54 protein-coding genes, 2 tRNA genes and 2 pseudogenes are annotated in these 48,923 nt (G+C 40.1%); 39 read left to right on the top strand and 19 right to left on the bottom strand.

The annotated features are described in order from the left end of the window. Nucleotides 1–94: 94 nt before the first annotated feature. The 11 genes from DW019_RS12590 to DW019_RS12550 all read right to left on the bottom strand — a co-directional run bounded on the left by DW019_RS12590 (nucleotide 95) and on the right by DW019_RS12550 (nucleotide 5,552). Nucleotides 95–694 carry an NUMOD4 domain-containing protein gene (locus tag DW019_RS12590; protein ID WP_118443723.1) on the bottom strand — a complete coding sequence of 200 codons (600 nt, stop codon included), beginning with the start codon at nucleotides 692–694 and terminating at the stop codon, nucleotides 95–97. Then, complete coding sequence (locus DW019_RS12585) at nucleotides 691–2,091, bottom strand: ParB/RepB/Spo0J family partition protein (RefSeq protein ID WP_243024160.1); 1,401 nt, start codon at nucleotides 2,089–2,091, stop codon at nucleotides 691–693. The genes DW019_RS12590 and DW019_RS12585 overlap by 4 nt, the downstream gene beginning before the upstream one ends. A 16-nt stretch (nucleotides 2,092–2,107) precedes the next feature. Continuing rightward, nucleotides 2,108–2,377, bottom strand: a complete 270-nt coding sequence (locus tag DW019_RS12580) for a hypothetical protein (RefSeq protein WP_118443722.1) — start codon at nucleotides 2,375–2,377, stop codon at nucleotides 2,108–2,110. Between the two features lie 157 nt (nucleotides 2,378–2,534). Continuing rightward, nucleotides 2,535–2,837 (bottom strand): hypothetical protein, encoded by a 303-nt coding sequence (locus DW019_RS12575; protein ID WP_117479085.1) that lies wholly within the window; start codon nucleotides 2,835–2,837, stop codon nucleotides 2,535–2,537. 12 nt (nucleotides 2,838–2,849) lie between these two features. Further along, complete coding sequence (locus DW019_RS12570) at nucleotides 2,850–3,266, bottom strand: hypothetical protein (RefSeq protein ID WP_022377209.1); 417 nt, start codon at nucleotides 3,264–3,266, stop codon at nucleotides 2,850–2,852. Next, a complete protein-coding gene (locus DW019_RS12565; protein ID WP_118443720.1) occupies nucleotides 3,263–4,003 on the bottom strand; it encodes a hypothetical protein in 741 nt (246 codons plus the stop codon). Before DW019_RS12565 ends, DW019_RS12570 begins: the two co-directional genes overlap by 4 nt. Before the next feature lie 288 nt (nucleotides 4,004–4,291). Further along, nucleotides 4,292–4,555 (bottom strand): hypothetical protein, encoded by a 264-nt coding sequence (locus DW019_RS12560; protein ID WP_118443718.1) that lies wholly within the window; start codon nucleotides 4,553–4,555, stop codon nucleotides 4,292–4,294. After that, a complete protein-coding gene (locus DW019_RS15185) occupies nucleotides 4,546–4,719 on the bottom strand; it encodes a hypothetical protein (protein WP_182431135.1) in 174 nt (57 codons plus the stop codon). Before DW019_RS15185 ends, DW019_RS12560 begins: the two co-directional genes overlap by 10 nt. A gap of 33 nt (nucleotides 4,720–4,752) precedes the next feature. Then, nucleotides 4,753–4,825 (bottom strand) — tRNA-Ile (locus DW019_RS12555). 143 nt (nucleotides 4,826–4,968) lie between these two features. Beyond that, nucleotides 4,969–5,133: a hypothetical protein gene (locus DW019_RS15180; RefSeq protein WP_181975008.1), complete on the bottom strand. Its 165-nt coding sequence runs from the start codon at nucleotides 5,131–5,133 to the stop codon at nucleotides 4,969–4,971. 209 nt (nucleotides 5,134–5,342) lie between these two features. Beyond that, nucleotides 5,343–5,552 carry a helix-turn-helix transcriptional regulator gene (locus DW019_RS12550; protein WP_243024159.1) on the bottom strand — a complete coding sequence of 70 codons (210 nt, stop codon included), beginning with the start codon at nucleotides 5,550–5,552 and terminating at the stop codon, nucleotides 5,343–5,345. A 173-nt stretch (nucleotides 5,553–5,725) separates the two neighbouring features. Between DW019_RS12550 and DW019_RS12545 the strand changes: the two genes are divergently transcribed. After that, nucleotides 5,726–6,343: a LexA family transcriptional regulator gene (locus tag DW019_RS12545; protein WP_118443714.1), complete on the top strand. Its 618-nt coding sequence runs from the start codon at nucleotides 5,726–5,728 to the stop codon at nucleotides 6,341–6,343. A 120-nt stretch (nucleotides 6,344–6,463) separates the two neighbouring features. On the opposite strand, the gene DW019_RS15770 is transcribed toward DW019_RS12545, so the two are convergent. Continuing rightward, nucleotides 6,464–6,880 (bottom strand): peptidoglycan-binding protein, encoded by a 417-nt coding sequence (locus DW019_RS15770; RefSeq protein ID WP_182431134.1) that lies wholly within the window; start codon nucleotides 6,878–6,880, stop codon nucleotides 6,464–6,466. 251 nt (nucleotides 6,881–7,131) lie between these two features. On the opposite strand from DW019_RS15770, the gene DW019_RS12535 reads away from it, so the two are divergent. The 3 genes from DW019_RS12535 to DW019_RS12525 all read left to right on the top strand — a co-directional run bounded on the left by DW019_RS12535 (nucleotide 7,132) and on the right by DW019_RS12525 (nucleotide 9,945). Continuing rightward, on the top strand, nucleotides 7,132–7,818 hold the full coding sequence (locus tag DW019_RS12535; RefSeq protein WP_118443712.1) for a hypothetical protein: 687 nt from the start codon (nucleotides 7,132–7,134) through the stop codon (nucleotides 7,816–7,818). A gap of 51 nt (nucleotides 7,819–7,869) precedes the next feature. After that, nucleotides 7,870–8,286 carry a hypothetical protein gene (locus DW019_RS12530; RefSeq protein ID WP_118443710.1) on the top strand — a complete coding sequence of 139 codons (417 nt, stop codon included), beginning with the start codon at nucleotides 7,870–7,872 and terminating at the stop codon, nucleotides 8,284–8,286. A gap of 165 nt (nucleotides 8,287–8,451) precedes the next feature. After that, complete coding sequence (locus tag DW019_RS12525) at nucleotides 8,452–9,945, top strand: recombinase family protein (protein ID WP_118443708.1); 1,494 nt, start codon at nucleotides 8,452–8,454, stop codon at nucleotides 9,943–9,945. Nucleotides 9,946–9,984: 39 nt separating this feature from the next. Here DW019_RS12525 and DW019_RS12520 read toward each other — a convergent pair whose 3' ends face one another. Beyond that, on the bottom strand, nucleotides 9,985–10,485 hold the full coding sequence (locus DW019_RS12520) for a hypothetical protein (RefSeq protein WP_118443706.1): 501 nt from the start codon (nucleotides 10,483–10,485) through the stop codon (nucleotides 9,985–9,987). A 534-nt stretch (nucleotides 10,486–11,019) separates the two neighbouring features. Here DW019_RS12520 and DW019_RS12515 point away from each other — a divergent pair. After that, nucleotides 11,020–11,544, top strand: a pseudogene (locus DW019_RS12515) (manganese catalase family protein); the annotation flags it as partial. A gap of 277 nt (nucleotides 11,545–11,821) precedes the next feature. Here the strand turns inward: DW019_RS12515 and DW019_RS12510 are convergent. After that, nucleotides 11,822–13,306 carry an RNA polymerase sigma factor gene (locus tag DW019_RS12510; protein WP_182431133.1) on the bottom strand — a complete coding sequence of 495 codons (1,485 nt, stop codon included), beginning with the start codon at nucleotides 13,304–13,306 and terminating at the stop codon, nucleotides 11,822–11,824. Between the two features lie 16 nt (nucleotides 13,307–13,322). After that, nucleotides 13,323–14,354, bottom strand: coding sequence for a hypothetical protein (locus DW019_RS12505; protein ID WP_118443700.1), 1,032 nt, complete (start codon nucleotides 14,352–14,354; stop codon nucleotides 13,323–13,325). A 356-nt stretch (nucleotides 14,355–14,710) separates the two neighbouring features. Here DW019_RS12505 and DW019_RS12500 point away from each other — a divergent pair, with 356 nt between their 5' ends. The 30 genes and pseudogenes from DW019_RS12500 (at nucleotide 14,711) to DW019_RS12330 (ending at nucleotide 38,968) form a co-directional block, all read left to right on the top strand. Continuing rightward, entirely contained in the window at nucleotides 14,711–17,761 is a 3,051-nt protein-coding gene (locus tag DW019_RS12500; RefSeq protein WP_003060618.1) for an SrtB-anchored collagen-binding adhesin, read from the top strand. A gap of 235 nt (nucleotides 17,762–17,996) precedes the next feature. Then, complete coding sequence (locus tag DW019_RS12490) at nucleotides 17,997–18,323, top strand: YdcP family protein (protein ID WP_003059926.1); 327 nt, start codon at nucleotides 17,997–17,999, stop codon at nucleotides 18,321–18,323. 15 nt (nucleotides 18,324–18,338) lie between these two features. Beyond that, nucleotides 18,339–18,722 carry a YdcP family protein gene (locus DW019_RS12485; protein ID WP_003062614.1) on the top strand — a complete coding sequence of 128 codons (384 nt, stop codon included), beginning with the start codon at nucleotides 18,339–18,341 and terminating at the stop codon, nucleotides 18,720–18,722. A gap of 168 nt (nucleotides 18,723–18,890) precedes the next feature. Then, nucleotides 18,891–19,478: a helix-turn-helix transcriptional regulator gene (locus DW019_RS12480; RefSeq protein ID WP_003061262.1), complete on the top strand. Its 588-nt coding sequence runs from the start codon at nucleotides 18,891–18,893 to the stop codon at nucleotides 19,476–19,478. A gap of 208 nt (nucleotides 19,479–19,686) precedes the next feature. Further along, on the top strand, nucleotides 19,687–21,081 hold the full coding sequence (locus tag DW019_RS12475; protein ID WP_003062524.1) for an FtsK/SpoIIIE domain-containing protein: 1,395 nt from the start codon (nucleotides 19,687–19,689) through the stop codon (nucleotides 21,079–21,081). Between the two features lie 183 nt (nucleotides 21,082–21,264). Beyond that, complete coding sequence (gene mobT, locus DW019_RS12465) at nucleotides 21,265–22,461, top strand: MobT family relaxase (RefSeq protein WP_003062030.1); 1,197 nt, start codon at nucleotides 21,265–21,267, stop codon at nucleotides 22,459–22,461. 13 nt (nucleotides 22,462–22,474) lie between these two features. Then, nucleotides 22,475–22,609 carry a DUF3789 domain-containing protein gene (locus DW019_RS12460; RefSeq protein ID WP_003061156.1) on the top strand — a complete coding sequence of 45 codons (135 nt, stop codon included), beginning with the start codon at nucleotides 22,475–22,477 and terminating at the stop codon, nucleotides 22,607–22,609. Nucleotide 22,610: 1 nt separating this feature from the next. Further along, a complete protein-coding gene (locus tag DW019_RS12455) occupies nucleotides 22,611–22,832 on the top strand; it encodes a hypothetical protein (RefSeq protein ID WP_003060793.1) in 222 nt (73 codons plus the stop codon). A gap of 67 nt (nucleotides 22,833–22,899) precedes the next feature. Further along, nucleotides 22,900–23,319, top strand: coding sequence for a nuclear transport factor 2 family protein (locus DW019_RS12450; RefSeq protein WP_003060053.1), 420 nt, complete (start codon nucleotides 22,900–22,902; stop codon nucleotides 23,317–23,319). A gap of 90 nt (nucleotides 23,320–23,409) precedes the next feature. Further along, the gene (locus tag DW019_RS12445) at nucleotides 23,410–23,706 is read left to right on the top strand and encodes a hypothetical protein (protein ID WP_008687105.1); all 297 of its coding nucleotides are present in this window, start codon (nucleotides 23,410–23,412) and stop codon (nucleotides 23,704–23,706) included. Beyond that, a complete protein-coding gene (locus DW019_RS12440) occupies nucleotides 23,625–24,128 on the top strand; it encodes an antirestriction protein ArdA (protein ID WP_003062492.1) in 504 nt (167 codons plus the stop codon). The genes DW019_RS12445 and DW019_RS12440 overlap by 82 nt, the downstream gene beginning before the upstream one ends. Before the next feature lie 17 nt (nucleotides 24,129–24,145). Next, the gene (locus tag DW019_RS12435; RefSeq protein WP_002323345.1) at nucleotides 24,146–24,649 is read left to right on the top strand and encodes an antirestriction protein ArdA; all 504 of its coding nucleotides are present in this window, start codon (nucleotides 24,146–24,148) and stop codon (nucleotides 24,647–24,649) included. Between the two features lie 107 nt (nucleotides 24,650–24,756). After that, entirely contained in the window at nucleotides 24,757–25,155 is a 399-nt protein-coding gene (locus DW019_RS12430) for a conjugal transfer protein (protein WP_003061368.1), read from the top strand. Beyond that, complete coding sequence (locus DW019_RS12425) at nucleotides 25,133–27,583, top strand: ATP-binding protein (RefSeq protein WP_003060327.1); 2,451 nt, start codon at nucleotides 25,133–25,135, stop codon at nucleotides 27,581–27,583. The genes DW019_RS12430 and DW019_RS12425 overlap by 23 nt, the downstream gene beginning before the upstream one ends. Continuing rightward, nucleotides 27,583–29,793, top strand: coding sequence for an MFS transporter (locus DW019_RS12420; protein ID WP_003060083.1), 2,211 nt, complete (start codon nucleotides 27,583–27,585; stop codon nucleotides 29,791–29,793). Before DW019_RS12425 ends, DW019_RS12420 begins: the two co-directional genes overlap by 1 nt. Then, nucleotides 29,790–30,797 carry a bifunctional lysozyme/C40 family peptidase gene (locus DW019_RS12415; RefSeq protein WP_003059774.1) on the top strand — a complete coding sequence of 336 codons (1,008 nt, stop codon included), beginning with the start codon at nucleotides 29,790–29,792 and terminating at the stop codon, nucleotides 30,795–30,797. The genes DW019_RS12420 and DW019_RS12415 overlap by 4 nt, the downstream gene beginning before the upstream one ends. Before the next feature lie 16 nt (nucleotides 30,798–30,813). Next, nucleotides 30,814–31,725 (top strand): conjugal transfer protein, encoded by a 912-nt coding sequence (locus DW019_RS12410; protein WP_003062215.1) that lies wholly within the window; start codon nucleotides 30,814–30,816, stop codon nucleotides 31,723–31,725. Nucleotides 31,726–31,869: 144 nt separating this feature from the next. Further along, entirely contained in the window at nucleotides 31,870–32,184 is a 315-nt protein-coding gene (locus tag DW019_RS12405) for a DUF6442 family protein (RefSeq protein WP_003061887.1), read from the top strand. A 1-nt stretch (nucleotide 32,185) separates the two neighbouring features. Next, complete coding sequence (locus tag DW019_RS12400; protein ID WP_007286202.1) at nucleotides 32,186–32,395, top strand: helix-turn-helix transcriptional regulator; 210 nt, start codon at nucleotides 32,186–32,188, stop codon at nucleotides 32,393–32,395. A 14-nt stretch (nucleotides 32,396–32,409) separates the two neighbouring features. Continuing rightward, entirely contained in the window at nucleotides 32,410–32,589 is a 180-nt protein-coding gene (locus tag DW019_RS15560; RefSeq protein WP_243024158.1) for a hypothetical protein, read from the top strand. Between the two features lie 166 nt (nucleotides 32,590–32,755). Continuing rightward, a complete protein-coding gene (locus tag DW019_RS12390) occupies nucleotides 32,756–32,986 on the top strand; it encodes a hypothetical protein (protein WP_003060191.1) in 231 nt (76 codons plus the stop codon). Between the two features lie 166 nt (nucleotides 32,987–33,152). Beyond that, nucleotides 33,153–33,923, top strand: coding sequence for an ABC transporter ATP-binding protein (locus DW019_RS12380; RefSeq protein WP_003061398.1), 771 nt, complete (start codon nucleotides 33,153–33,155; stop codon nucleotides 33,921–33,923). Beyond that, nucleotides 33,913–34,755: an ABC transporter permease gene (locus DW019_RS12375; protein ID WP_003060411.1), complete on the top strand. Its 843-nt coding sequence runs from the start codon at nucleotides 33,913–33,915 to the stop codon at nucleotides 34,753–34,755. Before DW019_RS12380 ends, DW019_RS12375 begins: the two co-directional genes overlap by 11 nt. Before the next feature lie 20 nt (nucleotides 34,756–34,775). Next, nucleotides 34,776–34,859, top strand: coding sequence for a 23S rRNA methyltransferase attenuation leader peptide (locus DW019_RS12370; protein ID WP_001814874.1), 84 nt, complete (start codon nucleotides 34,776–34,778; stop codon nucleotides 34,857–34,859). Between the two features lie 124 nt (nucleotides 34,860–34,983). After that, on the top strand, nucleotides 34,984–35,721 hold the full coding sequence (gene erm(B), locus DW019_RS12365) for a 23S rRNA (adenine(2058)-N(6))-methyltransferase Erm(B) (RefSeq protein ID WP_008687088.1): 738 nt from the start codon (nucleotides 34,984–34,986) through the stop codon (nucleotides 35,719–35,721). Nucleotides 35,722–35,890: 169 nt separating this feature from the next. Beyond that, nucleotides 35,891–36,151 (top strand): annotated as a pseudogene (locus tag DW019_RS12355) (topoisomerase DNA-binding C4 zinc finger domain-containing protein); the annotation flags it as partial. A gap of 294 nt (nucleotides 36,152–36,445) precedes the next feature. Beyond that, entirely contained in the window at nucleotides 36,446–36,865 is a 420-nt protein-coding gene (locus tag DW019_RS12350) for a sigma-70 family RNA polymerase sigma factor (RefSeq protein ID WP_003061815.1), read from the top strand. Between the two features lie 3 nt (nucleotides 36,866–36,868). Then, nucleotides 36,869–37,123 (top strand): helix-turn-helix domain-containing protein, encoded by a 255-nt coding sequence (locus DW019_RS12345; protein ID WP_002322727.1) that lies wholly within the window; start codon nucleotides 36,869–36,871, stop codon nucleotides 37,121–37,123. Between the two features lie 373 nt (nucleotides 37,124–37,496). After that, nucleotides 37,497–37,700 (top strand): excisionase, encoded by a 204-nt coding sequence (locus DW019_RS12335; protein WP_002322728.1) that lies wholly within the window; start codon nucleotides 37,497–37,499, stop codon nucleotides 37,698–37,700. 77 nt (nucleotides 37,701–37,777) lie between these two features. Continuing rightward, on the top strand, nucleotides 37,778–38,968 hold the full coding sequence (locus tag DW019_RS12330; protein ID WP_003062094.1) for a site-specific integrase: 1,191 nt from the start codon (nucleotides 37,778–37,780) through the stop codon (nucleotides 38,966–38,968). A 305-nt stretch (nucleotides 38,969–39,273) separates the two neighbouring features. Here DW019_RS12330 and clpB read toward each other — a convergent pair whose 3' ends face one another. From clpB to DW019_RS12315, 3 genes are all read right to left on the bottom strand, one after another. Continuing rightward, nucleotides 39,274–41,859 (bottom strand): ATP-dependent chaperone ClpB, encoded by a 2,586-nt coding sequence (clpB, locus tag DW019_RS12325; RefSeq protein WP_118443698.1) that lies wholly within the window; start codon nucleotides 41,857–41,859, stop codon nucleotides 39,274–39,276. 130 nt (nucleotides 41,860–41,989) lie between these two features. Continuing rightward, a complete protein-coding gene (locus DW019_RS12320; RefSeq protein ID WP_118443696.1) occupies nucleotides 41,990–43,789 on the bottom strand; it encodes an O-antigen ligase family protein in 1,800 nt (599 codons plus the stop codon). A gap of 3 nt (nucleotides 43,790–43,792) precedes the next feature. Continuing rightward, nucleotides 43,793–44,008: a hypothetical protein gene (locus DW019_RS12315; RefSeq protein ID WP_022376629.1), complete on the bottom strand. Its 216-nt coding sequence runs from the start codon at nucleotides 44,006–44,008 to the stop codon at nucleotides 43,793–43,795. 34 nt (nucleotides 44,009–44,042) lie between these two features. On the opposite strand from DW019_RS12315, the gene DW019_RS12310 reads away from it, so the two are divergent. Next, nucleotides 44,043–44,124 (top strand) — tRNA-Leu (locus tag DW019_RS12310). A gap of 630 nt (nucleotides 44,125–44,754) precedes the next feature. On the opposite strand, the gene DW019_RS12300 is transcribed toward DW019_RS12310, so the two are convergent. Beyond that, complete coding sequence (locus tag DW019_RS12300; RefSeq protein WP_118443694.1) at nucleotides 44,755–46,995, bottom strand: family 43 glycosylhydrolase; 2,241 nt, start codon at nucleotides 46,993–46,995, stop codon at nucleotides 44,755–44,757. 385 nt (nucleotides 46,996–47,380) lie between these two features. Here DW019_RS12300 and DW019_RS12295 point away from each other — a divergent pair, with 385 nt between their 5' ends. The 3 genes from DW019_RS12295 to DW019_RS12285 all read left to right on the top strand — a co-directional run. Next, a complete protein-coding gene (locus DW019_RS12295) occupies nucleotides 47,381–47,770 on the top strand; it encodes a type IIL restriction-modification enzyme MmeI (RefSeq protein WP_117479069.1) in 390 nt (129 codons plus the stop codon). 88 nt (nucleotides 47,771–47,858) lie between these two features. Then, on the top strand, nucleotides 47,859–48,029 hold the full coding sequence (locus DW019_RS15170) for a hypothetical protein (RefSeq protein WP_182431132.1): 171 nt from the start codon (nucleotides 47,859–47,861) through the stop codon (nucleotides 48,027–48,029). A gap of 81 nt (nucleotides 48,030–48,110) precedes the next feature. After that, nucleotides 48,111–48,923, top strand: an 813-nt coding sequence (locus DW019_RS12285) for a UPF0236 family protein (protein WP_182431131.1), incomplete at its 3' end; no start/stop codon positions are given.

Raw genomic sequence — 48,923 nt, 5'->3', positions numbered from 1 at the left:
TTTAATACGAGAAAAATCCACGACATTTGTCGTGGACTTTGTCTACAGTCTGACACGGTAACGAACAAAATTCGTTATCGTGTAACCTTTTACTTTACCACTCCGGTTCCACATCAGGTGCCTTTGGCATATAGCCATCCTCAATCTCAATTTTTCGCAATGCATATCGCATGCTTATTTCTTTATCATCCCATGCATACGCATAGCCATCTGGAGCAAATGTACTCTTACATTTTCGATTACAGCGGTCTATAATCGTTTGATAACTCATGTAATTCTTTCTTGCCGCTTCCCGCGCTGACGAGTACACTTCTACCACTTCACCATTACAATCTATTTTTGCAACTGGTTGTCGGCGGCTCTTTGCCCCCGTGCGTTTTCCCAGTTCACGTTTGCTTATGTATGAAATATTCTGTATATGGTTTTCATATTGACATCCGTTTTTGTGGTATGCCACATGTCCCAGCGGCGGAACTCCTAGAAATGTTTTCGCAATCAACTGCATCACAATTTCTTCTCTGCTCTTTCCATCCCTGGTTAATTTAACAATCATCCTTTGGCTTCCACTCATATGCTTGTGATATGGTCTTAGCAATCGTGTTTTTCCTGATGGATACACCCGCCGGATATTTCCCTCTGTATCCGCTTGATACTTTCCATCATAACCGGGAATGTCCTTCCATGATTCTTTCATGTGCCGCTTTCCTCCTCATAAAACTCGTGACTTCCGTCAACCACCTTTTCTTCCTCCTCATCCTCAAACGACCAGCCATACAACCGAAGTACCTTATAGCCATCCATTAGAGCTTGACCGTTTTCTTTTTTATAGGTTCCGTCATATTTAATCAACTCAGTTCCATCCATCGCTGCATTGAGCAGCACTAACATCTGATGGAGTATGGTCAATTTAGTCACTTTTTCGGATACTTCCTTTTTTTCCTCCTCTGTGCATTCATAAAGCGGTTTCCCGGCAAAGAAGTAGCTAAGCCGTGACGGATAAAGACACGACTGATTCAACACAAGCGCACTCCACAATGCATCCTTCACCTTTTCCTCATCCTTTATCGGAGCAATTCTTCCCTCAACAATATCCATCACAAAGAGCCTGCGGCGTTCATCTAACTTTTTCAGAACATCTTTCATGTATTTCCTATTTTCTTTTTTCTCTTTTTCCTTCTGTTCTGCCGGTGTCAGTTTTTTCTTCACTGCCTTTTTCTTCCTAACAATCCTAACTTCATAGCCGACATCGTAATAATAAAGTTTTTCATCCTTCTTATTTTTTAACCGGATACTCTCCGGCACCTCGTCATTTATTCGGAAACTCTTTACCTTCTCCCATTTGTTTCCGTATTGTTCTCTCGCATACTGTTTAGGAGCCTCAACCACACCCAGTTCTTTCAGCATTTTAACTATGGCATCCGTTTTCTTCTGTCTCTCTTTTTCTCGTATGTATGACCGAACTTTGGCAACTAAATTGCGATTGTCCGTGGCTTCACGGAGAATCTTATTCCGTTCTTCCACATCCTTAATACGTTCCAGTTCGTAAAGGTCTTTCAGGGACAGTTGAAAATTCTTATCCTGCTCTTTATTTTTCAGCTCGTCCTGATCCAGTTTAGCAATGTTCAGCCGATGTTTAATTGTCGTTTTGCTAAAACCAGTCTTATCCGCAATCGTGTCTTCTGTCTCGCCCAAATCAAGCATCATCTGAAATCCCTGCGCCTGCTCCCACACTGTCAGGTCTTCACGCTGCATATTTTCTTCCAGCATAATGGAAACCTGCTCTTTTTTGGATATCTTGCTAACAATCTTGCAAGGAACCGTCTCTATACCTGCCAGTTTGGCTGCTGCCAATCGCCTATGTCCGATTATTACATGAAAATCACTGGATAAAGATTCTGTATCAGCGTCCGGCTGTTCCTCCGGTTCTTCTGTCAAAGCTGGCAGAGGAATTACGGTCAAATTCTGCATAACGCCCTGCTTCTTGATTGATTCTGCAAGTTCCGTTACATCCCCGACATCTTTTCTCGGATTATCCGGATGCGGGTAAATGTTAGCTACGTTTATCATTACAATTTCTTTTCTGTTCTGCATTGTCTCATCCTTTCCACTAATTACTTTTTTCCAACATTCCTTGTGCAATTTCTGCATACGTGAAGGATTCACGTACACTTCCCACTTTGCACAGTGCATGATTTCTATATAGCTTTAAGATTCTGACCGGCACTCTTTTTTCCCGTCCATCTTCTCTTTCTCCCAAAGGCGCCGGCTTATACACATACACCACATCACCTTCCGTTAAATTCATACGTTGTGGTTGCAAATCGCGTTGAAAAAGCACTCCTTCTTTTTGTTTGCGTTCCTTGTGATTTGTCTTCACTTAATCATCTCCTATCCATCGAATCAAATCTTTTAATAACTCAATAACTGCCCTTTTTATATCTTCTTTCATTCATGCTCTCCTTTATCCTCCCGGCTTATAACCGGGAGGTTTTAACATGGCTTGCTTGTCCGTGATATTTAACAAACCAGAGGTGTCATATATAGTTTTTTCCGAAAATCCTCATGAAATCATCATGGGACCCACATTCAGATTCAAATATCTTCTGCCCTGCTGCCTTGATTGCCATATCAACCGTTTTATTTTTATGAACGGCATCCTTTCCGTTTCTGTGGCAACGCTCTCCACAAATATGAATTTTAAGTCCATACTTTTCCGAGAACTTTCGATTTGCTCCACCAAACACGTGATGTTCTTCCAAGCCACATGGATCCGCTATCCGATTTCTTCCACACAAGTAACATGTGTCCCAATCCATTTGCATAATTGACTTTGCCATCTTTATTCCTCCTTATCGGTCCTCCATTACTGTATACTGTCTTTCTCTCATTCTCTGATGCAAATACTCCGTATACTCATGTTTTGAACACCGTTCTACTTTGACTTGTTCCATCTCTTTTGATTTTTTATAAAATGTTGACCAAAGTTCACTGTATGCGTTTCCATCAGCACTTCCTTTTTTTGCCATATGTTCGGCATACGCATTGTCCAAATGAATTACTACCTGTGCGGACGTGTTCATACACTGTATGGCATCCACTACTGCCCTTGCACTCAATTTTTGGTATGAAATATCATTCCATCCTGCCATATGAGCTTTCGCATATTTTTTTCCATTTATTTCCGTAACAAGAACAATTCCATAAACTCCATGTCCTCTCGTTACTCTCCCGGTAAACTGGGATGTTATATAAATATCTACTCTCATGATGGCGACCCCCTCCTTCCATCATTCTTAACCAGAATATATCGTAGGAAGTTCCAGCCGGTCAGTTCTGATATACCCGAACACACTGTTCGCTTATCTAGCCAATAACCTTTTCTTGTACCCGGCTCCTCCCGAAAATATCCTCTGTTTTTTACTATTTTCTTTTTTGTCTCCGGTCGAAAAAGATTTTTGCTTCTTGTCCAGGCTCGACCTTTCCCTCCAAGTTCTCTGAAGCGAATGGTATATTTGGCAAAATACTCTGCCAATTTCGAATACTGCCCCGTATCATCTAATGGTCGTATATCAATACGTCCATGTTTCCACGCTTGCCGAATCCACTCTACCGGCACCTGATTCATCACCATATGATGATGCAGTGCACCACGAACTCCAACTTCCGTTACCACTATGTATTTGCATATCTCTTTTTCTTTTTTCATACGCCGACGCAAACGGTCAAGAAATATCTTTCTGTCCCTCTTCGCCTCTTCCACCGTCTCTGCTCGTTTATCTCTTTCATAAGTCAGCGTTATGTGATAATCACCAGGCACGAAATTGGCATTCATTAGAATTGTTAATTCCGTAATGGCTTTTCTTAAATTTATTTTTTTCTGTGATTCCCTGGTGTCCTTCATCTTTTCCGACCGGGTAGCACCAGGTGGATGTATATGTGAAGAGTAACTCCTCTCGTACAAAACAGTTCGTCCTGCTCTTGTCACTTTCTCTATGTATGGCATAAACAATCTTCCTTTACGCTAGAAATAATACCCTTATCGAGTTAGAAAAAACGGCTTCCTTGTCCGTTTTTCTTGCTTTTCAAAGCCATACATGATATACTAAATAGTGTGTTTTAGTTGTATCTGTACAACTTTGAGCGGTCATTTATTTGGCCGTTCTTTTTTTACTTGCCGGTTCACATGATATTAGGTCCCGTCCACATTCAGAGCACTGTTTTTGATAAGTGCAGCTCCAATAACACTTACCACAAGAACAGGAACATATATAAAGCGAATCCGTCCGCTTCGTCACACCGTCGGTGTAATATTCTTTCCACATCCTGCTACCTCCAGCATTTTTTCCAAATGCTCCGTTACTTCCTTTACCTTGTTATCCAGTCTCGAAAAAAAGAATCTGTTTTGATATACAAGAGTCTTATTTTGCATTACCGACAATGCCATTACCTGTGTCTCTCCATTGACACATAAGTAAACATCCACTCCCGGCATTTCATTCAGTTCTATCACTTTTTGTAAAAGATTTTCAAACATACTCAAATTCCTCACTTCCATAATTTCTTCCAATTAGCAACCGTAAACAATACTACCCATACAGCAGAAACCAAAAACAATACGGTTTCCTGTATATGTAAATCTCTTACCGCACACGCAGTCATAATACATATAACTAGGGCGATAATTGTAATGAAGCATATAACGCTCTTTTGTTTTTTCACCTTTCTCACCTCCATCTTTGTAATGCGCATTAGTGGAATGTCAGGGACTTGAACCCTGAACCGCCCGGTTATGAGCCGGGTGCTCTGACCATTGAGCTAACATTCCTTAGTAGCGGTGCCGGGTACGTGACAGCTTGTCCGCTACTCCGGCAGATTTCACATTTACGGACCACCTAATCACCGGAAAGGTCACTTGTCTTGAGTTCGCCCGCCGAATGGGCAAAATGGCACTGCCGGGCTCGAACCGGATTAGCTTCCTACCAAATCAGCGCCCACTTTTTCCTCCCGTTTATATCCCAGTTTCCCGGCGAAACGGTCCAATATGGTACCGGATACCTCCAGCCACTCCTCTTTCGTAAGGCTCGATGTAGGCACATAAGTACCACGGATTTTCACATAATTATTTATTTTCATTGACCTCATCACCTCAATTTAATGTATGCTTCTTATTTATTTTGTGTTATCATCGTTCTGCCGAGGTAATACTTTAGGGTCCAATGAAACGCAGATTGTACTCAGCCATATTCACGAACTGCAGCAGGCTTCTTTATTTTGGACCCTAGAGTATTACCTCGTACTGATTGATTTGCTTTTTCATAGGAATCTCTTTTACGCAGTGTCTTTTATGACACTTTTGTTTCAAAAAAAATTCCCATTGGCGAATCCAATCCAACATACTCAACAATTTTCTGAATTTCGCTTTGAGTAAACTCTGATGTTCCATTGCACTTTCTATAGTATGCAGACCTACTTATGCCAATTGCATTGCACAATTCCTCCACCGATATACCTCTTGATTTCATTTCATACTCTAATTTATATTTATTCATCATATTCACCTCCATCGTGTCCTTTAGGACACTTATACAGTAACACGACTATTTTCTGTTGTCAACATGTTTTTTGTCATTTAGGACACTTTTTCTTTTTTTGCGCGAATTTTGTTGCAAAAATGACACTTATATATTATAATAAATCATACAAAATTACAGCAGAGGTGATACATATGAGCATGGGGCAAAAAATAAATCAACTTAGACTACAAAAAGGGTTTACGCTCGAAGAACTTGGTAACCTTGTTGGAGTAGGGAAAAGTACTGTACGAAAATGGGAAAACGGAATGATTGCCAATATGAAGCGAGATAAAATCTTGTTAGTTGCAGAAGCTCTCGACACTTCCCCTGCTTATCTGATGGGTTGGGACGAAGGATACGAGAGCTCCCCCAAACAGTCAACTACAATCCCTGTTCTCGGTTCCGTCCCTGCCGGTATTCCAATTGAAGCAATACAGGATATTATAGATTACGAAGAAATAGATGCCGCCACTGCTGCAAAAGGTGAATACTTTGCTCTACAAGTAAAAGGCTCATCAATGGAACCACGTATTTGCGAAGGTGATATTGTAATTGTCAGGAAACAAGACGATGTAGAAAGCGGTGAAATTGCCATTGTTATGGTCAATGGTGATAATGCAACTATCAAACGATTATTAAAATACGAAGATGGAATTCGACTTATGCCAACTAATCCAGCTTACGAGCCGTTATATTTTACGAATGATGAAATATTAGAAAAGCCAGTCAAAGTGATTGGGAAAGTAATTGAGAACAGACAGAAGTACTAGAACCACCTAATGCAAAACCCAACTAAAAAAAACTAGTTGGGCTTTCACTGTTATTTTTGAATACTGTAGCAAAAATTTCAAAAGCAATGCACCCCCTGTTTAACAGGAGGTAAAAAGGGGTTAACTTAGTAATTTAAGTTTTCTTTTAGTAGCTTTGTTTAATTTACCAGTTACTTTTAGATGTTTCTTCCTTTGGAACCTTTTTATTGCTTTTCTAGTTTTTGAACCCATAATACCATCTGGGGCACCACAGTTGTAACCGAGTTTATTCAATCTCCTTTGAGCCTTTTTCAATGTTTTGTTTATAACTCGTTTTTTAACAGTTACAGTTGGTGTTTCATATGGGCATACACCATTTGGATGCAAATGTGGACCATATCCGTGATGATAATGATAACTTCCTAAACCACTTACATTGTTATAGTCATGATGACCACCTGCACCATCTGTTCTTCCTGAATGAGCTGAAATTTCAGTAGGAATTAGTACTAGTGCCAAAACCATTACAAATGCAACAAATTGATTGATTTTTTTCATTATTAACCCTCCAGTTTTTTTAATATTATACTGTATACGGAAAATAATGTCAAACCAAGCACTATCGTTCTGAATGCAAGCCATTCACATGAAACACATCTAGAAGCCTATGCTCATGCACTACAACATATTGAAGAACACGATTTTGATAATTGTGCTTCCGCCGATATGATTGAGGTTTACACCCATATGAGGTGATATAATAATTAAAGGTAAACAGAAACGCTAAACTACAAGAAAGGTGATTTATTATGTTTATATTTCTGACTATAATTGGTATAAGTGAAATTTTTGTTTTCTTCATTGCTTTGTTGTATTTTCAAGGCAACTGTGAAAACCCCAAATCGCTTTCCGAATTATCACTTCCTGAATCACTTTCAAGCAAGGGTACATATCATAATGGGGCTTGTACCTATGACCAACTTAAGGGACTTAATTATTTTTCAAAATTAACTGGTTGTGTTGAAGCCTTACACGATGAACTAAATTCGCAAACTGAATTTATAAATAATGTAAGAGGACTTCCCTGGTTTTTCTGTTTCCTTGTTTTAACCGGATTGCCCAATTTTTCAATAAAACACTTAGACTCAATTAGTGCATTTTGTCGCGTTATACTAGTAATTGGTGTTATCATTGTTACTATTTTCATACTCATTATTGCCGATGTAATAACAGACCATTTACGTTCCTCACATCGTTATGATGAATTATATGATTACTTACCAGAAATATATAGGCAACTGATTAACAATCCGCTTTCCTACAATGAATATGACTTTTGCCATGAAGATTATTGTGTCACCATGTTATACAAGGAATACATTCATAGACTCCATGAACATTTTAAACTTAATCGTTCTAGGTTGTCTAAAACAATAGGTGGAATTGTCATTTCTTTGATTTTCACACTTTTTGTAACTAGCATCTTATTTCAGTAACTTATACTTTATTAAGTATGCTACAAAGAAATATAATCGGGAGGTTTTACTATGGATAATGACAATAAAGAACCACAATCACTTTTTGATAAATACAAGGAAAGTGTTCATAATTCAAGAAAAGAAGAATATCCTAACTTCTTTTCTGAGTTTTTCAGCATATACTTACGACCTGTTTTTATAGTTATATTTATACTAATAATGTGTTTTGGATTTGGAAATTCTTTATTAACCCCAACTCCAGATAATACCTCTAAATATACTGTGGAATCGAATTCACCAACTCCCACAGAATATTTAACGGCAACACCTTATGTTTCTCCTACGCCACAAGAAAAAACAGTTTTTGTTACTCCTACCGGCGAGTGTTATCATAAATATGCGCATGGACGTGGCAGTTTCAGCGAGGTACCATTATCCGAAGCTCTTAGTCGGAATCTACGCCCTTGCATGGTATGCAGCCCGTAGCATAAACTATTTCATACAACAAAAAAATCCCCCCTGCGCCAACAGGAGGGAAATGGATATACCATTGCTGATATAACCACAAAAGCAATCATATTATATCAGCTCTGGTAGTAAATTGCAAATACCAGGGTATTTTTATACCCTTTTTTAAGAAAGGGTGATTCTATGAACCAAAATGAATCTTTGAAAACAGCGTTCGGATACATACGAGTTTCTACTCACATGCAGGAAGAAATTTCCCCGGAAGCACAAAAACACGAACTCCAAAAGTGGGCGAAGCAGCACAATATTCTGATTACACAATGGTTTCAAGACAACGGAATTTCCGGAAAGAAAGCAGAAAACCGAACCGCCTTTCAGAATATGATTGCCCTCGCAAAAGAAAAGGATCATCCGGACTACATCCTTGCATGGAAGTTCTCTCGATTTGCCAGAAACCAAGAAGAAAGTATTGTTTACAAATCGCTCCTCCGGAAAAACAATGTGCAGGTAGTATCAATCAGTGAGCCTTTGCCGGATGGACCGTTTGCACCATTAATTGAGCGCATCATCGAATGGATGGATGAATACTACTCAATTCGATTGTCTGGGGAAGTAAAGCGTGGTATGAAGGAAAAAGCAAAAAAGGGAGGCTACCAAAGTGCTCCACCTCTAGGGTACCGGCGTGAAAAGGGCGATACCGTGCCCGCAATATACGAACCAGAAGCAAAGATATATCGTCTTATCAAAAAGTATTTTATCCAGGACGAATACAATCCTACAACGATAGCACGTACGCTTAACGACCAAGGCTACCGCACCCGTCAGGGGAATCGTTTTGAAGCACGAGTTGTCATTTATATTTTAAGGAACCCATTTTACATCGGGAAAATCCGCTGGAACCGTTCAAGCCACGGTGGATATTACGAAAATTCACCCGAGGATGTCATTGTATCAGATGGCCAGCACGAACCACTCTGCACCAACGAAGAATGGGACATCATAAGCAAACGGATAAAAAAATACACACCCGGTTCTACCGGACGCAGACGAAGCAAAACCCTTTTACCGCATTATTTATCCGGTGGATTATTTCGATGTCCAATCTGTGGAGCGTCCATGTGCTACCAAAGAGGTGTCAGCAAGAAATTACCCCGTGCCTATCCTTACTTTTGCTGTTGGAAGTACGCCAAAGGCATCCACCCCGAAAACGTAAATGCAAGCGCACCAAAAACAGAGGAGGCTTTGCTAAATTCCCTGCAGGAGTTTGTCGACCACGGCCACAGCGACATTACCTATACAGTGGAAAAGATCGAAGAACCGTCTGGTAACGATGCTGCACAATATGAACAGTTGCTTGATAAACTTGCCATCCGGAAACAACGTGCAAAAGAAGCATACCTTGACGGTATCGATACCAAAGAGGAATACCGGGAAAACCGGGAACTGATAGATGCCGAAGTAAAATCCATCAAGGAAAAACTTGCGACACTTGAAACTGCTGCCGTTATCACGACAACCGAAGAGTTCCACGTGGATATTAGAGAAATCATCTTGAAACTAAAGGACGATACGCTCAGTACGTTGGAAAAGCATACCGCACTTGCATCCATTTTAGACTATATGGAATATGATAAGGAGAAGGATGAGTATAGTTTTTATTATAAGTTTGAAGAATAAAACAAGGCTGAAACTTCATTGTTTCAGCCTTTTAAAATTTTAATGCCTTAATATAAATTTACAACTTTTACCTGTTTCAAAATCAGCAATTTTCAAATCGTTTTTCCTATACTCTCTCTTAATACACTTTGATGTGTTTGAAAACGGATGTGTCCCTTGCAAAGTAAACACAAACCTAGTATTCTCTTCCATAGGATACTTCTTATTGTCCCATTCGTAAGATATACGAACAGCATAATCCGTATTTTTCTTTGAAAAAGCCGCCACTGTTGTCAAAAAATTCTTCTTGGGAACAATCTCCGTGATATCAGTAAGCCCATCATCATAATCCACACAATAATGCAACGTGTATTTCATATTGGTCAGCATTCTTCTACTAAAATTTACAATTTTAATTTTCGCGATGATTAATCCCTCATCTGTTTTAGAAATACATATATTGTCAGAGATTTTCATTCTCGGCTTTATTGCAATCAATATAACTGCAAAAATTACCGAAGCAATAACTCCACTTACTACACCACTTATCAATTGTTCCATTTCTTAATGCTCAATATCCTTTCTCATAGTTATCATCCTTTCCTTTTTACACTATTCTATGTGCGAAACTACAATAGATAACCAAATTATCCCCTTTTCAAAAAAAACATTTGATCTTTACCTCTATATATATTACCATACATTCTATCATTTTTCAATAGAGCTAATCAATGATAATATATAAATCCAATCAAAGAGTACACTCTTACTCCATCCAATTATCTATCTGTGTAATAATAATTTCCCACATACATCACACTACACAGTAAAGTGAAAACTCCCATAGGAGCCTTCACAGGTTGCAGGCCCTACAGGTATCTACAACACGATCACTGAGTACATACATAGTAGCAAAATAGATAGCATCTGTCAAGAATTTCAATAAATCTTCCTAACAAATATCATTACAGCATCAAAAAATATTCTTACATCCTACACTCATCTTTTCACTACTTATGAAGCAAACACTATTTTATACACAGGTTTCAAAATCAACGTATTTCCGTTGTTTTTGGTTTTTATAACTCTCAGCTATACGGTGGACCCGATGGAGAATTAGGCGCTGCCATGCGTTACCTTTCCCAGCGCTATTCCAACACAAACCGAAAAGTAGCCGGTGTGCTTACGGATATCGGCACCGAAGAACTCGCTCACATGGAAATGATTTGCGCCATTGTTCACCAGCTCACGAAAAACTTAAACGCAAAAGAATTGGAAGAACAGGGATTTGCCCCTTATTATATCGACCACACGATTGGCATCTGGCCACAGGCTGCATCCGGTGAGCCTTGGAGTGCAACCGGCATTCAGTCAACCGGCGACCCGCTTGCCGATATGCACGAAGATATGGCGGCAGAGCAGAAGGCTCGACTGACCTATGACAACATTCTGCGTCTTGTAAAAGACCCGGATGTCTGCGATCCGATTCGCTTCCTGCGTGAACGCGAACTGGTGCACTACCAGCGCTTTGGTGAAAGCCTTCGTCTGCTGCAAGATGATTTGAACAAGAAAAACTTCTATGCGTACAACCCGGATTTCGACAAACAGTTCTGCAAATAAATTCCTGCATTTTTCTAAAAGGGCAGCTCACATACTCGTGAACTGCCCTTCTCTTCTTGTTTTCAGTGTGGATAGTTTTTACCTTGCTCCATGCACCATAATAATTTTTACCATTATTGGTTACATACCCGCGAACTCTTACATAATATTTCTTTTTCTTCGCCAGCCTGTTCATCGTAGTAGCAGTCGAATAAGAACTGCGGATGGATTTTGCCTTTTTGAACTTTTTGCTGGTTGCATATTGGTACTGATAAATAGCACCTTTATTCTTTCATCTTTATGCCTCCTTATATTTTTCATAAGCCACCTTAAGTCCGGATAAATCGTTTCTGTTTTTTATCGAATCCGATGAAATCGTCTTTATTCCTTTTGGACGGTACTTATCTTTATTTGTCTCCTCCGCATCACACGTGTACGATTTTTCTTTTGTGACAAGCTTACCGTTTTTTATCGCACAGGCAGTCATATCGCCCTCATATTGTGCCGGTATTTCACCCATATTCACAATACCGCTTTCGATAATCAAACCTTTTTTTCCCGGCCGGTAATAAAATTCAGTCCGTGCCGTCAACTCGTCTACCTCCCCCGCCACATATGCACCCTTTTCTTCGGAGTAAGAATAAAAACGGGCAAGATAGCCATACTTTCCGGTTCCAAAATCAATTCCTAAACACGTTACAATCAGTTCCGGAATGTTGTCACCATTTACATCATAAAGAAAATAGCTGTAATCGGATACATATCCTGTTTTTCCGTTTTCGGTATAGCCCTTCACTTTCAATTTCTTACTTAGTATTTTCCGATAGGCATCCCGCCATCTATCCGCTATCGGAACCGGCGTCTGTGTCGGTTCCGGTGTCGCTGTCGGAGTCTCTGTGGCAGTTGCTTGGACTTGCTGCTCCGGAGCTGGCGTCGGTGCCGTCCGTTTTTCCTGCCGCGCATTGGCTCCAAGAAAAATACCGGTTCCTATACTACCAATTGCAGCCAAACCGGCAACTGTCATCGTAACTTTTCCTGCAACAGTCTTTAAAAAACCTTTGGAAGCTTGTTTTGCAATCTTTGCTCCCTGATTCATTACCGACGCAGCCGATGGAATCACAAAGCCAGCATTTTGTAAAAATGCCTCCTCTTCTTTGCGAAGCAGGAAAAGAAGAAGCGGAAGTGGTGCCATACTGTAGAGTTTGTAGCCTTTTTTCTGCAATTCCTCGGATTTCTTTTTAATTACCTTGCGCCCATAATTCAAACGGGATTTCACGGTATTTTCCGAACATTCCATTGCCTCCGCAATTTCACGAATACTCGCACCCTCAAAATGAAACATCAAAATACACATTCTCTGGTCATCCGGCAGTGTATCTAACATTTCATGAACCATTTCCTGCGTTTCTTTTTCTGTGTAAGCAATTTCCGGCTGGCGGCTCGCATCGGTATCCATAATATTTAATTCCATTGCTTCACCTTCTTCATTTACACCTTCTAGGTCGGAGAAGAACAGCATTTTCTTTTTCTGAAGCGCATTTTTCGCCGTATTTGCAACAATCATTCCAAACCAATTCGGAAATTTCTGATAGTCCTGCAAGGTATTTAATTTTGTAAATGCCTGCACATAGGCATCCTGTAAAACATCCTGCGCATCCATGTCATTTCCCATATATTTTTTCGCAATGAAAAACTTTTTCTGATAGGTACTCTGATATAAAAAGTCATATCCTTCCTGATTTCCTGCCAGCGCACTTGCCACCGCTTCTGCATACTGTTCCATTTTTCTCATTTCCTCCTTACTCTTCTGCATATGTTCTTCGAATTACTACATTAAAGATATCTTTTCCATAACTTTTTTTGCTTACTTCCCAATCAAATCCATCGGTTCCCACTTTTGTTTTCCACAATAAACATCTTGCGTAAGAGCTTGCCGGAACCCCCTGCCAGTATTTTTTGCCGTTTTTGTCAACAGCGGCGATGCAAAGCCATTCATGGTTCTCCTTTGGATTGCTCGCCAATCCTGCTTTAACGCCAATCACTTCGCAAATTTCATACAAGCGTTCGGACGATTCCCCGCAGACACCTTTATAAGTTCCCTGATAAATTGCCTTATATCGGTTTTTCACACCGCCTTCGCCATGAACCGGTCTGCCCTTTGAATCTTTATTATACTTCATATTCATGTCGCAGTACGTTTCTAAAATAAGGGCAATTTTCTGTGACTTCGTCGCCTTTTTAATAATGTCATCCACGGTACACTCGCCGCCAAAGTTTTCTAACGCAGTCCATTCATAAGTATATTTCTTATTTGCCGTACGTTTCAGCATGTTCTTATATGCGCGCGGATTGCTTTTTAAATGTTCAAAATAATCCTTTTTTCCTGTTTGATAACACTGCTCATATTCACGGGCAATAATCCGAAGTCCTTCATCCGGGTTCTTCACAAGCGGGCGAAGTTTTTGGGCAATCTTCTCTAAATATGGATTTACGGTTTTTACAATAAATTTCTGCTTTTTGCCATTCGTATACGTTACCATAATATCCTCTTCATCAAGTCCCGTATTGCCACTGGCCCTTCCGGGCGTAAACTTGATTTTTTTACTGGAAATTTTCTTTCCTTTTGCCACACCTTTCAGTGTCTGATTCACGCCTACAACCTTTTTGATTTTCTTTGTCGTCTTTACTATTTTGGTTTCCTTTGTCTGAAGAAAAACCTTTTTAGTCCTATAATAGGTAACCTTCTTTGCCTCGCTGCGCGTCGGAATCATCCCCACCATAATCATCGCAGCCATTAGTAAAGCCACAAAACCTCTCATTTTCGTTTTCATTTTCATCCTTCCTTTCTGTGTCTTTTACTTATAAGACAAGTGAAGTTTGAAAAAAGTTTTACATTTTTGAAAAAAAACACAATAAAAATCTGATTATCCGCTAAAACACAGTATCTATCAGCATTTTCAAGGAAACAAACACATCAATTTACTACTTATTTACTACCATTGAATGAGCCTTGATACGCAAGTTTTCCTAGATATGCAAAGATATGGTACAGCACATCAGTATTGAAACAAGAAAAATTGAATAACTCATAGACTATGGAACGCCTAAAATGACGTTCCTTTTCTATTTTCAGCCGTTCATTATGGACGGTTATTTTATTACCAAAAATGAAAGGAGCATTAGATTTATGAAAAAGATGTTAAAACGATTGTGTACGGGCTTCTTAGCTCTTGCAACTGTCGTTACTGCTTTGCCGACTACACCCGTTCATGCAGAAAGTAAGCAATACTGGACGGAGTCAAAAGAGCGTGTCGGTATCGTTGAAAAAGTAATGAATGACGGTTCGATTGGTTCTACCTTTAATGAGGGACATTTGACCGTTGAGGGCGAGGACGCTTACTGTATCGACATTAACACAGACTTTAAGAATGGCTACAAGACCAGAGCTGACGCAAGCACCCGTATGAGTGCCGACCAGATAAGCGACGTTGCCTTATCTATCGAATATGTAAAACAGTACACAGACAGCCACAACGGAATAAGCAAAAACCACGCCTACCTTTTAAGACAGCTTGTTGTCTGGCAGAGATTAAGCGTACATCTTGGCTGGCAATGCGATAACGTGCGAGCTTCTTATGATGAAATTCCAAAGGCAACGCAGGACGAAGTTTTCGCTGGTGCAAAAGCCTTTGTCAAAGAGAATAAAGGACGCTATGAATGTGGCGGTTATATCTACTCTGGCGAGGGGCAGGAATTGGGACAATTCTGGGCGAAACTCAATGTTGGAAATGCGAAACTTCAAAAGACTTCCAGTAATACCAGCATTACAGACGGTAACGGGAATTACTCTATCGCTGGTGCGACATACGGTGTCTTTGCTGATAAGGACTGCACGAAACAGCTTGCCACCCTTACGACTGATGAAAACGGAAATACAGATGTCGTAGAGGTAACGGCTGACACAGTCTATATCAAGGAATTATCCGCACCAGCAGGATATAAGGTTGATACAAATATATATTCCTTAAAGGTTGAAGCTGGAAAGACAGCGACCTTGAACGTATCAGATACACCAAAGGTAACAGACACTTTGATTGAACTCTTCAAGATTGATATGGAAACACAGAAAGACAATCCGCAGGGGAACGCTTCTTTAGCAGGTGCGGAATTTACATGGAAGTATTATACTGGCTTCTACAATAAAGACAATCTCCCTGCCGAAGCTACAAGAACATGGGTTACAAAGACAATCGCCGAAACAGACAGCGACGGTACAATCCACTATGTTACAAAATTAGCGGACGCATACAAGGTATCTGGCGACAGTTTCTATATGCAGGACGGCAAAGCCGTTCTTCCACTTGGAACACTAACCGTAGAAGAAACAAAAGCTCCAAACGGTTACTTGCTGGACGGTGCATATATGCAGGCTGGCGATAAGTCCGAACAGATTAAGGGCTTATATGTAACACAGATTACCGAGGACGGCGACCTTGCCGTATTGACTGGAAGTAACCAGTTTTCTGTATCAGACAAGGTTATCCGTGGCGGTGTGAAAATTCAGAAACGAGATTTAGAAACGGGCGATACAAAACCACAAGGAAGTGCCACTTTGAAAGATACTGCCTTTGACATCATTTCCTTAAATGATAATGCGGTACTGGTTGAGGGCAAGCTATACAAGAAAAATGAAGTGGTAAAGACAATCCATACAGACATTGAGGGTGTCGCTTCTACGTCTGCTGACCTTTTACCTTATGGAAAATTCCGTATCGTTGAGAGTGAAGCTCCAAACGGATATTTGACAGACGGTGCAAAACCGATTGATTTTGCAATCACAGAGAATGGAAAAATCGTTGATTTAACCGACGAAGCCCATTCTATCTACAATCAGATTAAGCGTGGAGATATTGAGGGCGTAAAAATCGGAGCAGGCACACACAAGCGTCTTGCTGATGTTCCCTTTAGGATCACAAGCAAGACAACGGGCGAAAGTCATGTTGTGGTAACTGATGATAACGGGCAATTCTCCACTTCTTCTGACTGGGCTTCTCATAAGCATAATACCAACGCAGGAAAGACCAGCGAGGACGGTGTATGGTTTGGAACTTCTAAACCAGACGACAGCAAAGGGGCGTTGCCTTATGATACCTACATCATTGAAGAAATGCGTTGCGATAGTAACAAAGGCTTTGAGCTTATCCCACCTTTTGAAATCGTGGTATCAAGAAATAACCTTGTGATTGATTTAGGTACTTTGACTGATGAATACGAAAAAGAAATCTCTATCCATACCACAGCGACCAGTAAGGACGGCGAAAAGACAATCCTTGCAGGAAAAGAGGTAACAATCGTTGATACCGTCAAATTAGACGGACTTACAAAAGGCACAAAATATCAGCTCAAAGGCTGGCAGATGTTAAAGGAAGAAAACACCGAGCTTCTTATCAATGGAAAGCGTGTAGAAAATGACTATACCTTTATCGCTGATGATGAAGCTATGAAAGTGGAAATTACTTATACATTCAATGCGTCCGAGCTTGGCGGTAAAAATCTGGTAACATTCGAGGAATTATACGATTTGAGCAATCCAGAAGAACCCGTAAAAGTTGCGGAACATAAAGACATTGAGGACGACGGACAGACGGTACTTATCACAGAGCGTATCATCAAAATTCATACGACTGCTACCGATAAGGACGGCAACAAAGAGCTTGAAGCTGGAAAAGAGGTAACAATCATTGATACCATAACCTTAGAGGGCTTAGAAGTCGGCACACAGTACAAACTTGTAGGCTGGCAGATGTTGAAAGAAGAAAATGCAGAGCTTCTTATCAATGGAAAACGTGTGGAAAGTGATTACACCTTTACCGCAGACAGCGAAACTATGAAAGCGGAAGTTGCCTTTACCTTTGACGCTACTTCTCTTGACGGCAAACAGCTTGTAACTTTTGAAGAATTGTACGATTTAAGCAATCCAGACGAGCCGAAGAAAGTTACCGAGCATAAAGACATTGACAACGAGGGACAGACGATTACCTTTAAGGAAAAACCCGAAGTCCCAGAAGAACCAGAGAAACCCAAAACACCACAGACACCAGATACACCGCATAAAACAGACAGTCCAAAAACGGGCGATAACACGAACCTTTACGGACTGCTTGCATTATTACTAACTTCTGGTGCTGGACTGGCAGGTATCTTCTTCTGCAAACGCCGTAAAATGAAGAAATCATAAGGCGGTAACGATATGAGAAAAGAAAAATCACGTTCTCCGCCGATACCGTGTCGGCAGACTTCCGCTTATTCTGGCTTGTCTGCTACTTACCTGCAAGAACACGGATAGTCAAGGGTGCGTAAGCATTTATTTTACCCTTTACTATCTGGGGACTTGCTGGTACTTCCCTAACCGCCAGAATAAGAAATCACTATCAAAAACTTATCAAATATAGAAAGAAACGAGGTAAAACAATATGGAAATGAAATATGTCGTGCCAGATATGGCACAGTCTTTTGGAACACTTGAATTTGCAGGCGAAAGCGAGCCTATCTTTGAAAGAGATAAAAATAACCGCAGGGTCTTAGCCAGACGAAGCTACAACCTTTATTCTGATGTGCAGAAAGGCGAAAATGTTGTCGTGGAAATTCCCGTGCAGGCTGGCGAAAAGCATTTCAAGTATGAACAGAAAGTAAAACTTGTCAATCCGAAATTATACGGCAGAGGTTACGCAATTGGGGATATGGGACATACCGATTATGTGTTACTTGCTGATGATATTGTAGCAGTTGAAGAAAAGTAAAGGAGTGAAAATATTATGAGATTATCAAACGGTTTTGTTATTGACAAAGAGAAAACATTTGGAGAATTAAAATTTACAGCAGTGCGTGATGTATTCTTGCAGAATGAGGACGGGACACCGAGTACCCAGCTTAAAAAGCGTATCTATGATTTGAAGTGCAGTCTGCATGGTGGAATTATCCCCGTGTCTGTACCGCCAGAAGTACCAGTAAGGGAATTTCCGTACAATGCAGTTGTGGAGCTTGTCAATCCAGTAGCCGATACGGTATCACGAAAAACCTATACGGGTGCAGATGTGGACTGGTATGTAAAGGCAGAGGATATTGTGTTGAAGAATAAAGGCAATCAGAACGCAGGCAATCCACAGAACCATGTACCGCAAGGACAGATGAAAAAATAAATGTGAGCCCATATTTTTCTTGTAACTTATATATAGAACCGATATAATTAGTTGAAAAGTTCTGTTTTAAGCCATGTAAAACTATTTTGACAAGGGAAAATGGCAATGTCAAAGGCTTTTGACAGACAAAATAGCTATATTCATATACAATAAAGGAGAAGATTCAAGATGGATATTGGATTACAAATCAAAAAATTTAGGGAACAACAAAAAATTTCTCAAGAAGAACTGGCTCTTAAAATATTTGTTTCAAGACAAACAATTTCTAACTGGGAAACAAATAAAAGTTGTCCAGATGTTAAAAGTTTAATTACTTTATCTAATATCTTCAATGTGTCTTTAGATAATTTTATAAAAGAAGATATAAAGGAGATGAGGGAGATTGTAGAAAAAGCAACTATTAAAAAGTTTAATGTGATAAGTGTAGTTTTCCTAATTGAATTGATAGTCGTAGCCATAAGTGCCTATCCTTTATTTAGTATTAAGGGAAATATAGGAATTATTATTTGGTTATGCTTGTTTGCAATAACGCTCTATACGGCAAGTAAGATTGAAAAATTCAAAAAGAGCCATGACATTCAAACCTATAAAGAAATTTTGGCATTTATTGACGGAAAGCAATTAACGCATGATGAAACACAACAAGAAATAGGAAAAAGAAATTATCAAAAAATCATATTTGCATTCATTGCAGGTGTAATCGCACTTATTATATGTTTTGTTGTAATTTTTATTTGCCAGCATTTAACAAATTAAAAGGGAGGAGAAATCATGGAATTTTGGCTTATTATGATTGGCTTTATAGTTATGGGCGGAAGTTGTTCATTAGCAGGTACTTGGTGGGATAGAAAAAATAAAAAAGATAAAAAAGAAGAAAAGAAACAATAAAATTTACACTTTATTGTTGATTAAGCAGTTAGTCTTAGGATTGACTGCTTTTTTCATACCTAGAAAGGATTGATTTATGCGTATGATTTGGAACAAAGGACACCGTATCAGAGCCAGCGACAAGCACCTTGTCTACCACTTTTCCATAGGGACGCTTCTGTTTGTATTCATGGCGGTTCTTCTGCTACTGAACATCAAACAGCTCATGCGTACCGACTGGGAACATTTCAGCTTGTTAGAAAACGGCTTGACGCTTTCCCCTTACAACTTCATAACTGTGCTGATAGCGACTGGTGTTTGTGCATTGGTCGCTTTTCTGTATTACCGCTTCTGTTACGACAGTTTCAAGAAGCTATTGCACCGTCAAAAGCTGGCACGAATGATACTGGAAAATAAGTGGTATGAAGCCGATACCGTACAAGACAGCGGTTTTTTTACTGACCTGCAAAGCAGATCAAGGGAAAAAATCGTCTGGTTTCCAAAGATTTATTATCAAATGGAAAAGGGATTGCTCCATATCCGCTGTGAAATCACGTTAGGAAAATATCAAGACCAGCTTTTACGGTTAGAGGATAAATTGGAAAGTGGCTTGTATTGCGAGCTGACCGACAAGACCTTACATGACGGCTATATTGAATACACCCTGCTTTATGACATGATAGCAAACCGCATTACCATTGATGAAGTATGGGCAGAAAACGGCTGTCTTAGGCTGATGAAAAATCTTGTGTGGGAATATGACGCACTCCCTCACGCTTTGATTGCTGGTGGGACTGGTGGCGGTAAAACTTATTTTCTGCTGACGCTCATTGAAGCCTTACTGCATACCAACGCTGTCCTTTATATCTTAGACCCAAAGAACAGCGACCTTGCAGACTTGGGAACAGTCATGCCTAATGTCTATCACACCAAAGAAGAAATGATTGATTGCGTCAATGCCTTTTATGAGGGCATGGTACGGCGAAGTGAGGAAATGAAGCAACACCCGAACTATAAGACGGGCGAAAACTACGCCTATCTGGGACTTCCACCCTGCTTTCTTATCTTTGATGAATATGTAGCGTTTTTTGAAATGTTGGGGACAAAAGAAAGCGTGAGCTTACTTAGCCAGTTAAAGAAAATCGTTATGTTAGGGCGACAAGCAGGTTATTTCCTTATTGTTGCCTGCCAGCGTCCAGACGCAAAGTATTTTTCAGATGGTATCAGAGATAACTTCAATTTCCGTGTGGGACTTGGGCGTATCAGCGAATTAGGTTACGGTATGCTGTTTGGTTCAGATGTGAAAAAGCAGTTTTTCCAGAAGCGTATCAAGGGGCGTGGCTATTGTGATGTGGGAACAAGCGTCATAAGTGAGTTTTACACGCCTTTAGTCCCAAAAGGACATGATTTTTTACAGACTATCAGCTCTCTTGCACAAGCAAGGCAGGACGGGACGGCGACGTGCGAAGCGAAAGGCGACGGCACGGACTAGCCGTTGCTGGTGTGGCGTCAGCCACGCCAGCAGGTAAAACCCCTCGGTATCTAACAGAGGGGTACGTTTGCAAATAGACAATAGACAAAAAACATAGGAAACATAAGGCTTCTGGCATGGTTTTCTAGCAAAAATCGGCTGTGAAGTCGCCTTAAAAAACTTCACACTTTACAGATTGGGGGTATGGTTCTGAATGAAGAACAACGGATAAAAGAATTACGGGAGAAACGGATTGCTTACGGTATCTCACAAGGCAGGCTGGCGGTGGCTTCTGGTATCACAAGGGAATATTTCAACAAGATAGAAAGTGGAAAAATGAAGCCGTCAAAGGAACTTCTGGAAACTCTGCATAAGGAACTGGCAAGGTTCAATCCAGAAGTACCGCTTACCATGCTGTTTGATTATGTGAAAATTCGTTTTCCCACGCTGGATATACAGCACATCATCAAAGATATATTAAAACTGAATATCAATTATATGCTCCATGAAGATTACGGACATTACAGTTATACGGAGCATTATTCTTTAGGGGACATCTTTATCTATACGTCGGCTGACGAAGAAAAAGGTGTCCTTTTAGAGTTAAAGGGGCGTGGTTGCCGACAGTTTGAAAGTTACCTGCTGGCACAACAAAGAAGTTGGTATGACTTTCTCATGGACGCACTCATAGACGGTGGCGTGATGAAGCGTATCGACCTTGCTATCAACGACCATACGGGTATTTTGGATATTCCAGAGCTTGCGGAAAAATGCAGGAAACGGGAATATATCGGAAAGTCCAGAAGTTATAAGTTTTATCAGTCGGGCGAGCTTATCAAGCATAGAGAGGACGACAGAGAATATATGGGACGCACCCTTTATCTTGGTTCGCTAAAATCAGATGTGTATTTCTGTATCTATGAAAAGGACTATGAGCAGTACGTCAAGTTAGGGACACCGCTGGAAGAAGCCGACATTATCAACCGTTTTGAGATACGGCTTAGAAATGAACGTGCCTATTATGCAGTACGAGATTTGCTGACCTATTATGACGCAGAGCAGACTGCCTTTTCTATCATCAACCAGTATGTGCGGTTTGTTGATGAAGAAGCAGACAAGCGAAAAAATGACTGGAAACTCAATGACCGCTGGGCGTGGTTTATCGGCGATAACAGACAGAGCTTGAAGCTGACGACAAAGCCAGAGCCTTACACCTTAGACCGTACATTGCGGTGGGTACAACGGCAGGTAGCACCGACCTTGAAAATGCTGAAAAGGATTGATAAGGGAAACGGAACAGACTACATGAAAACTATCGAACAGCAGGCAAAGCTCACAGAAAAGCATGAAATGATAATCAAACAGCAGACGACCCCTGCAAAAGATTTAGTAGAAAGTTAGGAGTGATGAAAAAATGTGGGAATTATTGAAAGACTTCCTGCTGGTATCTGTTGGAACGGGTATCGGCGTAGCCTTGATGTGTATTTTAAGTGTTGGCAAAGGAGCTGACTATGAAATGAAGAAATTAAAAGAAAGCGAGGACAAATAACATGAATTTCGGGCAAAATTTGTATCAATGGTTTTTAAGCAACGCACAGAGCTTAGTGCTTATGTCGATTGTGGTTATCGGTATCTACTTAGGGTTCAAGCGTGAGTTTTCAAAACTTATCGGTTTCTTGGTAGTTGCCTTGATTGCTGTCGGCTTGGTATTCAATGCTGGCGGTGTGAAAGATGTACTGTTAGAGCTGTTCAATAAGATTATCGGTGCATAAAATTTTATTGTGGGGCTGATGTATGGGTGCTATAATGTGAAAAAAGAAGTAATCGAGGTGTTCTATTTTGAATGAGAGAGAAAAAATTATTCGTTTATGGTTTGATATGTGGTTGAAACAGCAAGACTTAGGAATAGATAAAATTTTTACAGAAGATGTTGTTTATACGGAAAGCTGGTGTCCTAAATATGAAAATCTTAAAACAGTAAAACATTGGTTTAATGAATGGAATACTCGTGGTAAAGTCATTATTTGGGATATTAAACAGTTCTTTCATAAAGAAAATCAAACTGTCGTAGAATGGTATTTTAAAAATGAAATGAATACGGGAAGCGTTGAAGAATTTGACGGTATTTCCTTAATTGAATGGACAGAAGATAACAAAATCAAATCATTAAAAGAATATGGTTGCAATCTGAATAACTATAATCCATATCAACACAGCGATAACCCTCAATTTAGAGATGAAAAAACAAACTGGTTTTAAAACTTAATCAAATTATATCCATATACATAAAGCAGTTAGTCTTAGGATTGACTGCTTTTTTCTTACCTAAAATCAGATTGGAGTGATGAAATGAGCGATATTTTTAAGGATATGCAGGCAAACGTCGGCTGTGATTATATTTCTAACCTGCCCTCTTACAAGCGTAAAGTGTGGCATGAAATGAAGCGATTACCGCTTACGAATTATGATATAAAACAGTTAGAAGATTTTTCAAAGTATGTGTTTGGTATGTCGTACCAGAGCTTAAAAGATGTGATGAAGCAACAGAAAGGACGTGAGGAACAATGCAGGAAACAAGGGTGCTGGTGGAAACGAGAGGAACAACTGGCGAAGAAACAATATCATACTGGTTCGACCTGCCGATAGATGTTGCCGAGTTTGAAGAAAAGTTAGGTATCGGTGCAGAAAGTGGGGATTATCGTATTATCGAAAAGGTGTTGCCTTATGCTGATGAAGTCCACGAACACACCAGCGTGTACCAGCTCAACGAATTAGATTTTATGTACCGCCAGCTTTCAAGTGATATGCAGGAAGAATATGTATCACTACTTACGGTGTTTGAAAATTTAGAAGCACTTTATATTTGCAGGAACGTGATTATTGTTTATCCCGACTGTAAAAGCATGATAGATGTTGCAAGGCAAAAGCTGATGAACGACCCGATGTTCAAGCATTTATCCGAGGACTGTCAAGAATACTACTTTGACTTTGAAGCCTACGCTTCTCACTTGCAGGAACACGGGAAATTTTTAGTAACAGAACACGGTATCTTTGAACTGCCAGAGTAGGAAATGAGGTGGTGCTTATGATTGATGATATGGCGGTTTATATTGCTAATCTTGGCAAATACAATGAGGGCTATTTAGTCGGTGCTTGGTTCACGTTCCCCATTGACGAGGAAGATGTGAAAGAAAAAATCGGCTTGAATGAACAGTATGAGGAATACGCTATCCATGATACCGACAACTTTCCCATTGCGATTGGCGAGTATGTTTCCATTGAAGAACTCAATGAGATGTATGAAATGATAGAGGAACTTCCCGACTATATTGTAGAGTGTCTGGACGAATTTATCAGCCACTATGGGACGCTGGAAGAAGTCGTGGAACATAAGGACGATATTTACTATTATCCCGACTGTGAAACCATGACAGATGTTGCCTACTACTACATAGACGAATTGCAGGCACTTGGGGACATTCCACCCAGCTTACAGAATTACATTGACTATGAAGCCTACGGGCGAGATTTGGATATGGGCGGTTGCTTTATTGAAACAAGCCGAGGTATGTGCGAGATACCATATTAACGCTGGAAGATCAGCGACAAGCATTGTTGCTACTGACAGCGTATTTCTCTTTAAGGGACAGTCTGAAAATGGCTGTCCTTTTCTATTTTGAAAGGAGCTGAAAGAACTTGAAAAAGATTAAAAGCTACACGGGTATCTGGAACGTGGAAAAAGTCTTGTATGCAATCAATGACTTTAACTTACCCTTTCCCGTTACTTTTACACAGATTACATGGTTTGTGATTACGGAATTTATCATCATTCTGTTTGGGGATATTCCCCCACTTTCCATGATTGAGGGAGCATTTCTCAAATACTTTGGTATTCCCGTTGCTCTCACTTGGTTCATGTCGCAGAAAACCTTTGACGGAAAGAAGCCGTACAGCTTTTTGAAATCACAGATAACCTATGCCCTGCGACCAAAAATCACTTATGCAGGAAAAGCCGTAAAACTGCATAAGCAGATATTGAATGAAACAATCACGGCAGTAAGGAGTGTGAACTATGTTCCCGATAAAATATATTGACAATAACCTTGTCTGGAACAAGGACAATGAGGTGTTCGCCTACTATGAGCTGATACCATACAACTATTCTTTTCTATCCGCAGAGCAGAAATTTATCGTGCATGACAGTTTCCGACAGCTTATCGCACAGTCCCGTGAGGGTAAAATTCATGCGTTGCAGATTGCCACAGAAAGCTCAATCCGCAGTATGCAGGAACAGTCAAAGAAGCTGGTAACTGGAAAATTAAAGGAAGTTGCCTGCCAGAAGATAGACGAACAGACCGAAGCGTTAGTATCTATGATTGGGGACAATCAAGTGGACTACCGCTTTTTTCTTGGCTTTAAGCTCATGGTTACGGAAGAACAGCTCAATCTGAAGAACATCAAAAAATCGGTGTGGCTGACGTTCACAGAATTTCTCCATGAAGTGAACCACACGCTGATGAATGATTTTGTTTCCATGCCGAATGATGAAATCAACCGTTACATAAAAATGGAAAAGTTACTGGAAAATAAAATCTCCCGTCGCTTTAAGGTGCGTCGCTTGGAAATCCATGATTTTGGGTATCTCATGGAACATCTTTACGGCAGGGACGGTATCGCTTATGAAGATTATGAGTACCAGCTACCAAAGAAAAAATTGAACAAAGAGACGCTGATAAAATACTACGACCTTATCCGTCCGACAAGGTGTGTGATTGAGGAAAGCCAGCGGTATTTACGATTGGAACATGAGGACAAGGAAAGCTATGTGTCCTATTTTACCGTCAATGCGATTGTAGGAGAGCTTGATTTTCCGTCGTCTGAAATCTTCTATTTCCAGCAACAGCAATTCACATTCCCCGTTGATACGAGCATGAATGTAGAAATCGTGGAAAATCGGAAAGCATTAACGACCGTCCGCAACAAGAAAAAGGAACTGAAAGACCTTGATAATCACGCCTATCAAGCAGGAAGTGAAACCAGCTCAAATGTGGTGGACGCTTTAGACAGCGTGGACGAGCTGGAAACTGATTTAGACCAGACAAAAGAAAGTATGTATAAGTTAAGCTACGTCATACGGGTGTCTGCACCCGATCTTGACGAGCTGAAACGCCGTTGTGATGAAGTCAAGGACTTTTACGACGACCTCAATGTAAAGCTGGTGCGTCCTGCTGGGGATATGCTGGGGCTTCATTCTGAATTTTTACCAGCCAGCAAGCGATATATCAATGACTATGTGCAGTATGTAAAATCAGATTTTTTAGCTGGGCTTGGCTTTGGTGCGACACAGCAGTTAGGAGAAACTACGGGTATCTATATGGGCTATTCTGTTGATACGGGAAGAAATGTGTACCTGCAACCGTCCCTTGCCAGTCAAGGTGTAAAAGGTACAGTTACCAACGCTTTAGCGTCTGCTTTTGTCGGTTCGCTTGGCGGTGGGAAATCGTTCTGTAACAATCTTCTGGTATATTATGCGGTGCTGTTTGGCGGTCAAGCACTTCTGTTAGACCCTAAAAGTGAGCGTGGTAACTGGAAAGAAACGCTCCCAGAGATTGCACATGAAATCAATATCGTAAATCTTACCAGCGATAAGGACAATGCAGGGCTTCTTGACCCGTTTGTGATTATGAAGAATGTAAAAGACGCTGAAAGTCTGGCAATCGACATCTTAACATTCCTTACGGGTATTTCTTCAAGGGACGGCGAAAAATTCCCCGTACTTCGTAAGGCAGTACGCTCCGTTACCCAGAGCGACAGTCGGGGCTTGCTCCATGTGATAGACGAGCTACGCCGTGAAGATACGCCCATATCAAGAAATATCGCAGACCATATCGACAGCTTCACGGACTACGACTTTGCACACCTGCTGTTTTCAGACGGTACGGTAGAAAATGCTATCAGTCTGGATAATCAGCTCAATATCATTCAAGTAGCCGACCTTGTACTGCCAGATAAAGATACCACTTTTGAAGAATACACGACCATTGAATTGTTGTCTGTGTCTATGCTGATTGTGATTAGTACCTTTGCCCTTGATTTTATCCATTCGGACAGAAGCATTTTTAAGATTGTCGATTTAGACGAAGCGTGGGCGTTCTTAAATGTGGCACAAGGAGAAACCTTATCAAATAAGCTGGTTCGTGCTGGGCGAGCTATGCAGGCAGGCGTTTATTTCGTTACCCAGTCTGCCTATGACGTGTCAAAGGAAAGTCTGAAAAACAATATCGGCTTAAAGTTTGCATTTAGAAGCACGGATATAAACGAGATAAAGCAGACCTTAGAGTTTTTCGGTATCGACAAGGACGATGAGAACAACCAGAAACGCTTGCGTGATTTGGAGAACGGACAATGCTTATTGCAGGACTTATACGGGCGTGTCGGTGTGGTGCAGATACACCCAGTCTTTGAAGAACTGCTACACGCCTTTGATACCAGACCGCCCGTACAGAGAAATGAGGTGGAGTGATGAAAGAAAGGATAAAAGGTGTGTTCACAAAAAAGAAGATTTTCCACTTTCTCAAAATGGCTCTGTTCGTGGTGGCACTCTCCCTTATCCTGCTTTCACTTTTGGGGACGGTGGCTCATGCGACGGGGCTTGTAGACGATACCATAAACGCAGAAAATCTTTATTCAAAATATCCCCTTTCCAACTACCAGCTTGATTTTTTCGTCGATAATAGCTGGTCGTGGCTTCCGTGGAACTGGCTCGACGGTATCGGAAAATCGGTACAATACGGGCTGTACTGCATTACCAACTTTGTCTGGACTATCAGTTTGTATTTGAGTAATGCAACGGGCTATGTGGTGCAGGAAGCCTATAAGCTGGACTTCATCAATGATATGGCAGACAGTATCGGAAAGAGCATACAGACCCTTGCAGGCGTTACCGAGAACGGCTTTTCTTCTACGGGCTTCTATGTTGGTTTCCTGCTTCTCATTATCTTAGTGGTGGGAATGTACGTTGCTTATACGGGACTGATAAAACGGGAAACCAGCAAAGCACTTCACGCTGTTATCAACTTTGTGGTGGTGTTCGTGCTGTCCGCTTCATTTATTGCTTATGCTCCCGACTATATCAAGAAGATAAATGAATTTTCATCAGACATCAGTACCGCTTCTTTGGATTTGGGAACAAAAATCATGCTCCCTAACTCCGACAGCGAGGGTAAGGACAGCGTGGACTTGATACGGGACAGCCTATTTTCTATTCAAGTGGAACAGCCGTGGCTCTTGCTTCAATTCGGGAACAGCAACGCAGAAGAAATCGGGACAGACCGTGTAGAAGCTCTCGTATCGGCAAGTCCAGAGGACGAGGACGGGAAAACCAGAGAGGAAGTCGTGAAAACAGAAATCGAGGACAACGACAATAACAATCTGACAATACCGCAGGTCGTGAACCGTTTGGGTATGGTGTTCTTCCTCTTGTTCTTTAACTTGGGTATCACGATATTTGTATTCTTGCTTACGGGCATGATGTTGTTCAGCCAGATACTTTTTATTATCTTTGCAATGTTTTTACCTATCAGTTTTTTACTTTCCATGATACCGAGCTATGAAAGCATGGCAAAGCAGGCAATCGTGAGAGTATTTAATACCATAATGACACGGGCAGGAATAACGCTCATTGTAACGGTGGCATTTAGTATTTCCAGTATGTTTTACAACATTTCCACAGACTACCCATTCTTTATGGTGGCGTTCTTGCAGATAGTATGTTTCGCTGGTATCTACATGAAGCTGGGCGACTTAATGAGTATGTTCTCACTTAATGCTGGCGACAGTCAAAGCATGGGACGACGCATATTCCGCAGACCGTATCTGTTTATGCGACATCGGGCTAGGCGTATGGAACACCGTATTGCAAGGGCGGTAAGTGCTGGCGGTATTTCGGGCGGTGTAGCTGGTGCGGTGGCTGGAAGTGCCGTTGCTGGCAAGAGAGCCGAAAGAAAAAATACGGCTTCTAAAGAAAATCGGGGCAATACCACTTCCAGCATGGGACAGCGTGCAGGTTCAAAAGTCGGTGCTGTTTTAGATACGAAAAATAAAGTGAAAGACAAGGCAAACGCTGTCAAAGAGAATATCAAGGATATGCCGACACAGACCGCTTATGCGGTGTATTCCGCAAAGGAAAAGGCAAAGTCCAGCGTGTCCGACTTCAAGCGTGGCATGGTGCAGGAACAGCAGTCCAGACAGACGGGACGCTTGGAAAAGCAGGAACAGCGTAAGAAAAATATCGCTGACAAACGTATGGAGCTTCAAAAGGCACAAGAAGCAAGGCAGGTACAGCGAAAGGCTGACGGATCAGCGACAACGGGAGCTACCCGTCCCCATGAGCGACCAGTCACAGCTTCAACCATTCCAAAGCCGAGTGTTGAAAAAATGCAGGAAGTCAAACGCCCAGCCACAGCTCCAACTCCGAAAGCAAGTGAGCCAGTCAAGACAAATGTTATCAAAGAGCGTCCGTTATCTTCTGGTGCTTCTGATAAGAAAGCACCCCAGCCTACACAGACAGTACATAGGCAGAATGTAGAAAAAGTGGTATCGCAGGAAACACGCCAGAATGACACCAAAGACCGCAGGATAAAGGTTCAGCAGACCCAGAGCGTCCAGAAGAACCAGCAGACCATAGAGAAAACCCGTAACCTTGTAACGAAGAAAGGACAGAAGAAAAAATGAAACTGAAACATATCGCTATCATTGGCAGTCTGTTTCCTATCCTCTTTTCTCTGGTGCTTTTCTTTGGCGTCCTCATTAGTGCGGACAGCGACGACGAGAACAGCAATTTTTCTTCTGGCATTACGGGTATGAACCTATCCGCAGAAGTCTTGAAACATCAGCCTATGGTAGAAAAATACGCCAGAGAAAACGGTATCTCCGAGTATGTCAATGTGTTACTTGCTATCATTCAAGTAGAAAGTGGCGGTACGGCAGAAGATGTTATGCAGAGTTCGGAAAGTCTTGGTTTACCGCCTAATTCCTTAGATACGGAAAGCTCAATCAAGCAGGGGTGTAAGTATTTTGCGTCCCTGCTTTCTTCCTGCAAAAATCAAGGTATCGACGACTTGAATGTAGCGATACAGTCTTATAACTATGGCGGTGGCTATGTGGGATATGTGGCAGGAAAAGGAAAAAAACACACTTTTAATCTTGCAGAGAGCTTCGCCCGTGAGAAATCGGGTGGAAAGAAAGTAACCTACACCAACCCGATAGCCGTTGCTAAGAATGGGGGCTGGCGGTATGGCTATGGAAATATGTTCTATGTGGAAGTAGTCAATCAGTATTTAGCAGTTCCGCAGGTATCGGGAGAACTGGCACAAAAGGTAATGAATGAAGCGTTGAAATATCAAGGCTGGAAGTATGTGTATGGTGGCAGTAACCCGAATACTTCCTTTGATTGTTCGGGATTGACGCAATGGTGCTATGGAAAAGCTGGTATCTCCTTACCGAGAACAGCACAAGCACAGTATGACGCAACCCAACATCTGCCACTCTCGCAGGCAAAAGCAGGCGATTTGGTGTTTTTCCATTCCACCTATAACGCTGGTTCGTATGTAACACACGTCGGTATTCTTGTTTCGCCGACACAGATGTACCACGCAGGCGACCCGATAGGATATGCAGACCTAAGTAGTAGTTACTGGCAACAGCACTTAATCGGTGCAGGACGAGTAAAACAATAGAAAGGACTTGAAAAATATGTTTAAGAAGAATAAGAAACAGACAGAAACTATCAAAGAACCAAAAGAAAAAAAGGTGCGTACTGTCAAGGTAGGCACACATAAGAAAACCGTGATTGCGTTGTGGGTGGTGCTTGTCGCAAGCGTGAGCTTTGGGGTGTATAAGAATTTTACGGCTATCGACCAGCACACCACCCATGAAAAAGAAATCATTGAACTTTGCTTGCAGGACACCAACGGGATAGAAAATTTCGTGAAAAACTTTGCGAAGTCCTATTACACATGGGATAACAGCAAAGAAGCTATCGAAGCAAGGACGCAGGCAATCAGCGGTTATCTGACAAAGGAATTGCAGGACTTAAATGTAGACACCATTAGAACCGATATACCGACCAGCTCCACGGTTACAGATGTGATTGTATGGCATATCGAGCAATCGGGAGCGGACACTTTTTCTGCTACCTACGAAGTAGATCAGCAGATAAAAGAGGGAGAACAGACAAGCAATGTGAAAGCAACCTATACTGTAAAAGTCTATGTGGACGCAGACGGGGATATGGTAATCGTTCAAAACCCTACCCTTGCACCAGCAGTTGAAAAATCAGACTATGAGCCTAAGACACCAGAAGCAGACGCAAGCGTGGACGCTGATACGGTAAATGACGCTACCGCTTTTCTGGAAACATTCTTTAAGCTGTACCCAACAGCGACGGAAAAAGAGCTTGCTTACTATGTATTGGGAAATGTGATTGAACCTATCGGCAGGGACTACCTTTATTCTGAACTGGTAAACCCTATCTTTATAAAGGACGGCGACAATGTGAAAGTCAAGGTTGCGGTAAAATTCATTGATAATCAGACAAAAGCGACGCAGGTATCGCAGTATGAGCTTGTGCTACATAAGGATAGTAACTGGAAGATTGTAGGATAAATGATATAGCGTGCATTTCCTATCAGATTTGCACGCTTTTACAAAACGACAAGAAAACTGTGCAAAAATATTGACTTGTAATGACCGAATGCTATAATATAAATGACAAGTGTACTTGGTATTATTTGAAGGGAGCGTTATATAATGGATAAAGAAAAAATACTATCACAAAACAAAAAAGAGAATCTATATCTTGATGAATACGAAAAACATATTAAACTTCAAGGGAAATCTTTTGGCTTAATGTTTGTTTTATTTATCTGCATTTTAATTCTTTTCATTAAAGCAGTTTGTAAAGAACCTTACTATGACATAATGACAATTATTGGGTCTGTGGCATTTGGCTCTATGGGTTATGAAGCACATATTTCAAAAAATAAATCCAAATTTGTTATTGCTTTATTCTTTTTTCTATTTATGGGGTATTACTTTTATAAATTTTTAATGGTAGGTTTATAGAATGGACGAACATTTAATTTTGCGAAACAGATTAAAAACTGTACGAAAAGAAAAAAAATTATCACAAACAGAATTAGCTGAACTAGTCGGGGTTTCTCGGAATACAGTTAGTTCTATTGAAACTGGACAATTTAATCCAACAGCAAAATTGGCATTAGTGCTTTGTATAGCTTTAGATAAAAAATTTGAAGAATTATTTTATTTTGATTAAAGGAGAGAACGATTATGGAATTAGAGGAATTGATTGTTGAAATAGTTATAGGATTGTTTTTACTTTTTACATCTTATCAAATAGGTATAAAAGAGAATATTACTTTATTACATGGTTATCATTATACACAACTTGACCCTAAAGATAAAAAGGTGTTTACAAAAAAAAATAGGAATAGGCACTTTACTGGTTAGTATTGGTATTCTTGTTATGCCGATTATCAATTTAATCTCTCATTCTGAATTAGGCTATTACATAGGTCTTATTTTGATTGTTGTAGGAGTGTTTTATATCATATTCATCATTGTAAAATACAATGGAAAACTTATTAGCTTTAAAAAGTAGAATTGAGGTATGAATATGATAGGACTGAACAAAAGAGATATAAAAAAGGCATTGAAAGCTGGTGCAAAAGCTGGCGGTGTATCATTGGCTGATGTTCGGGCGGATATTGAAGCTACGATTGATGAAGCTATGAATAGCACCGACCCAGAGGTGCAGGCAAATTTCAAAAAGTATTTTGGGAATAAACGCCCTACACCAGAAGAATATATTTATATCATTACGAAAAAGACAAAGGCAAAATTATAATAAAAGGGTCGTGGAAATGCTTCACAAAATTGTGATCTGCATTATCACGGCTCTTTTACTCTCTGTTTACTTTCAAAACTGTAAGTGTAATTGAATACTGCCCTTGCTATAATTTAATTGTATTCCAAAACAAATAAATGTGGCAGGAAGAAAGGAGCGATTTTTAATGGAACACATTTTAAATTTAGAGCAAGTAAAAAAATACTACGGGGGTAACTCTGGAAATATCACAAAGGCAGTAGACGGTATTTCTATGTATGTAGATAAGGGCGAATTTGTCGCAATCATGGGAGCTAGTGGTTCTGGAAAGACTACCCTATTAAACTGTATCTCTACGATTGATACTGTAACCAGCGGACACATTACAGTCAATAATCAAGATATTACCAAAATCAAGGATAAAGATTTTGCTGATTTCAGACGTGAAAATTTAGGGTTCATTTTTCAAGATTTCAACCTTTTAGATACTTTAACGATTGGAGAAAACATTTCTTTATCATTGGTTATCAACAAACAGAACCCTACTGATATTGAGAAAAGAGTTCATGCTATCGCCGATAAATTGGGTATTCGTGATATTTTATCGAAATTTCCTTATGAAGTTTCTGGCGGACAAAAACAGCGTTGTGCTTGTGCTAGAGCCTTAATCAATGAACCGAAACTGATTTTAGCTGATGAACCGACGGGAGCTTTGGACTCAAAAGCTTCCAGATTATTACTGGAAACAATGTCTGAAATCAACAAGAAAATGCAGGCTACTATTTTAATGGTAACACATGACCCGTTTAGTGCGTCTTTCTGTGAACGTATTTTGTTCTTGAAAGACGGTAAAATATTCAATGAAATTTTCAGAGGGGAAAAAAGCAGAAAAGATTTCTTCAATGAAATACTGGATATATTAACCTTGCTCGGAGGTGAAGTGGGAAATGTTAGGTAAGTTAGCGTATAGAAATACAAAAAGAAATATTAAAGATTATTTGATTTATCTGATAACCGTTACTGCATCCTTTTCTCTTATATTTGCTTTTAATTTGGTGGCAAATTCTGATGAAATTGTAAAGTTATGTTCCAGTATGGATGCATTTAAGAATTCATTGTTCGCTGTAAATATTCTTATTATTTTTGTGATATGCTTTTTGATCAACTATACAACGAAATTTATGTTTGAAAAAAGAAGTAAAGAATTAGGAACATATATGCTTCTTGGCATTAAGAAAAAAGAAATTGCCCACTTAGTTGTAATTGAAAATATACTGTTGGGAATTTTAGCATTTGTATTAGCTATTCCTATTGGCTTTTTATTCAGCCAGTTTGTGTCGTTAGTAATTGTAAACTTACTGGGTATTCCAAAAACTCTCTTTATTTCTTTGAATTTCGTTTCTATTGGACTATTGATAATTTATTTTTTAACTATTTATGTTTTGGTTTTGCTTAATCTATTAAGAAGAATAAGTAAAATGACGATACGTGATTTTCTTTATTTTGACAAACAAAATGAAAAGAAAATGTTCCGTGACAGTAAAAAAAGAAATGTCATTTTTGTTTTAAGTATTATTCTTGGTGCGATTTCTCTTTTTCTCTGGAATTCACGTTGTACTATGGATAATTTTAATAAGCAAGAAACACTTACTTATTTGATGGTAAGCGTAATCATGTTGATTATCAGCATTTATGGTATATCTACAACTTGTGCAGATATGTTCTTGACTGTTATCTTAAAATTTTGTATAATAGGAATTGAAGTTAAATTAGATGCTAAAAATTTGTAATTAAGAAGGAGGGATTCGTCATGTTGGTATTCCAAATGCGTAATGTAGATAAAACATCTACTGTTTTGAAACAGACTAAAAACAGTGATTACGCAGATAAATAAATACGTTAGATTAATTCCTACCAGTGACTAATCTTATGACTTTTTAAACAGATAACTAAAATTACAAACAAATCGTTTAACTTCTGTATTTATTTACAGATGTAATCACTTCAGGAGTGATTACATGAACAAAAATATAAAATATTCTCAAAACTTTTTAACGAGTGAAAAAGTACTCAACCAAATAATAAAACAATTGAATTTAAAAGAAACCGATACCGTTTACGAAATTGGAACAGGTAAAGGGCATTTAACGACGAAACTGGCTAAAATAAGTAAACAGGTAACGTCTATTGAATTAGACAGTCATCTATTCAACTTATCGTCAGAAAAATTAAAACTGAATACTCGTGTCACTTTAATTCACCAAGATATTCTACAGTTTCAATTCCCTAACAAACAGAGGTATAAAATTGTTGGGAATATTCCTTACCATTTAAGCACACAAATTATTAAAAAAGTGGTTTTTGAAAGCCGTGCGTCTGACATCTATCTGATTGTTGAAGAAGGATTCTACAAGCGTACCTTGGATATTCACCGAACACTAGGGTTGCTCTTGCACACTCAAGTCTCGATTCAGCAATTGCTTAAGCTGCCAGCGGAATGCTTTCATCCTAAACCAAAAGTAAACAGTGTCTTAATAAAACTTACCCGCCATACCACAGATGTTCCAGATAAATATTGGAAGCTATATACGTACTTTGTTTCAAAATGGGTCAATCGAGAATATCGTCAACTGTTTACTAAAAATCAGTTTCATCAAGCAATGGAACACGCCAAAGTAAACAATTTAAGTACCATTACTTATGAGCAAGTATTGTCTATTTTTAATAGTTATCTATTATTTAACGGGAGGAAATAATTCTATGAGTCGCTTTTTTAAATTTGGAAAGTTACACGTTACTAAAGGGAATGGAGATAAATTATTAGATATACTACTGACAGCTTCCAAGAAGCTAAAGAGGTCCCTAGCGCCTACGGGGAATTTGTATCGATAAGGGGTACAAATTCCCACTAAGCGCTCGGGACCCCTTGTAGGAAAATGTCCTAAGTGTGGCAACAATATTGTATTAAAAAAATCGTTTTATGGTTGTTCAAATTATCCTGAATGTAAGTTTACTTTAGCTGAACATTTTAGAAAGAAAAAACTAACCAAAACGAATGTAAAAGAATTACTGGAGGGAAAAGAAACCCTGGTAAAAGGAATCAAAAACAAAGAGAAAAAGCCCTACAATGCCGTTGTAAAAATTGGGGAAAAGGGATATATTGATTTTATCTCTTTTTCAAAATAAACATAAAAGCCCTTTAAAGAGGGCTTTTATATATTAATCACAAATCACTTATCACAAATCACAAGTGATTAATCACAAATCACTTGTGATTTGTGATTCTTAATGATACAATATTACTATGTTTTAGCTTTAAAGGCTCGTACAGACTATATGTTTTGTGCGGGCTTTTTTCATACCCGAAAAAATTTAAAAAATTTTTCAAAAGAGGTCATTAAATCACACCTAGCTGTCCTTATATGGTGCGGAAAGAGGGATAAACACTTTTCAAATCATAAAGGAAAGGAGGTGAGATTGATGAAACCGTCTGACTTCCAGAAAACAGTTCAATGTCGTTTTGAAAGTTGTTTAAAGAAAGTTGTCCGTAGTGTCGTGAAAGATTATTACAAGGAATTAAACCGTCGTAAGAATAAAGAAATATCTTTCAGCGAATTGCCAGATGTCCTTGTTGATAAAATGGCTGTTTGGGACGACTACGAAACAGATTATACAATCTTTTCAGTATGTGGCATTGATATTCGTGTCCTTGATGATGAATTGGCAGAAGCCTTGAAGAAACTTCCAGAAAGAAAACGCAATACTCTGTTGATGTATTACTTCTTGGAAATGACAGAAAGTGAAATTGCCAACTTGCAGAAAATCACGCAAAGCGGTGTATTTAGAAACCGACATCACGCTTTGGAAACTATGAAAAAAATACTCAAGGAGGAACATTAGAAAATGAAACAGTTATTTAAGAAACCGTCTTATTACTTGATTTCATCAGCTATGGACGGAAACGAAAAAGCGATTGAAAAATTACTGGCATTTTATGACCCTTACATATCAAAGTGCTGTTTGCGTTCACTTTATGATGAATACGGCAATGTTTATATCGTTGTAGATATGGAATTAAAAGGACGTATCAGAGAAGCACTTATCAAAATGATTTTAGGTTTTGATATTGAAGATATGGACTTAGAACCAGAAGAATAAGCAGTTTTTAGCGGAGCATGATTTAATATCCCCCTCTTTCCTGCTCTGCCACCTGCTTTTATATGAAAGCAACACGCTTTCACCACAGCTCTTTGACAACTGAATAAAGCAGACAGATACGTTTGTGAGATGGCGAGCCACGGGGACTGTACGCCACGACCTTTTCAAAAGAAAGCGAGCGACCCACGCAGTGATCCGAGAGCGACTGTTGGAAAAGTTGTTTTGCCACGACCTATCCTCACAGAATAATGATACGTCCGCATGGTGCGGTTCTGCCCACAAGAATGGGAATAGTTGAGATACTAATGGAGCTTTCCAAAGCCGTCTGCCTGCTTGTAAAAAACGACACACAGTAAAGGGGGGTGCATAGATTATGAACAATACTGATGTGCCTATTTGGGAAAAATATACGCTGACGGTTGAAGAAGCGTCCAAATACTTCCGCATTGGCGAAAAGAAATTGCGTAAATTAGCCGAAGAAAATCTTGACGCTGGCTGGGTTATCGTGAACGGCAACCGTATTCAGATTAAGCGAAAACAATTTGAAAAAATCATAGATACATTGGACGAAATCTAATGTCATTGAGCCGTAGATATGGTATAATAAATATAGCGTATCACGGCTCGTTCCATGACGGAAAGGAGCTTTACACTATGTCTAATGTAAAACGAAAAGACAGTAAAAATCGCAATTTGCGTAATGGAGAGAGCCAGCGAAAAGACGGAAGATACGTTTATAAATATACCGATATATACGGAAAGCCACAATTTATCTATTCTTGGAAACTTGTACCGACAGACAAGACACCTGCTGGAAAGCGTGATGATATATCGTTGAGGGAAAAAGAAACACAGATTAAAAAAGACCTTAACGACGGTATCGATACAGCAGGCGGTAAAATGACAGTCTGCCAGCTCTACGACAAGAAGAACAGCCAAAGAAAGAACATCAAGAGGGCTACTGAAAAAGGACGACAGTATCTTATGAACGCTCTGAAAAATGACCCATTGGGTATGAGGGCGATTGATACTGTTAAGCAGTCGGACGCTAAAGAATGGGCTATCAGAATGAGCGAAAAAGGATACGCCTATAAAACGATTGATAACTACAAGCGTTCCTTGAAAGCGTCATTTTACATGGCGATACAAGACGACTGTATCAGAAAGAACCCGTTTGAATTTAAGCTAAGTGATGTTCTGGAAGATGATACGGAGCAGAAAGTTATCCTTACACCAGAGCAGGAAGAACGCCTGCTTGCCTTTATGGAAAAGGATAAGATTTACAGCAAGTATTATGATGAGGTTGTGCTTCTGCTGGAAACGGGACTTCGTATTTCTGAATTTTGCGGACTAACGACGCATATTGATATGCAGAACAGAATACTCAATATAGACCACCAGTTATTGAAAGACAGCGAAATCGGCTACTATATTGAAACGCCAAAGACCAAAAACGGAAAACGAGAACTTCCATTGACAGAACGGGCTTATCAAGCAATCCAAAGAATACTAAAGAACAGAGGAAAGGCACAACCGTTGATTGTAGGTGGTTATAGCAATTTCCTATTCTTGAACCGTGAGGGCTTACCTAAAGTTGCAGGAAACTATGAGGGCATGGTGCGAGGACTAATTAAGAAGTATAACAAGTATCACACGGACAAGTTACCGAACATCACACCACATTCATTCCGACATACTTACTGTACGAATATGGCAAACAGAGGAATGAACCCAAACACCCTGCAATATCTTATGGGACACGCTAACATAACCATGACACTTGGCTATTATGCACACGGTACATTTCAATCTGCAAAAGCAGAACTGGAAAGACTGGCTTGTTAATATCGGAGCTTATATTTACTACTCATTTACTACTTTTGGTTGCATTTTCATGCTGGTAAATGCCAGCTTATGCAAGGTATCTTCCAAAAAGAAAATACCGATAAAGCCCTAAAATACGGGATATATCGGCATTTACCAACTTATGAAAAGATAATCAGAAATTTAGTAAGTTTTTATATATAAAAATTTAATTATTCAAAATTTCCCCACGAATAAGAGTATACATAAGAAAAAACTATAATTCAATAAGAACCAATTATATTCCTATCTCCTTATAGTTTTTCCAAAAGAAGTATTATTTTGTTTTAATCCGCCTTACGAATTACTAAAGCATCGTTTTCCACATCCAGAGAAAGCACATCTCCTACTGCCACTTCATCCGCAAGCATCTTCTTCGCCAGCAGAGTTTCGACATTTTTCTGCAAATACCGCTTCAACGGTCTCGCACCATAAACCGGATCGTATGCTTTTTCCACAATATAATCAAGCGCCCTATCTGTAACGGTAAGAGAGATTTCTTTATCCTCAATTCTGCGGTTAATATCCTTGACAAGCAAATCAATGATGCCTCGGATATCGCTTTTTGAAAGAGGCTTAAACATAACAATCTCATCCAGACGGTTCAAAAACTCCGGTCGGAAATGATTTTTCAACTGCGACATCACAAGTTCCTCTGCCTCAGAAGAAATGTTTCCATTGTCATCAATGCCATCCAGCAAAAATTCTGCGCCAAGGTTTGACGTCATAATCAAAATGGTGTTTTTGAAATCCACCGTACGGCCCTGTGAATCCGTGATTCGTCCATCATCCAGCACTTGCAGCAAAACATTAAACACATCAGGATGTGCCTTTTCAATCTCATCAAAAAGGACAACTGAATATGGTCTGCGGCGCACGGCCTCGGTCAACTGTCCGCCCTCTTCATAACCAACATATCCCGGAGGCGCTCCAATCAGACGGGACACGGAATATTTCTCCATATATTCACTCATGTCGATACGAACCATATTGGCTTCATTGTCAAACAAACACTCGGCAAGGCTCTTTGCCAGCTCGGTTTTACCAACACCGGTAGGTCCCATAAAGAGAAATGAACCAATCGGCTTAGTCGGGTCTTTAATGCCTGCTTTGGAACGAATAATCGCATCTGCCACTTTTGTTACGCCATCATCCTGTCCAATCACTCTCTTATGAAGCTCATCATCCAGATGCAGCGTCTTATTTCTCTCCGACTCTGTTAATTTAGCAACCGGGATTCCTGTCCAGCGAGAAATAATCTGAGCAATTTCTTCGTCCGAAACGCTTTCGTGTACCATTTGCTGGTCACTTGTTTTAGCCGCATTTTCCGCTTCGTCCATCAATTGCTGCAAACGTGGCAGCTCGCCATATTCAAGTTCCGATGCACGCTCCAAATCACCGCTGTTTTTCGCCATCTCAATCTGGTTATTCGTATTTTCTATCTCCGTTTTCAATTGATGAATTTTATCAACGGCTGCTTTCTCATTGTCCCAGCGTGCCTTTTTAACCGAAAAGTCTTCCTGTAGTTCACTTAACTCTTTCTGCAGTTCAGTAAGACGTCCCTTACTCAAGTTATCGGTTTCTTTTTTCAGAGCCGCTTCCTCAATCTGCAGCTGCATAATCTTTCGCTGGGTCTCATCGAGTTCTGTCGGCAGCGAATCAAGTTCTGTCTTAATCAGTGCACACGCCTCATCCACCAAATCAATTGCTTTATCCGGCAGGAAACGGTCCGTGATGTAACGGTCTGCCAGTGTTGCCGCTGTCACAAGTGCGCCATCGGTAATTTTTACTCCATGGAAAATTTCATAGCGGTCTTTCAATCCACGCAAAATTGAAATCGTATCTTCTACCGTCGGTTCTTCCACCATTACCGGCTGGAAACGACGTTCCAAAGCTGCATCTTTTTCAATATACATACGGTACTCATCCAATGTTGTCGCACCGATACAGTGCAGTTCACCACGCGCCAGCATTGGCTTTAACAAGTTGCCGGCATCCATTGCACCATCTGTCTTTCCGGCACCGACAATTGTATGAAGTTCGTCGATAAACAAAATAATCTGTCCATCGCTTTCCTTCACTTCCTCAAGCACTGCCTTCAGACGTTCCTCAAACTCACCGCGGTACTTCGCACCGGCTACCAAAGCACCCATATCCAGTGCAAATACCTGTTTATTTTTCAAACCTTCCGGCACATCGCCGCGCACAATACGCTGTGCTAATCCCTCAACTACGGCAGTTTTACCAACACCTGGTTCACCAATCAGAACGGGATTATTTTTCGTCTTTCGCGACAAAATACGAATCATGTTACGGATTTCTTCATCTCGTCCAATTACTGGGTCTAATTTCTGGTCCTTTGCCTGCTCCACCAAATCCGTTCCATACTTAGACAAACTCTCGTAAACTGCCTCCGGATTATCTGTCGTCACCTTCTGATTGCCACGCACCTGAGAAAGAGCCTGCAAAAATCTTTCCCTGTCAATGTTAAATTCCTTAAATAACTTCTTTATCTCCGGTGATGCTTTACGAAGCATGCTTAAGAACAAATGCTCCACGGAAATGTATTCATCACCCATTGCCTTTGCTTCGTTTTCGGCATAAATCAGAACTTTATTCAAATCATTGCCAACGTAAATCTGACCGCCTTCTACTTTTGGCCGTTTATTAATCAAGCCTTCCACCTGCGCCTGGAAAACGACCGGGTCAATGTCCATCTTCTTTAACAGACTGACAATCAAGCTGTCATCGACCGTCAGCATATTGTATAACAAATGCTCCTGCGCCAGCTCCTGATTTCCAAAATCGTATGCCGTCTTTTCAAGATTATTTACAATCTCCATTGATTTCTGTGTAAATTTACTAATGTTCATGTCGTTCACTCCCTTCAGTTTCAGTGAAATACAATCTCTTGTATGTTCTATCATATCTATAACACAGTTATAATATAGCACTCGCTGTTAGCACTGTCAAGAGATGAGTGCTAATTTTTTTCAAAAATTTTTATTCGCTGCGTAAAACAGTAAACGCCACCCCAAACAAAACCCAAAATACCGGTGCCACGCAGATGGATGAGTCATTGGCAAGCCCCGCCACAAAATATCCGCTAACTCCACACAGAAATGCCAAAGAAATTTTGTGACTATGATTCCATTTTCCTTTTTTGAAACATTTACGGATGGTTCTGCCAAAAAGCAGCAGATACAACGCTAAAAATGCAAGCAGCGCAGGCAGTCCATCCTGAACCCAAATCTGCAAGTACATATTATGTGGCTTTGTAACAATCTGTTCATTGAAACCACAATTCACTTTTCCTACATAATCATCATTCGGAAATGCATACGCAAAATTATCCTGACCTACACCAAGAAGTAATGCACGCTTCAACAGCGGAAATGTGCGCGACCAGATATAGCCACGGTTTGACGCAAAATCATAATGTCCTTCCATACCAAAAGATTCCACATAGTGAAGCATATCCGGCTTCCCAACTCCGTTAATGTAACGCAGCCCCACACCAAGCATAGCAAAATCCCACGAATATTTATCATCCACCGTAAGACGCAATACATCAAAATAAGTTTTCTGCTCCTGATACGTAATTTGACGCTTAGTCGCCTCAAACAAAAGTCCCTGATACGCATCCCCTTTTAACTTAACACCACTGAAGGAATCGCCTGTCATTTCAATCTTTTTTCCATTCTCATTCAAAGCCTCAAATTCGTAAACCGTTGCATCGGCATCCCACCGAAGCGTAATCATTTTCCCTGAATGCAATGTAATTTTCACACTCGTGCCATCTGAAATCATAGAAGAAATATGGCTGCTGCACGGCTCTCCATTTCCCTTTATGACAGAGCGAAAGAATGTCGGATTTTTCCACAAAAACAAAGCTACAAGTCCGACTGCCACAACAAATACGCCACAAAGAATCTTCCTATTTTTATGGATATCCGAAAACAAAAACAACACCGCCACGCATACTGCCGCACCTACACCAACCATCCCGGCAAGCGAACCGGAACCCTTTAGCATAATAAGCTGGCACACAGCGGATGCCGCCGCCACAATTTTATATCTGTTTTTTCCATCCTGTACCGCCTCATAAATGGTAAGCGGAAGCACAAGTGCCACATAGGACCCAACATAATTAGGATTGTAAAGTGTTGCATAAGAAACCCCTTTTCCAAAACTTGCCGTAATTCCATTAAACTTCTTAGGCAGCGCATGCATAAACATGGTAAAAAAAGGCGTTGTGACATCATTTGCCAGATAATCCACACCAAAAGCCTGTAACGCCCCTAAAACAGAAAGAATCAGCGACCCAATTAATAGCGCATGTACAATCACTTGAATTTTATTTTCACTCGATAAAAGAAAATAAGCAAGACAAAAAAGAGCAACATAAGCAGTCACCACAAGTACGCCTTCCATTTGCTCAAATCCACCGAATAACGCATCTATTTTTTCATCCGCAAGCAATGCCGATATTGCGGTAACACCCCAAAATACTGCCAGTAAAATCAAAACAATTTTCTGATTTTTAGTCGTCCACACCGCTTTTGCCTGCACCCGCATCCACTGCGCAGCACAAAACAAAATAATAATCACAGCTCCTAAAAGAATCAGTGCTCCCCGCTTAAAGCCAAGAAAAAAATCAACAAATGAACCGCCGGACGCCCATGTATATTTCCCAATTCCCGATGAATACGAAGTCATCATTGTCAATAAGGGAACAACTGCCACGGCAAGAACCAGTGGCAGCATATAAAAATCAAATGAAGTTTTCTTTGACTGTTCCATCCTTTATACCTCTTCTTCTTTGGTCGAATCCGTAACGCCTGCCACAATCGCAGCTACCGCAGCAACCACAACAATCACTGCTACAATGGCAATCGCCGTAAATACACCAAGTGCTACTAATGCTCCCATACTCTCATCGTCCTTTCTCTCTTTATTTCCAACATCATTTGTAATAAGTATAACACTATCTTTCCCATTTTGCACGAATAAATTTGACAAGCCTATCTCTTGTCTGTTATAATTTCACTTGTTTGCGGATATGGCGGAATTGGCAGACGCGCTAGATTTAGGTTCTAGTGGGGAATCCCGTGCAGGTTCAAGTCCTGTTATCCGCACGATAGCTAAGAGAAGTGCATAGCGGGGTGTGGGCGGCTGACGCGAGCTTGCTCGCAGGCAGACGCATCACAATCCGCGTATATACGGCGATAGCCGTGGGACAAGCGTTTCGGAGAAACGCTTGTATGCACTTCGCTTCAAAGGCTGAAAACATTCTATTTTATGAGTGTTTTTCAGCCTTTTTCTTTCTGAAAAACTGCAAAAATTCCGTTTGTTCTAACCAAAATTCTAACAAATTTTCATTTTTTACGATTCTCGTATAAATCTATCTGATTTCTGCTTTCTGGAAAGGTGGAAATTCAAATGAATCTGCCTTGGCACCACACGTTTCTTTCTCTCCACCTATCTGCCACATTTACCATAGTTAATTCCGAGTAGTTATTGGACTTTAGTTTGTATTGCAACCTTATCCTTAACTATAGCCTGATGTGATTTCTGTTCGTCAGACCAGAGATTTGCCATCCGACTTCCTTCAGATTCCACCTCACGATGGACACCCTTGTCTTTGGCTGTATCCTTCCCACTACTAGGGCGGATTAGGGACTTTCACCCATTAGAAACGTGCGCCGCAAGGCGCACAATAAAAAAACTGCCGGCAAGACAATCTTGCCGGCAGAAATGGTATCGTTTTATTTTACTTTGTAATAATCAAAATCAACATATCCACCAGCTTCTTTTGTTGCATAATTTACAAGCCAGCTTCTTGTTCCCATAAATGTTGTCGCAGTATCAAATCCAAGTGAGAATGTTTCGCCTATGCTCTTCCAATTCTCTCCATCTAAACTATAGAAGAAGTTTGCTCTATCTGCTCTTGTCTTGCCTGTATTAAAGGCATACTCAATCTTAAGATATACTGGTGCGTTTCCTTCGATCTTTTCTTTAGAAACAGCATTTTCTTTTATCTTATCCTCTTTCTTCGCCTTTGCACCACTATTCGTATCACTATTGCAGCCCTGGAATACGTAACGGTTACCATTTTCATCGCATTTTACACCAACCATTCCATAGTGTGCACTGATTGCAGCAAGACCTGCATAATCACCCGGTTTCATATTTTCTGTCAAAACGCATGTCTCTGATGTAAAGTTAGGCCCTACCGTTCTTTGTGTCAGAGAGTTTCTTGCAAACCAGATATTCCCTGCTACCTTACCGTTTTTAATTCGATAATAACCAGGATTTTCTGTTACTGACCAGTTGGCGTCATCCGGATTATGGTTCCACTGCCATACTTTCTTTAGGCTGTCACCTTCCTTAAAATCCGGATAGGAGAAATCATCATCACCAACAATGTAATTTTCCTTATCACTCTTATTCAACTGGATAGTAAGTGGATTCTTAACCTTCTGGCTTGTTCCAAGACAATTTACAAAGTTTCCTTTATCATCATAGTAACCCATCATCGGCCAGTCTGGATAATACTTGTTATTCTTTGTATCAACATAATCCCAGTTTACAGCAAGTATAGACGGAACACGACCAAGACCATCATGATCCTGGAAAAGGAATCCATACCAGTCACCATAGATCGTGTCCACAATACCACCCTGTGCGATACCGGTTCCATACTCATATGTAGAGCCTTCAAAGATCAATTGAGCTTCCCAGTCTGACGCCTTACTATCATACAATTTTTTACTTCTATAGCATACTTCTCTACGGAACCAGCTTCCATAAGAACCAATGATCATAAGGTAATAGTAATCACCAATCTTATAAGCATGAGCACCTTCCCATAAAGACCACTTGAATCCGCCCAATGTCTTATTAAACAGTGCTCTTGAACCGCCTTCTTTTACAACTTTTCCAATTCCACCTTCTGCCGATGATTCTTTTAAAGAAATCTTCTGAATGTTATTTCCATTGTAGATAACATACATTCCGTCACCGTCAAAGATCAATGCCGGGTCATGGAAACTTGTCTGTATGTAATATGCTTTCCACGTACCATTCTCGATATCCGGTGTCGTGTAACAATAAAAACCATCATTGTTAACATTGTAGATTACATAGAAAAGTTTTGTTTTTTCATTGTATTTTAATGATGCTGCCCAGGAACCATTCTTATATGTCTGCTGTCCGTTCTCAAGATTAAATAAATCCCTGTTCGGGAAACGGTTACATGCATAGTTTACAATTTCCCAATGAACAAGATCTGTCGACTTCATAACAGGGACACCAGGAACAAGGTTCATCGTTGTACTTACCATGTAGTAGTTCTGACCAACACGAATTATATCCAGATCCGGCACATCGGATGCAATACCCGGATAGTCCGCTACAGTAAGATTGTTCTTATCTAATTCCGGCATACCAGGCGCCAATGTTGGACGTGGTGCAGGAGATCTCGTTACGATCGGTGTTGGTGTTGCCGGCTCCGATGCGGCTGGCGTTGCTGATGCTGTCGGCTCAACCGGTGCTGTTGCAGACGGTGTCGCTGTAGGTGTCGCTGTAGGTGTTGCCTTGTTTACCGTTTCCGGTGTTGGCGTTGCTACATTCTTCTTTTTCATGCCAGTTACCGTAACTTTAACCTTTCCCAATGTTCTTTTCTTCTTTTTACCTTTTTTCTTTTTACCTTTTTTCAAAACTTCTTTTACTGTTATAGTCGCTTTTCCAGCTTTTATTCCGGTAACCTTCCCTTTTGATGTTACTTTTGCCACTTGTTTGTTACTGCTGGTAAAAGAATAAGAATATTTCTTAGTTTTATTCTTGATCAATATACTCTTTTTCTTTCCAACCTTAACAGAAATCTTCTTGGTCTTAAGAGAAGCCTTAGCCTTTGCTTCTACATCACTTCCGGCGCTGGATAGTGTTGTGATACAAAGAGCCAAAACCATAAGGCCTGCGATTACTTTTCTACTTGCTATTTGCATAATTACCTCCTTCTAAATTGTAAATTGACTAAAATAATATTTTAATTATAGCCCTATCTGTAAGATTATTCTATGATATATTTGGTACTTAAATTGAATTTTCTAGTATCTGTTTTCCTTTATAACAAAAAAAATCCACAGGTAACATTCCTGTGGTTGAAGAACTTCCGTCCTTCGCCTTTTCTTCTTCTGTTACCTCTTTTCAGTACCTTTGTAGACAATATTAACGCATATTTGATAGAAGCACCCGATATTTTTATCGAAAATAGAAAAAAACCATTAGTAGTGTTTCGAATGTAGTTTTTGGGAGTATGCCGAATGATGGAGGAATTTTACTTTTGAAAACAAAGAAGAAATAGTTAAGAAATATCCTCTTGCAAGAAGCATGTTTAAACCATTTATTGGAGCAAAAGAATTCTTACATAATAAAGAAAGGTATTGTCTTTGGTTAAAGGATATTTCACCTAACGAAGTCAAAAAAGTTCCACCAGTTATGGATGCGGTCTTGAAAGTGAAATTGCTTCGTGAAAATAGTAATCGTGAAGCTACTAAAAAACTTGCTGAATATCCGATGCTATTTGGGGAAGTTCGACAACCGGAGGATACATATATCATTATTCCAAGACATTCATCGCAGAATCGCAGATACATACCTTTAGGATTTATGTCACCAGATGTGATTTGTGGAGATTCAAATCTTCTTATGCCGAATGCTACCTTGTATGATTTTGGAATAATGACAGAGTTGTCATGCAAGCATATGGGTTTAATGTGAAAACAATGACGGAGAGCGAGTGTGTGGCTGAACTTATGAAGATGTGTCAGGCGATGACGGAAGGTAGAAAGCAAAAATGAACGCATCTGTGAATAAAGAATTATTAACAATTCTTTTAGGTGCAGGAGCCATGCTGGATGCAACAGATAATGAGTTATCATGTGAGAAAATCAAGAATAAGGTTATAGCCCAGAGACAACGTGTGTTTGTAAATAGCAACGAGAAAATTATTTATGAAGCTAGAGTAAAGTTTTTGTAGGAAAATAAAAAAATAGAAAACACCGGATTCCTGTGTTAGGATTTAAGGTGACCAAACCAACAATCCAAGGAGGGTGCTTTCATGATTAACAGTATACAACATTTTCAGGAACAAGGGGTAAAAAATTTAACAGAAATTTTTAGTCACTATACAGATGACCTTACCAAATTTGCAGAAATGGTTTATGGAGTGACTAAAGAGGTAACGAAGTTAGGGCTTTCCCTGATTGAAGAAGAACTGGAAAGCTATGATGAACTGCTGCGTAAACGACAGGACCTGCGAAAAGGCTGGTACATTGAACGCCGGGATGAAACGAAGCTTCTGACCAGTCTGGGAGAAATCTGTTACAGTAGGACGTATTTTCACAATAAAGAACCCGGGGAATACTGCTATCTGTTAGATCGTCTCATGGGCTTGGAATCGCATGCCCGTATTTCAGAGGATGCAGAAGCCAGAATACTGGAGGAGGCTGTGGAAAGCAGTTACCGGAAAGGCGGAATCAATGCCTGTATCGGGAAACAGGAGGTAAGCAAGGAAACTGTAATGAATAAGCTTCATACCCTTGAGTTTCCGTTACTGGAGCCGCTGAAGGAGAAACGCAGAGTAAGCCGTCTGTATATCGATGCAGATGAAGACCATGTTTCACTGCAGTATCTTGAAAAAAAGGGTGACATTAAAAAGCCACGCACCAATACCGTTATGCCAAAGTTTATCTATGTCTATCCGGATGTAAGTTTCGATGGGAGTAAGCATGAACTGGTAAACTGCCATTACTCTGGTGGGGACTATGCTGGGACGAAAGGAACGAAGGCGTTATGGCAGGAAGTGTTTGATTTTATTGCAGAGAGCTATGACGAGGAAGTGCTGGAGAAAATATATATAAACGGAGACGGA

The organism is Clostridium sp. AF37-5 (assembly GCF_003477605.1).
GTDB lineage: Bacteria > Bacillota > Clostridia > Lachnospirales > Lachnospiraceae > Eubacterium_F.
Note: the sequence above shows the minus strand (reverse complement) of the source record. Positions and strands in the feature narration are given on the sequence as shown.

What these genes read in the sequence shown, in the direction of transcription:
- DW019_RS12590 (WP_118443723.1), bottom strand. Translation starts at nt 694, where the DNA reads ATGAAAGAATCATGGAAGGACATTCCCGGTTATGATGGAAAGTATCAA.
- DW019_RS12585 (WP_243024160.1), bottom strand. Translation starts at nt 2,091, where the DNA reads ATGCAGAACAGAAAAGAAATTGTAATGATAAACGTAGCTAACATTTAC.
- DW019_RS12575 (WP_117479085.1), bottom strand. Translation starts at nt 2,837, where the DNA reads ATGGCAAAGTCAATTATGCAAATGGATTGGGACACATGTTACTTGTGT.
- DW019_RS12570 (WP_022377209.1), bottom strand. Translation starts at nt 3,266, where the DNA reads ATGAGAGTAGATATTTATATAACATCCCAGTTTACCGGGAGAGTAACG.
- DW019_RS12565 (WP_118443720.1), bottom strand. Translation starts at nt 4,003, where the DNA reads ATGCCATACATAGAGAAAGTGACAAGAGCAGGACGAACTGTTTTGTAC.
- DW019_RS12560 (WP_118443718.1), bottom strand. Translation starts at nt 4,555, where the DNA reads ATGGAAGTGAGGAATTTGAGTATGTTTGAAAATCTTTTACAAAAAGTG.
- DW019_RS15180 (WP_181975008.1), bottom strand. Translation starts at nt 5,133, where the DNA reads ATGAAAATAAATAATTATGTGAAAATCCGTGGTACTTATGTGCCTACA.
- DW019_RS12550 (WP_243024159.1), bottom strand. Translation starts at nt 5,552, where the DNA reads ATGATGAATAAATATAAATTAGAGTATGAAATGAAATCAAGAGGTATA.
- DW019_RS12545 (WP_118443714.1), top strand. Translation starts at nt 5,726, where the DNA reads ATGAGCATGGGGCAAAAAATAAATCAACTTAGACTACAAAAAGGGTTT.
- DW019_RS15770 (WP_182431134.1), bottom strand. Translation starts at nt 6,880, where the DNA reads ATGAAAAAAATCAATCAATTTGTTGCATTTGTAATGGTTTTGGCACTA.
- DW019_RS12535 (WP_118443712.1), top strand. Translation starts at nt 7,132, where the DNA reads ATGTTTATATTTCTGACTATAATTGGTATAAGTGAAATTTTTGTTTTC.
- DW019_RS12530 (WP_118443710.1), top strand. Translation starts at nt 7,870, where the DNA reads ATGGATAATGACAATAAAGAACCACAATCACTTTTTGATAAATACAAG.
- DW019_RS12525 (WP_118443708.1), top strand. Translation starts at nt 8,452, where the DNA reads ATGAACCAAAATGAATCTTTGAAAACAGCGTTCGGATACATACGAGTT.
- DW019_RS12520 (WP_118443706.1), bottom strand. Translation starts at nt 10,485, where the DNA reads ATGGAACAATTGATAAGTGGTGTAGTAAGTGGAGTTATTGCTTCGGTA.
- DW019_RS12510 (WP_182431133.1), bottom strand. Translation starts at nt 13,306, where the DNA reads ATGGAACAGTATGCAGAAGCGGTGGCAAGTGCGCTGGCAGGAAATCAG.
- DW019_RS12505 (WP_118443700.1), bottom strand. Translation starts at nt 14,354, where the DNA reads ATGAAAACGAAAATGAGAGGTTTTGTGGCTTTACTAATGGCTGCGATG.
- DW019_RS12500 (WP_003060618.1), top strand. Translation starts at nt 14,711, where the DNA reads ATGAAAAAGATGTTAAAACGATTGTGTACGGGCTTCTTAGCTCTTGCA.
- DW019_RS12490 (WP_003059926.1), top strand. Translation starts at nt 17,997, where the DNA reads ATGGAAATGAAATATGTCGTGCCAGATATGGCACAGTCTTTTGGAACA.
- DW019_RS12485 (WP_003062614.1), top strand. Translation starts at nt 18,339, where the DNA reads ATGAGATTATCAAACGGTTTTGTTATTGACAAAGAGAAAACATTTGGA.
- DW019_RS12480 (WP_003061262.1), top strand. Translation starts at nt 18,891, where the DNA reads ATGGATATTGGATTACAAATCAAAAAATTTAGGGAACAACAAAAAATT.
- DW019_RS12475 (WP_003062524.1), top strand. Translation starts at nt 19,687, where the DNA reads ATGCGTATGATTTGGAACAAAGGACACCGTATCAGAGCCAGCGACAAG.
- mobT (WP_003062030.1), top strand. Translation starts at nt 21,265, where the DNA reads ATGGTTCTGAATGAAGAACAACGGATAAAAGAATTACGGGAGAAACGG.
- DW019_RS12460 (WP_003061156.1), top strand. Translation starts at nt 22,475, where the DNA reads ATGTGGGAATTATTGAAAGACTTCCTGCTGGTATCTGTTGGAACGGGT.
- DW019_RS12455 (WP_003060793.1), top strand. Translation starts at nt 22,611, where the DNA reads ATGAATTTCGGGCAAAATTTGTATCAATGGTTTTTAAGCAACGCACAG.
- DW019_RS12445 (WP_008687105.1), top strand. Translation starts at nt 23,410, where the DNA reads ATGAGCGATATTTTTAAGGATATGCAGGCAAACGTCGGCTGTGATTAT.
- DW019_RS12440 (WP_003062492.1), top strand. Translation starts at nt 23,625, where the DNA reads ATGCAGGAAACAAGGGTGCTGGTGGAAACGAGAGGAACAACTGGCGAA.
- DW019_RS12435 (WP_002323345.1), top strand. Translation starts at nt 24,146, where the DNA reads ATGATTGATGATATGGCGGTTTATATTGCTAATCTTGGCAAATACAAT.
- DW019_RS12425 (WP_003060327.1), top strand. Translation starts at nt 25,133, where the DNA reads ATGTTCCCGATAAAATATATTGACAATAACCTTGTCTGGAACAAGGAC.
- DW019_RS12420 (WP_003060083.1), top strand. Translation starts at nt 27,583, where the DNA reads ATGAAAGAAAGGATAAAAGGTGTGTTCACAAAAAAGAAGATTTTCCAC.
- DW019_RS12415 (WP_003059774.1), top strand. Translation starts at nt 29,790, where the DNA reads ATGAAACTGAAACATATCGCTATCATTGGCAGTCTGTTTCCTATCCTC.
- DW019_RS12410 (WP_003062215.1), top strand. Translation starts at nt 30,814, where the DNA reads ATGTTTAAGAAGAATAAGAAACAGACAGAAACTATCAAAGAACCAAAA.
- DW019_RS12405 (WP_003061887.1), top strand. Translation starts at nt 31,870, where the DNA reads ATGGATAAAGAAAAAATACTATCACAAAACAAAAAAGAGAATCTATAT.
- DW019_RS12400 (WP_007286202.1), top strand. Translation starts at nt 32,186, where the DNA reads ATGGACGAACATTTAATTTTGCGAAACAGATTAAAAACTGTACGAAAA.
- DW019_RS15560 (WP_243024158.1), top strand. Translation starts at nt 32,410, where the DNA reads ATGGAATTAGAGGAATTGATTGTTGAAATAGTTATAGGATTGTTTTTA.
- DW019_RS12390 (WP_003060191.1), top strand. Translation starts at nt 32,756, where the DNA reads ATGATAGGACTGAACAAAAGAGATATAAAAAAGGCATTGAAAGCTGGT.
- DW019_RS12380 (WP_003061398.1), top strand. Translation starts at nt 33,153, where the DNA reads ATGGAACACATTTTAAATTTAGAGCAAGTAAAAAAATACTACGGGGGT.
- DW019_RS12375 (WP_003060411.1), top strand. Translation starts at nt 33,913, where the DNA reads ATGTTAGGTAAGTTAGCGTATAGAAATACAAAAAGAAATATTAAAGAT.
- DW019_RS12370 (WP_001814874.1), top strand. Translation starts at nt 34,776, where the DNA reads ATGTTGGTATTCCAAATGCGTAATGTAGATAAAACATCTACTGTTTTG.
- DW019_RS12350 (WP_003061815.1), top strand. Translation starts at nt 36,446, where the DNA reads ATGAAACCGTCTGACTTCCAGAAAACAGTTCAATGTCGTTTTGAAAGT.
- DW019_RS12345 (WP_002322727.1), top strand. Translation starts at nt 36,869, where the DNA reads ATGAAACAGTTATTTAAGAAACCGTCTTATTACTTGATTTCATCAGCT.
- DW019_RS12335 (WP_002322728.1), top strand. Translation starts at nt 37,497, where the DNA reads ATGAACAATACTGATGTGCCTATTTGGGAAAAATATACGCTGACGGTT.
- DW019_RS12330 (WP_003062094.1), top strand. Translation starts at nt 37,778, where the DNA reads ATGTCTAATGTAAAACGAAAAGACAGTAAAAATCGCAATTTGCGTAAT.
- clpB (WP_118443698.1), bottom strand. Translation starts at nt 41,859, where the DNA reads ATGAACATTAGTAAATTTACACAGAAATCAATGGAGATTGTAAATAAT.
- DW019_RS12320 (WP_118443696.1), bottom strand. Translation starts at nt 43,789, where the DNA reads ATGGAACAGTCAAAGAAAACTTCATTTGATTTTTATATGCTGCCACTG.
- DW019_RS12300 (WP_118443694.1), bottom strand. Translation starts at nt 46,995, where the DNA reads ATGCAAATAGCAAGTAGAAAAGTAATCGCAGGCCTTATGGTTTTGGCT.
- DW019_RS12295 (WP_117479069.1), top strand. Translation starts at nt 47,381, where the DNA reads ATGTTTAAACCATTTATTGGAGCAAAAGAATTCTTACATAATAAAGAA.